The organism is Pseudomonas sp. F8002, from assembly GCF_013385495.1.
GTDB lineage: Bacteria > Pseudomonadota > Gammaproteobacteria > Pseudomonadales > Pseudomonadaceae > Aquipseudomonas.
This window is the reverse complement of sequence record NZ_JACAPW010000036.1, coordinates 1-57,671: the sequence shown is the minus strand read 5'-3', so window position 1 is coordinate 57,671 and position 57,671 is coordinate 1. Positions and strand designations below refer to the sequence as shown.

General features: G+C 62.4%; 37 protein-coding genes (1 of these 37 running past the window's edge). 15 read left to right on the top strand and 22 right to left on the bottom strand.

Annotated features, from left to right (window positions below):
- From HX811_RS25355 to HX811_RS25345, 3 genes are all read left to right on the top strand, one after another.
- Nucleotides 1-2,449: part of a non-ribosomal peptide synthetase coding region (locus HX811_RS25355; protein ID WP_177047891.1), annotated on the top strand (this coding region is incomplete at its 5' end). Its footprint begins 2,673 nt before the window's first position; the window shows 2,449 of its 5,122 annotated nt.
- Complete coding sequence (locus tag HX811_RS25350; protein ID WP_177047889.1) at nt 2,449-14,778, top strand: non-ribosomal peptide synthase/polyketide synthase; 12,330 nt, start codon at nt 2,449-2,451, stop codon at nt 14,776-14,778. The genes HX811_RS25355 and HX811_RS25350, both read left to right, overlap by 1 nt.
- A gap of 84 nt (nt 14,779-14,862) precedes the next feature.
- Complete coding sequence (locus HX811_RS25345; RefSeq protein WP_177047887.1) at nt 14,863-15,825, top strand: alpha/beta hydrolase; 963 nt, start codon at nt 14,863-14,865, stop codon at nt 15,823-15,825.
- A 50-nt stretch (nt 15,826-15,875) separates the two neighbouring features.
- On the opposite strand, the gene HX811_RS25340 is transcribed toward HX811_RS25345, so the two are convergent.
- From HX811_RS25340 to pvdM, 5 genes are all read right to left on the bottom strand, one after another.
- Nucleotides 15,876-18,341, bottom strand: a complete 2,466-nt coding sequence (locus HX811_RS25340; protein WP_008434507.1) for a TonB-dependent siderophore receptor — start codon at nt 18,339-18,341, stop codon at nt 15,876-15,878.
- 97 nt (nt 18,342-18,438) lie between these two features.
- The gene (locus HX811_RS25335) at nt 18,439-20,088 is read right to left on the bottom strand and encodes a cyclic peptide export ABC transporter (protein WP_177047885.1); all 1,650 of its coding nucleotides are present in this window, start codon (nt 20,086-20,088) and stop codon (nt 18,439-18,441) included.
- A 157-nt stretch (nt 20,089-20,245) separates the two neighbouring features.
- Nucleotides 20,246-21,121, bottom strand: coding sequence for a formylglycine-generating enzyme family protein (locus HX811_RS25330; RefSeq protein WP_003208550.1), 876 nt, complete (start codon nt 21,119-21,121; stop codon nt 20,246-20,248).
- A gap of 31 nt (nt 21,122-21,152) precedes the next feature.
- The gene (locus HX811_RS25325) at nt 21,153-22,430 is read right to left on the bottom strand and encodes an aminotransferase class V-fold PLP-dependent enzyme (protein ID WP_177047883.1); all 1,278 of its coding nucleotides are present in this window, start codon (nt 22,428-22,430) and stop codon (nt 21,153-21,155) included.
- 27 nt (nt 22,431-22,457) lie between these two features.
- Nucleotides 22,458-23,807 (bottom strand): pyoverdine-tailoring dipeptidase-like protein PvdM, encoded by a 1,350-nt coding sequence (pvdM, locus tag HX811_RS25320; protein WP_177047881.1) that lies wholly within the window; start codon nt 23,805-23,807, stop codon nt 22,458-22,460.
- A gap of 152 nt (nt 23,808-23,959) precedes the next feature.
- Between pvdM and HX811_RS25315 the strand changes: the two genes are divergently transcribed.
- Nucleotides 23,960-25,588, top strand: coding sequence for a PvdJ/PvdD/PvdP-like protein (locus HX811_RS25315; protein WP_134327022.1), 1,629 nt, complete (start codon nt 23,960-23,962; stop codon nt 25,586-25,588).
- Nucleotides 25,589-25,632: 44 nt separating this feature from the next.
- Here HX811_RS25315 and HX811_RS25310 read toward each other — a convergent pair whose 3' ends face one another.
- From HX811_RS25310 to HX811_RS25300, 3 genes are read right to left on the bottom strand one after another with little or no spacing between them, the layout of a single operon-like run.
- Entirely contained in the window at nt 25,633-27,042 is a 1,410-nt protein-coding gene (locus HX811_RS25310; protein WP_177047879.1) for an efflux transporter outer membrane subunit, read from the bottom strand.
- A gap of 7 nt (nt 27,043-27,049) precedes the next feature.
- Entirely contained in the window at nt 27,050-29,020 is a 1,971-nt protein-coding gene (locus HX811_RS25305) for a MacB family efflux pump subunit (RefSeq protein ID WP_177047877.1), read from the bottom strand.
- Nucleotides 29,021-30,193 carry an efflux RND transporter periplasmic adaptor subunit gene (locus tag HX811_RS25300; protein ID WP_177047875.1) on the bottom strand — a complete coding sequence of 391 codons (1,173 nt, stop codon included), beginning with the start codon at nt 30,191-30,193 and terminating at the stop codon, nt 29,021-29,023.
- 256 nt (nt 30,194-30,449) lie between these two features.
- Here HX811_RS25300 and HX811_RS25295 point away from each other — a divergent pair, with 256 nt between their 5' ends.
- The 4 genes from HX811_RS25295 to HX811_RS25280 all read left to right on the top strand — a co-directional run bounded on the left by HX811_RS25295 (nt 30,450) and on the right by HX811_RS25280 (nt 34,516).
- Entirely contained in the window at nt 30,450-30,932 is a 483-nt protein-coding gene (locus HX811_RS25295; protein ID WP_032899291.1) for a sigma-70 family RNA polymerase sigma factor, read from the top strand.
- A gap of 127 nt (nt 30,933-31,059) precedes the next feature.
- Nucleotides 31,060-32,397, top strand: coding sequence for a lysine N(6)-hydroxylase/L-ornithine N(5)-oxygenase family protein (locus HX811_RS25290; protein ID WP_177041542.1), 1,338 nt, complete (start codon nt 31,060-31,062; stop codon nt 32,395-32,397).
- Between the two features lie 68 nt (nt 32,398-32,465).
- Nucleotides 32,466-33,686, top strand: coding sequence for a putative DNA modification/repair radical SAM protein (locus tag HX811_RS25285; protein WP_003208568.1), 1,221 nt, complete (start codon nt 32,466-32,468; stop codon nt 33,684-33,686).
- Nucleotides 33,683-34,516 carry a TIGR03915 family putative DNA repair protein gene (locus tag HX811_RS25280; protein WP_102369559.1) on the top strand — a complete coding sequence of 278 codons (834 nt, stop codon included), beginning with the start codon at nt 33,683-33,685 and terminating at the stop codon, nt 34,514-34,516. Before HX811_RS25285 ends, HX811_RS25280 begins: the two co-directional genes overlap by 4 nt.
- Nucleotides 34,517-34,633: 117 nt before the next feature.
- Here HX811_RS25280 and HX811_RS25275 read toward each other — a convergent pair whose 3' ends face one another.
- The 7 genes from HX811_RS25275 to ctlX all read right to left on the bottom strand — a co-directional run bounded on the left by HX811_RS25275 (nt 34,634) and on the right by ctlX (nt 40,703).
- Nucleotides 34,634-35,131: an Lrp/AsnC family transcriptional regulator gene (locus HX811_RS25275; protein ID WP_003208571.1), complete on the bottom strand. Its 498-nt coding sequence runs from the start codon at nt 35,129-35,131 to the stop codon at nt 34,634-34,636.
- Nucleotides 35,132-35,143: 12 nt separating this feature from the next.
- A complete protein-coding gene (locus HX811_RS25270) occupies nt 35,144-35,989 on the bottom strand; it encodes an ABC transporter ATP-binding protein (protein WP_256344069.1) in 846 nt (281 codons plus the stop codon).
- 3 nt (nt 35,990-35,992) lie between these two features.
- Nucleotides 35,993-36,706 carry an ABC transporter permease gene (locus HX811_RS25265; RefSeq protein WP_003208574.1) on the bottom strand — a complete coding sequence of 238 codons (714 nt, stop codon included), beginning with the start codon at nt 36,704-36,706 and terminating at the stop codon, nt 35,993-35,995.
- Complete coding sequence (locus HX811_RS25260; protein ID WP_063028536.1) at nt 36,703-37,404, bottom strand: ABC transporter permease; 702 nt, start codon at nt 37,402-37,404, stop codon at nt 36,703-36,705. Before HX811_RS25260 ends, HX811_RS25265 begins: the two co-directional genes overlap by 4 nt.
- Before the next feature lie 160 nt (nt 37,405-37,564).
- Nucleotides 37,565-38,344, bottom strand: coding sequence for an ABC transporter substrate-binding protein (locus HX811_RS25255; RefSeq protein ID WP_003212870.1), 780 nt, complete (start codon nt 38,342-38,344; stop codon nt 37,565-37,567).
- 374 nt (nt 38,345-38,718) lie between these two features.
- Complete coding sequence (locus tag HX811_RS25250; protein ID WP_003212869.1) at nt 38,719-39,765, bottom strand: ornithine cyclodeaminase; 1,047 nt, start codon at nt 39,763-39,765, stop codon at nt 38,719-38,721.
- An 11-nt stretch (nt 39,766-39,776) separates the two neighbouring features.
- Entirely contained in the window at nt 39,777-40,703 is a 927-nt protein-coding gene (gene ctlX / locus HX811_RS25245; RefSeq protein WP_087694491.1) for a citrulline utilization hydrolase CtlX, read from the bottom strand.
- A 298-nt stretch (nt 40,704-41,001) separates the two neighbouring features.
- Here ctlX and HX811_RS25240 point away from each other — a divergent pair, with 298 nt between their 5' ends.
- Nucleotides 41,002-41,898, top strand: coding sequence for a GNAT family acetyltransferase (locus HX811_RS25240; protein WP_177047873.1), 897 nt, complete (start codon nt 41,002-41,004; stop codon nt 41,896-41,898).
- Nucleotides 41,899-42,050: 152 nt separating this feature from the next.
- On the opposite strand, the gene HX811_RS25235 is transcribed toward HX811_RS25240, so the two are convergent.
- From HX811_RS25235 to HX811_RS25215, 5 genes are all read right to left on the bottom strand, one after another.
- Nucleotides 42,051-43,070, bottom strand: coding sequence for a branched-chain amino acid aminotransferase (locus HX811_RS25235; RefSeq protein ID WP_003212864.1), 1,020 nt, complete (start codon nt 43,068-43,070; stop codon nt 42,051-42,053).
- Nucleotides 43,071-43,312: 242 nt separating this feature from the next.
- Complete coding sequence (lpdA, locus tag HX811_RS25230; RefSeq protein WP_177047871.1) at nt 43,313-44,692, bottom strand: dihydrolipoyl dehydrogenase; 1,380 nt, start codon at nt 44,690-44,692, stop codon at nt 43,313-43,315.
- A 3-nt stretch (nt 44,693-44,695) separates the two neighbouring features.
- On the bottom strand, nt 44,696-45,970 hold the full coding sequence (locus HX811_RS25225; protein WP_003212860.1) for a dihydrolipoamide acetyltransferase family protein: 1,275 nt from the start codon (nt 45,968-45,970) through the stop codon (nt 44,696-44,698).
- Entirely contained in the window at nt 45,971-47,029 is a 1,059-nt protein-coding gene (locus tag HX811_RS25220; protein ID WP_003212859.1) for an alpha-ketoacid dehydrogenase subunit beta, read from the bottom strand.
- 1 nt (nt 47,030) lies between these two features.
- On the bottom strand, nt 47,031-48,266 hold the full coding sequence (locus HX811_RS25215; RefSeq protein WP_003212857.1) for a 3-methyl-2-oxobutanoate dehydrogenase (2-methylpropanoyl-transferring) subunit alpha: 1,236 nt from the start codon (nt 48,264-48,266) through the stop codon (nt 47,031-47,033).
- Between the two features lie 195 nt (nt 48,267-48,461).
- On the opposite strand from HX811_RS25215, the gene bkdR reads away from it, so the two are divergent.
- Nucleotides 48,462-48,947, top strand: a complete 486-nt coding sequence (gene bkdR / locus HX811_RS25210) for a Bkd operon transcriptional regulator BkdR (protein WP_003212855.1) — start codon at nt 48,462-48,464, stop codon at nt 48,945-48,947.
- A gap of 122 nt (nt 48,948-49,069) precedes the next feature.
- Here bkdR and HX811_RS25205 read toward each other — a convergent pair whose 3' ends face one another.
- Nucleotides 49,070-49,933: an MBL fold metallo-hydrolase gene (locus tag HX811_RS25205; RefSeq protein WP_177047869.1), complete on the bottom strand. Its 864-nt coding sequence runs from the start codon at nt 49,931-49,933 to the stop codon at nt 49,070-49,072.
- Between the two features lie 179 nt (nt 49,934-50,112).
- Between HX811_RS25205 and HX811_RS25200 the strand changes: the two genes are divergently transcribed.
- Together HX811_RS25200 and HX811_RS25195 are read left to right on the top strand one after the other, a co-directional pair.
- On the top strand, nt 50,113-51,357 hold the full coding sequence (locus HX811_RS25200; protein WP_177047867.1) for an FAD/NAD(P)-binding oxidoreductase: 1,245 nt from the start codon (nt 50,113-50,115) through the stop codon (nt 51,355-51,357).
- A gap of 9 nt (nt 51,358-51,366) precedes the next feature.
- Nucleotides 51,367-52,182: a sulfite exporter TauE/SafE family protein gene (locus HX811_RS25195; protein ID WP_102369555.1), complete on the top strand. Its 816-nt coding sequence runs from the start codon at nt 51,367-51,369 to the stop codon at nt 52,180-52,182.
- 12 nt (nt 52,183-52,194) lie between these two features.
- Here the strand turns inward: HX811_RS25195 and HX811_RS25190 are convergent, their stop codons facing one another.
- Nucleotides 52,195-52,860 (bottom strand): response regulator transcription factor, encoded by a 666-nt coding sequence (locus HX811_RS25190; RefSeq protein WP_063028558.1) that lies wholly within the window; start codon nt 52,858-52,860, stop codon nt 52,195-52,197.
- A gap of 237 nt (nt 52,861-53,097) precedes the next feature.
- Between HX811_RS25190 and ercA the strand changes: the two genes are divergently transcribed.
- The 3 genes from ercA to HX811_RS25175 all read left to right on the top strand — a co-directional run bounded on the left by ercA (nt 53,098) and on the right by HX811_RS25175 (nt 57,173).
- Entirely contained in the window at nt 53,098-54,261 is a 1,164-nt protein-coding gene (gene ercA, locus HX811_RS25185; RefSeq protein WP_003207798.1) for an alcohol dehydrogenase-like regulatory protein ErcA, read from the top strand.
- Nucleotides 54,245-55,615: a hybrid sensor histidine kinase/response regulator gene (locus HX811_RS25180; RefSeq protein WP_003207799.1), complete on the top strand. Its 1,371-nt coding sequence runs from the start codon at nt 54,245-54,247 to the stop codon at nt 55,613-55,615. The genes ercA and HX811_RS25180 overlap by 17 nt, the downstream gene beginning before the upstream one ends.
- Before the next feature lie 79 nt (nt 55,616-55,694).
- Nucleotides 55,695-57,173: a DASS family sodium-coupled anion symporter gene (locus HX811_RS25175; RefSeq protein WP_134327016.1), complete on the top strand. Its 1,479-nt coding sequence runs from the start codon at nt 55,695-55,697 to the stop codon at nt 57,171-57,173.
- Nucleotides 57,174-57,671 lie beyond the last annotated feature (498 nt).

The window sequence follows — 57,671 nt, the reverse complement described above, 5'->3', positions numbered from 1 at the left end:
GCTGCTCCTGCAACATTACACCGGGCATGACACGGTGGCCTTCGGCGCCACGGTGTCCGGACGCCCCGGCGAACTCAAAGGCGTCGAACAGCAGATAGGCCTGTTCATCAATACCTTGCCGGTGATTGCCAGCCCCCGGCCGGAACAATCGGTCACCAGCCTGCTGCAACAGCTTCAGGCCCGCAACGTTGCGTTGCGCGAGCATGAACACACGCCGCTGTTCGAGATTCAGCGCTGGGCCGGGCAGGGCGGTGAAGGCCTGTTCGACACGCTGCTGGTGTTCGAAAACTACCCGCTGGCCGAGGCCCTGCAAGCGCAGGCACCGTCAGGCCTGAGCTTCGGCACGGTGGGTAATCAGGAACAGACTAATTTCCCGTTGACCCTGGCCGTTAATCTCAATGAGACCCTGAGCCTGCACTTCACTTATGCCCATGCTGCGTTCCATACACATACAATCCAGCGCCTGGCTGAGCAGGTGGAGCACGTGCTCGCACAGATGGTGAGCCTGGCCGCCGACCGTAGCCTGGGCGATATCGACCTGGTTGGCGCGGCGACGCGCACCGTGCTGTTGCGCGACTGGAATGCCACGGCAGTGCCGGCCACCGACCGACGCCACGTTCATCAATGGTTCGAGTCCCAGGCTCGACGCACGCCTGATGCGCCGGCCCTGTTGGCCGATCAAGCGTCGCTGACCTATGCCCAGCTCAACCTGCGCGCCAATCGCCTGGCTCATGCGTTGATCGAGCGGGGTGTAGGCCCGGACGTGTTGGTGGGGCTGTGCATGCCGCGCAGCGTGCAGATGGTCGTCGGGCTACTGGCGATCCTCAAGGCCGGTGGTGCCTATGTACCGCTGGACCCGGCTTATCCACAGGATCGTTTGATGTACATGGTCGAGGACAGCGGCATTGCCTTGCTGTTGACCGAAACCAGCGTACAGCCGTACTTCGCCGACGTGGCCGTGGACTGCCTGCTGCTGGACGCACTGCCCGAGCGGTTCGATGGCTACGGCGAGCATGAGCCTTCGGTAACCGTCGACAGCCAGAACCTCGCCTATGTGATCTATACCTCCGGTTCCACCGGGAAGCCCAAAGGCGTGACGATTCGCCATGGCGCCCTGAGCAACCATATGGAATGGATGCAGGGTTGCCTGAAGCTGGATCACAGTGACCGTGTCCTGCAGAAGACCGCCATCAGTTTCGACGCCTCGGTGTGGGAGTTCTGGTTGCCACTGATGAGCGGCGCGCAACTGGTATTGGCCGCGCCGCAATTGAACCTGGACTTGACCACCTTGTGGGTCGAGGTGGAGCGTTGGGGGATCAGTGTGCTGCAAATGGCGCCATCGTTGCTGCAGGCGCTGTTGCCGCTGGCGACCCGTGAACACCTGGCCTCCTTGCGCCTGCTGCTGTGCGGCGGTGAAGCGCTGAGTGCGCACCTTTCCCGCCAGGTCCTGGGCCTCTTCGATGGCGAGCTGCGCAATCTTTATGGCCCCACAGAGGCCACGATTGATACCAGCAGCCATGCCGTGGCGGCCACTGTCGAAGACGACGGGCGAATCATCGCCATCGGTCGTCCGATCAACAACGTACGCACCTATGTGCTGGACGGCGCCTTGCAGCCTTGCGCCGTGGGGGCGATTGGCGAGTTGTACATCGGTGGTGAATCCCTGGCCCGTGGTTATCACCAGCGTCCAGGGCTGACCGCCGAGCGCTTCGTTCCCGATCCGTTTGGCGAGTCGGCCGCTGCACGCCTGTATCGCACCGGCGACCTGGTGCGCCACGCCGAAAATGGCGTAATCGAATACATCGGCCGGATTGACCATCAGGTGAAAATCCGTGGCCTGCGCATTGAGCTGGGTGAAATCGAAGCCCGCCTCCACGCTCAACCTGAAGTACGAGATGCGGTAGTGCTGGCTCGGGAAACGGCGACCGGCACGAGCCTGGTGGGTTGGCTTGTCAGCCAGGACGGCAGCCTGGATAGGGCGGCCGAGGCGCGCTTGGGTGAACAGCTCAAGGCGCGGCTGGCACAACAGATGCCGGACTTCATGGTGCCCACCCATCTGGTCTTCCTCGATCAACTGCCGCTTACACCCAACGGCAAACTCGACCGCAAGGCCTTGCCCGCGCCGGATACCCGCGCGCTGCATTCGGCTTACCTGGCGCCGCAAAGCGATCTGCAATGCAAGGTCGCGGCCATCTGGCAAGGCGTGCTCAACGTTGAGCAGGTCGGTCTGGCGGATGATTTCTTCGAGCTGGGCGGGCATTCGCTGCTGGTGGTGAATGTGGTGTCGCGCCTGCAGCTCGAACTGGGCATGAAGTTAACGCCCCAATTGATATTCCAATTTCCGGTCCTCGGTGCGTTTGTCGCGCAACTGGAGCAGACCGGCACGTCAATGAGCACGTCAAAATTGAGCAAGCTTGAAGCGCTGCTTGATGAATTCGAGGAGGTTTGATGGACACCGCTGTCGCACAACGTATTGCCAGGCGCTTCATAACGCTGCCGCTGGAAAAACGCCGTCTTTACCTGCAGAAAATGCTCGAAGAGGACGTTTCCCCGGCGAACCTGCCGATTCCGCCTGTCAGTGCCGAGTTCGACACGTTGTCATTGTCCTTTGCCCAGGAGCGTCAATGGTTCTTGTGGCAGCTGGACCCGGAAAGCGCGGCTTATCACATGCCTACGGCCCTGCGCTTGCGCGGTCCATTGGACATTGCGGCGCTGCAACAGAGTTTCAGTGCGCTGGTCGCGCGCCATGAGAGCCTGCGTACCACCTTCGTGGTGCACGGCGAGCAAGTGGTGCAGCAAGTGCAGGAGGCTGCACCGGTAAATCTGCAGGTGCAGCCTCTGGCCCAGGTGCCGGATGCGGCGCAACTGCGGCACTTGATCGAAGACGAGACGCGCCGGCTGTTCGACTTGCAGCAGGGGCCATTGTTGCGTACGTGCCTGTTGCAACTGGGCGCGGATGACCATGTGCTGATTGTCACCTTGCACCACATCGTTTCCGATGGCTGGTCGATGCAGGTAATGGTCGAGGAGTTGGTCAAGGGTTACGCCGCGTTCAGTCGAGGGTTGAGCCTGGAACTGCCAGCGTTGCCGATTCAATACAGCGACTACGCCATCTGGCAGCGGCACTGGATGGAGGCCGGCGAGCGGGAGCGGCAGTTGCAATACTGGACCGCGCAACTGGGCGGCGAGCAGCCGGTGCTTGAGCTCCCGACTGACGTTGCGCGCCCGGCCGTGATGAGCTATCGCGGTGCCCGGCTGGAGTTGGATATCGACGCCGCGCTGGCCTGCGGCCTCAAGCAGATGGCCCAGCGCGAAGGGGTCAGTCTGTTCATGATCCTGCTGGCCTCCTACCAGGCCTTGCTGCATCGCTACAGCGGGCAGAACGACATTCGGGTTGGCGTGCCGACCGCGAACCGTAACCGGGTGGAGACCGAGGGGTTGATCGGCTTTTTCGTCAACACCCAAGTGCTCAAGAGTGAGGTCGACAGCCAGGGCTCCTTCAGTGCCTTGCTGCAACAGGTCAAGCAGACTGCGCTGGATGCCCAGGCGCATCAGGATCTGCCGTTCGAGCAACTGGTGGAAGCCTTGCAGCCGCAACGCAACCTGAGCCACAGCCCGCTGTTTCAAGTGATGTTCAACCACCAGACCCAAGGCCCGGCGAGCGAGGGGCCGGCCGGTGAATTGAAGGTCGAGGGGCTGCGCTGGGATACCCATAGTGCACAGTTCGATTTGACCCTGGAAACCATGGAGCGCCCCGATGGGCTGTCTGCGGCGCTGATCTATGCCACGGATCTGTTCGGTGCAGACACGGTTGCGCGGATGGCCGGGCACTGGCAAAACCTGCTGCAGGCAATCGTCGCGAACCCGGCACAAAGCATCGGTGAGCTGCCGTTGCTTGACGCTGAACAGCGCCAAGCGCAGCTCGACGATTGCGTCCGCACGTCGGTAGCCACACCGCAGGCGGGTTATGTTCATCGATTGTTCGAGGCACAGGTGGCTCGCTCGCCGGAGGCGCAGGCGCTGGTCATCAATGGCCAGCGCTTGAGCTACGGGCAACTCAATACCCGGGCCAATCAGTTGGCGGTGGAGCTGCAACGTCACGGGGTGGGCGCGGGTGTGCTGGTGGGCATTGCCGTCGAACGCAGCCCGCACATGCTGATCGGGTTGTTGGCAATCCTCAAGGCCGGCGGCGCCTATCTGCCTCTCGATCCCGCGTTCCCGCAGGATCGCCTCGCCTACATGATTGAGGACAGTGGCATCGACCTGTTGCTGACCCAACATTCACTGCTCAGCCAGATCCCGGTGCCTGACACGGTCACTACGCTGGTGCTGGATCAACCGGGCAATTGGCTTGACGGCCATGCCGGTGACGATCTGCCTACCCGGCTGGATCCGGAGCACCTGGCTTATGTCATCTACACGTCTGGCTCCACCGGCCAGCCGAAAGGGGTGATGGTGCGACATGGCGCCCTGACCAACTTTGTCGCAAGCATGGCCAGGGTGCCGGGCATGACCGCCCAGGATCGAGCGTTGTCACTGACCACGTTCTCGTTTGATATTTTCGGCCTGGAAATCTACGTACCCCTGATGGTCGGCGCGTGCATCGTGCTGACCGGCCAGGAGGTGGCGCAGGACCCGTACGCCGTGCTGGCCCTGATCGATGCCGAACGGGTCAACGTGGTGCAGGCGACTCCCTCGACCTGGCGCATGTTGCTCGACAATGAACAGGCCCACGTGCTCCAGGGGTGCACGTGCCTGTGCGGCGGCGAGGCGTTGCCCCAGGAACTGGCGGTGCGCATGCTTGGCCTTGGCGGTGAAGTCTGGAATCTCTATGGCCCGACGGAAACCACGGTCTGGTCGGCGTTGCACCGGCTGCGTCCGCAGGCTGCGCAACCTTGGCTGGGCGGGCCAATCGACAACACATCGCTGTACATCGTCGGTGCAGACCTGATGCCGGTGCCCTATGGTGTTGCCGGCGAATTGCTGATCGGCGGGGACGGCCTGGCGCGGGGTTACTTCCAGCGCCCGGGATTGACCGCCGAACGTTTTGTTCCCCATCCGTTTTCCAGCACCGGCGAGCGGCTTTACCGCACCGGCGACCTCGCACGTCAGCGCCCGGACGGTATCCTCGAATACCTGGGGCGGATCGACCATCAGGTGAAAATTCGCGGTTTCCGCATCGAGCTCGGGGAAATCGAAGCGCGCCTGCTGGAGCAGGACGCTGTACGTGAAGCCGCGGTACTGGCCCAGGATGCCCCGGGCGGCCAGGCGTTGGTGGCGTATGTGGTCCCCGCCGCCGAATGGCAGGGCCTGGATGCCGACGGCCAGGGTCGCCTGCGCGACAGCCTGAACGCCGGGCTCAAGGCCAACTTGCCCGACTACATGGTGCCGGCGCATATGGTGCTGTTGCCAAGGTTCCCGCTGACCCCCAATGGCAAGCTGGACCGCAGGCAACTGCCCAAGCCCGATGCCAGCCAATGGCAGAAAACCTACGTGGCTGCGCAGACACCGGTGCAGCAAGCGGTGGCGGCGATCTGGGCCGAGGTGCTCAACGTGCCGCGGGTTGGCCTGAGTGACAACTTTTTCGAGCTGGGCGGCCATTCGCTGCTGGCGACCCAAATGGTTTCGCGGATTCGCCAGCAACTGCAAGTCCAGGTGCCTTTGCGCCTGCTGTTCGCCCATAACACCCTGCAAGCGTTTGTCGAGGCGATGGCCCCGGCATCGTTGACTCCTGAACAGGCCATCCCGCGCGTTGCACGCGACCAGCCGCTTGCCCTGTCATATGCCCAGCAACGGCAATGGTTTTTGTGGCAATTGGAGCCCACCAGCAGCGCCTACCATATTCCCGCGGCCCTGCGTTTGCGCGGACACCTTGACCTGGCGGCCTTGCAACAGTGTTTTGACGCCCTGGTGGCGCGTCATGAGAGCTTGCGTACCCGGTTTGTGCTGGAGAACGAGCGTCCCGTACAACGGGTCGACCCGCCGGCACCGGTGGCGATTGCGCTTGAATCGGCGGCTGCCGGGCTGGATGACCCTGGCCTGCGCGGCTTGATTGAAACTGAAACCCGCCAACTCTTTGATCTGCAGCGTGGGCCGTTGCTGCGGGTCAAGCTGTTGCAACTGGGCGCTGAAGATCACGTGCTGATCCTGACCCAGCACCACATCGTGTCGGATGCCTGGTCGATGCGGGTCATGATCGATGAGCTGATGCAGTTATACCGCGGCTTCAGTCAAGGCCAACCGGCGGCGTTGGCGGCACTGCCGATCCAGTATGCCGATTACGCACAGTGGCAGCGTCAGTGGCTGGCGGCGGGTGAGCAGCAACGTCAGCTCAGCTACTGGACAGAACAGTTGGGCGGCGAGCAACCGGTCCTTGAACTGCCAACCGACCATCCACGTCCGGTTCAGCAAAGCTATCGTGGGGCCCGGCTGCCGATCACCCTCGAGCCGTCCCTGGCCGAGAGTCTCAAGCGCCTGGCGCAGCAGCAAAACACCACACTGTTCATGCTGCTGCTGGCCGGCTTCCAGACCTTGTTGCACCGCTACAGCGGGCAGCAGGATATTCGTGTCGGGGTACCGATTGCCAACCGCAATCGCCTGGAAACCGAAGGGATGCTGGGTTTCTTCGTCAACACCCAGGTACTCCGGGCCGACATTGAGGGGCACCTGCGCTTTGACCAATTGCTTCATCAGGTCAGGCAGCGGGTACTGGGAGCACAGGCCCATCAGGACCTGCCGTTCGAGCAACTGGTGGAGCTGCTTGCACCTGCACGCAACCTGAGCCATACGCCGTTGTTCCAGGTCATGTTCAACCATGCCAGTGATGCTCGTCGCGAGGCGATTGAACTGCCGGGGTTGAGCCTGGAGCAATTGACCTGGGATTCGGGCAGCGTGCAGTTCGACCTCTCCCTGGATACGTTCGAGTACAGCGAAGGCATCAGTGCCGCACTGTCCTATGCCTCTGACTTGTTTGAGCCAGCCACCGTCGCACGCCTGGGCGAACACTGGCTGAACCTGCTGCGCGCGATTGTGGCCAACCCCACCCAGCGCATCGCCGAATTGCCGATGCTCGATGCGGTGCAGCGCCGGATGATGGTTGAGGACTGGAACCGCACGTTCGCCCATTACCCGAACCACCAGCCGGTGCACCACTTGATCGAAGCCCAGGTGGAACGGGCCCCGCATGCCGTGGCGTTGGTGTTCGAGGGGCAGTCGCTGACCTATGCCCAGCTCAACGCGCGGGCCAACCGATTGGCTCATGCCTTGATCGCGCGTGGCGTAGGCCCCGATGTGCTGGTGGGCATTTCACTGCACCGCAGCCTGGAAATGGTGGTGGGCCTGTTGGCGATCCTGAAGGCCGGCGGCGCCTATGTACCGCTGGACCCGGAATACCCGCCGGAACGCCTGTCCTACATGATCGACGACAGCGGCATCGAATGGTTGCTGACCCAGCAAGCGCTGGTCGCAACCTTGCCGCTGCCGGAACGGGTGCGCACGCTGATACTCGATGGTGACGATGCCTGGCTGGCCGGTGAGGCGCAAGGCAACCCCGAGTCGCGGGCCGTCGCGCAAAACCTCGCCTATGTGATTTACACCTCCGGATCCACCGGCAAACCCAAAGGGGCTGGCAACAGCCACGGCGCCCTGACCAACCGGTTGTGCTGGATGCAACAGGCCTACGGGTTGCACGCCGACGACCGCGTGCTGCAAAAAACGCCGTTCAGCTTCGATGTGTCCGTCTGGGAGTTTTTCTGGCCGCTTATGACCGGCGTCCGCTTGGTCGTGGCGTCGCCAGGGGATCATCGCGATCCACAGAAGCTGGTCCAATTGATCGAGCGCGAAGGCATTACTACCCTGCATTTCGTGCCGTCGATGCTGCAAGCGTTCGTGCTAGATGCCAATGTCAGCCGCTGCACCAGCCTCACCCGTATCGTTTGCAGTGGCGAAGCGTTGCCGATCGATGCGCAGCAGCAGGTCTTCGCCAAGCTGCCGGGCGCGGGGCTGTTCAATCTCTACGGCCCTACCGAAGCCGCAATTGATGTCACCCACTGGACCTGTCGTGACGAGGGCCGTGACGCAGTGCCCATCGGCGAGCCGATTGCGAACTTGATGACCTACATTCTCGACGCCGAGCTCAACCCGGTGCCCTGCGGCGTCAACGGCGAACTGTACCTCAGCGGCCAGGGACTGGCGCGTGGGTACCACCGTCGCCCGGAGCTGACGGCCGAACGATTCGTGGCAAGCCCGTTTGTCGCGGGTGAACGGCTGTACCGCACGGGCGACTTGGCCCGTTACCGCGTTGACGGGGTGATTGATTACATTGGCCGTATCGACCATCAGGTGAAAATCCGCGGTTTTCGTATCGAGCTGGGTGAAATCGAGGCCCGTCTGCTGGAGCACGGGGCCGTGCGCGAAGCCGTGGTGGTGGCGCAGGACAGCCGCAACGGCAAAGCCCTGAGTGGCTACGTCGTTACCCAGCCTGGCGCCGCCAGCGACTGGCCGGCACTGCGCGAGGCGCTGACAGCGCATCTGCGCCAGACCCTGCCGGAACACATGGTGCCGACGCACCTGACGCCGCTGGAAAAAATGCCCCTGAGCCCCAACGGCAAACTCGACCGCAAGGCTCTCCCGGTGCCAGACATGGCTGAGGTACAGCAGGACTTCGTGGCTCCCGCCAATGCAGTCGAAAGTGCCCTGGTCGAGATCTGGCAAGCCGTGCTCGGCGTGGCCCGGGTGGGCACTGCCGATAACTTCTTCGCCTTGGGCGGTGACTCGATCAATTCGATTCAAGTGGTCAGCCGTGCACGTCAGCAGGGAATCGGCCTGGCCCCCAAGGACCTGTTCCTGCACCAGAACATCCAGGCGCTGGCCCGGGCTGCGAGCGCCGATCAAGCCGCAACGATCGATCAGGGGCCGGTCAGCGGTGACAGCCATCTGGTTCCGATGCAGCACTGGTTCTTCGCCAATGACATGGCGCACCGTGACCACTGGAACCAGTCGCTGATGCTGACCCCGCGCGAGCCATTGGACGGCGCATGTCTGCAGCAGGCCCTTGAGCACGTGGTGGCCCATCATGACGCCTTGCGCTTGCGCTTCGTGCAATCGGGCGATGGTACCTGGCAGGCCAGCCATGAGGCCGTCGGCGCACAACCGGTAGGCCTCTGGCAGCGCCAGGCAGAGAACGCCGATGAGATCATCGCCATTGCCAACCAGGCGCAACGCAGCCTCGACCTGCAACACGGCCCGCTGCTGCGTTGCAGCCTGATCGCAGTGCAGGACGGCAGTTCGCGCCTGCATCTGGCGATTCACCATCTGGTGATGGACGGTGTGTCGTGGCGCGTGCTGCTGGAAGACTTGCAAACGGCCTACCGGCAGCTGGCGGTAAACCAGCCTGTGGTGTTGCCACCCAAGTCCACCGCGTTCAAGGCGTGGGCCGAGCAGTTGCAGGGCTACGCCCACAGCGAAGGGCTGGCTCGGGAGTTGAGTTACTGGACCGGGCAACAGGCCCATGCGTTGCCGGAACTGCCACGGGCGCGGCCTGAGGGCAGCCAGGCTTCGGTGCATGGCCATTCGGTCAACACGCGTCTGGATACAGAACAGACTCGGCGCCTGCTCAAGCAGGCACCGTCGGCCTATCGCACCCAGGTCAACGACCTTTTGCTCAGTGCCCTGGCGCAGGTGATTTGCCAGTGGACTGCGCAACCTGCGTGCCTGGTGCAACTGGAAGGCCATGGCCGTGAGGAACTGTTCGGCGACGTCGACCTGAGCCGCACGTTGGGCTGGTTCACCAGCCTGTTCCCGGTGGTATTGACCCCATCGGTGCACGCGGCAGACACCATCAAGGGCATCAAGGAACAGCTGCGCGCGGTGCCGAACAAGGGCCTGGGTTATGGCGTGCTGCGTTACCTCGGTGCAGAGGATGTCCGCTCGCGTCTGGCGAAACTCGCGCAGGCCCGGATTACCTTCAACTACCTCGGCCAGTTCGACCAGAGCTTTGATGAGCAGGCGTTATTCGCGCCGAGCGAGGAGGGCAGCGGGGCTGGGCACGCTGATGACGTGGCGCTGGGCAACTGGCTGACCATCGATGGCCGGGTGTACAACGGCCAGTTGTCCCTGGACTGGACCTTCAGCCGCGACGTTTTTGATGAGGCCACCGTCCAGCAATTGGCCGATGCCTACGGCGTCGCGTTGCAGGCACTGATCGAGCATTGCTGCGGCGAAGAGCATCAGGGCCTGACGCCGTCTGACTTCCCGCTGGCCCGTTTGACCCAGGCGCACCTTGACGGCTTGCCGGTGCCCGTGGCGCAGGTGCAAGACGTCTATGCGTTGTCACCGATGCAAGAAGGCATGCTGTTCCACACCCTGGCCGACGACAGCAGCGGCTTGTACATCAACCAGATCAGCCTGCCGGTACACGGGCTGGATACCGAGCGCTTCGCCGCAGCCTGGCAATCGGTGATTGAGCGTGAGGACATTCTGCGGACCAGCTTTCACTGGCAGGATGGCTTGAGCGCCCCGGTGCAAATTGTCCACCGCCAGGCCGAATTGCCGCTGCTGATCGAAGATTGGCGCGGCCAGGACATCAGCGAACAGGCGATCGGCGAGCGCGCAACGGCTGATTACCTGCAAGGGTTCGATCTGGCCCGTGCGCCGTTGCAGCGTGTGCTGTTGCTGCGGCTTGAGGACGACCGCTACCAGATGATCTGGACCTGCCATCACATCCTGATGGACGGCTGGAGCAGTTCGCGACTGTTTGGCGAGGTAATGCAGTTTTATGCCCAGGGCCACGTGCCGACACGCAACGGTCGTTACCGCGAGTTCATCGAATGGCTGCAACGCCAGGATCAACGGGCGCTGGAGGGCTTCTGGAGAAGCCGTCTTGCGACGCTGGAGCAGGCCACCTCGCTGAACCAGGCGATGTTCCCGCGGCATGTCGAGGATTTGCCCGGGCACCAGGCGCTTTACTCACGTTGGGATGCGGTGCAAACCGCACGCCTGCAACAGGCTTGCCGCGCCTTGCAAATCACCCCCAACACGCTGATCCAGGGCGCGTGGCTGTTGTTGCTGCAACGCTTTACCGGGCAGAACACTGTGGTGTTCGGTGCCACCGTGGCTGGCCGTCCTGCGGGTTTGGCCAATGCCGACAACATCCTGGGGCTGTTCATCAATACGCTACCGGTGATCCAGACCCTGGAACCCGCGCAGCCGCTGGATCAGTGGCTGCAAGCGTTGCAGGCCTGCAACATGGACATCCGTGAGTACGCACACGCGCCGCTGGCGGATATCCAGCGCTGGTCGGGGCTGGGCGGGCAAGGGCTGTTCGACAGCATCATCGTGTTTGAAAACTACCCGATCGATGAGCGCCTGGGTGAGCAACAGGACACCGGCCTGAGCTTCGGCGAGTCGCGTAACCATGACGTGACCAACTTTGCGATGGACCTGGCGGTCAACCTCGGCGAACAGTTGTCGATCGAATATCTGTTCCTGCGCAATGCCTTCAGTGTCGAGGCGGTAGAGCAGATTCGCCGCTGCATGGAAGACACCCTTGAGGCCATGATCGTTGCGCCGACGGCGCGACTGGGCAACCTTCAGCGCCTTGGGGCCGAGCAGTGGCAAGCCTTTGAGCAGTGGAGTGCGGCGCCGAATGCCAGCTATCACGCGCAGCTCTTGCCGGAACTGATCGCACGCCATGCCCATTCGCGTGGCGAGGCGACGGCACTGGTGTGTGGGGGTGATTCGCTGAGCTACGGTGAGCTGGAACGTCGAGCCAATGGCCTGGCCCATCGCTTGATCGAGCTGGGGGCCGGGCCGGAAGTGGTGGTCGGGGTGGCCCTGGAGCGCTCCGTCGAGATGATCGTGGCGTTACTGGCGGTGATGAAAAGCGGCGCGGCTTATGTGCCGTTGGACATCGACTATCCGCCCGAACGCCTGGCGTTCATGATGCAAGACTCGGCGATGGCGCTGTTGCTGACCCATAGCCAGGTGCAGGCGCGCCTCCCGGCGGTGGAAGGCCTGGCGCAACTGGCCATCGATACGTTTGACCGCGCCGGCTACAGCGACACGCCGCCCGCCAGCAGTTTGCTGGGCGCCAATCTGGCCTACTTGATTTATACCTCGGGCTCCACCGGTCGGCCGAAAGGCGTGGCAGTGGCGCATGGGCCGATGAGCATGCATTGCCAGGCCATCGCCGGGCTGTATGACATGGATGAGCGCACCCGCGAGCTGCATTTCATGTCGTTTGCCTTCGACGGCGCTCATGAGCGCTGGCTCAGTACGCTATTGAGCGGGGGCACGCTGGTGATCCGCGATGCCAGCCTGTGGACACCGGAGCAGACCTTCGACGCCTTGCATCAACACGGCATCACGATTGCCTGTTTCCCGCCGGCCTACCTCAAGCAGTTGGCCGAGTACGCGGCCCATAGCCAACAGGAACCACCCGCGGTACGGGTGTATTGCTTCGGTGGCGATGCGGTGCCGGACCAGACCTTCGAACAAGTGAAAGCGGCACTGCGTCCACAGTTCTTTACCAACGGCTATGGCCCCACCGAAACCGTGGTCACGCCGATGCTCTGGAAGGTCCCGGTCGACACCCGGTGCGAGGCCGCCTATGCGCCGATCGGGCGTGCTGTCGGCGAGCGCGCGCTGTACGTGCTGGACGAAGACCTCAACCCGCTGCCGCCGGGGATTGCCGGTGAGCTCTACATCGGTGGCCAGGGCATTGCCCGCGGCTATTACCGTCGTCCGGACCTGAGTGCCGAGCGCTTTGTGCCGGACCCGTTCGGGTCGCCGGGCGATCGTCTCTACCGCAGCGGCGACCTGGTACGCCAGCGTGTTGATGGTGTGCTTGATTACGTCGGGCGTATTGACCACCAGATCAAGGTCCGGGGCTTTCGCATTGAACTGGGGGAAATCGAGGCGAGCCTGCGGCAACTGGACGATGTCAGTGACGCGTTGGTGATCGCCCGTGACAGTGCGTCGGGCAAGCAACTGATCGGTTATGTGGTGACGCCCGATGGCATGGCCATCGGTGATCGCCTCAAGGCGGACTTGCGCGCGCAATTGCCGGATTACATGGTGCCCACCCAGGTCATCTGCATGGCGGCGCTGCCTGTCACGCCCAACGGCAAGCTGGATCGCCAGGCCTTGCCGGAGCCTGAATTCAAGGGCGGCGAGTATGTTCCCGGCCGTACTCGTGACGAGCAACTGCTGGCACAGGTCTGGGCTGATGTGTTGCAAGTGGAGCGCGTGGGCATCACCGACAACTTCTTCGAGTTGGGCGGTGACTCGATCCTCAGCCTGCAAGTCGTCTCGCGGGTACGCAACCACCCTGAACTGAAGATGGACCTCAAGCTGCGGGACCTGATGCGCGGGCAGACCATCGAGGCGATTTTCGAGCAGCGTTCAAGCACCGTCGCCACGCTGATCGAGGATGTTTCGCAGGTGGCCGCCGAGGGCCAGTTCAACCTGATTCCGATCCAGCAGTGGCTGTTCGACCAGCGTATGAGCGAGCCGCACCATTACAACCAGGCATTGATGCTGCGTGCACGCCAGGCGCTGAATCTGCCGGCGCTGGAGCTGGCATTGCGCTGCATGTTGAAGCAGCACGACGCCCTGCGCCTGCGCTTTCGTGAGGTGGGCGCACGCTATTGCCAGCATTACCAGCCGCTGGAGGACATGCAGGCGCAATGGGCCACTGAGCCCTTGTTATGGCAACACACCGTGGCCGATGAAGCGGAGCTTGAGCTGTACGCCGAACAGGTACAGCGCAGCCTGGACCTGCAAGACGGGCCGGTGTGGCGTACCGCTCATGTGACGTTGGGCGATGGCCAGGTGCGGGTATTGATGGTGATCCATCATTTGGTGATCGACACCGTTTCCTGGCGTTTGCTGCTGCAGGATTTGCAGGTCGCTTATGAGGCTTACCGCAATGGCCAGGCGCCGGCCCTGCCGATTCGTACCAGCAGCTACCGGGCCTGGGCCGAGGGTCTGCAAGCGTACGCGGCGAATTATCCGGCGCAGGAGCAAGCCTGGTGGCTTGAGCAGATCGACCAGCCGGGCAGTGAGCTGCCGTGCGATAACCCGCGTGGCAAGAACCAGGTGCAGTACCAGTCGGTCGCGCTGATGGGCCTGTCGCAGGAGCATACCCAGCAGTTGCTCAAGCAAGTGCCTGCGGTCTACCAGACGCAGATCAACGATGTGTTGCTCGCCGCGCTGAGCCGGGTGTTGTGCCGCTGGAGCGGGCAGCCTTCGGTATTGATCCAGCTCGAAGGCCATGGCCGCGAAGACCTGGTCAAGGACATCGACCTGAGCCGCAGCCTGGGCTGGTTCACCAGCATGTTCCCGGTGCGCCTGGCACCCGGTGCCGGGGCTGACATCGGGAGCTCGGTGCGTGCGGTGCAGCGGCAATTGGCGGCCGTACCGAACAAGGGCCTGGGCTACGGCATCCTGCGTCACATGAGCGGTGTGTCGATGGCCGATACCTTGCGCCTGGCACCCCAGGCGCGTGTCACCTTCAACTACCTGGGGCAGTTCGACCAGAGCTTCGATGACAAGGCGATGCTGGTGCCGGCTCAGGAGAGCTATGGCAGTTGCTACAGCCCGCAGGCGGCCCTGGGCAATTGGCTGGAAGTGGTGGGGCAGGTGTATGACGGACGCCTGGCGATGCGCTGTATTTTCAGCACGCGCCGCTACCGTGCCGAAACCGTCGAACAGTTGATGCGAGAGTACCAGGCCGAACTGGAGGCGCTGATCGAGCATTGCGTGGCACAAGCGGCTTAAGGATTGAGGCCGATCCATCGTTATACAAAGAGGGGCCCTTGTGGCTCCTCTTTCGTCTGTGGCTTTTTCATAAGGAAACCTGCGATGTCCTTGCATCCGGAACTCAATGCCTTCCTCGACCTGGCGCAAGAAAGCCAGGCGGACGGTCCTGGGCCGTTTCACCTGTCAACGCCCGCCCAGGCCCGGGAGGCGTTCGAGCGCACCACCGCGCAACTGCGCTGGCAGGCGCCTGCGCAGGTGCGCTGCAGCCCCATCGAATTCACGGCACGCGATGGCGCGACGCTGGCGTTGCGTGTGTACCGTCCCGCTGACGTTTCGGCGCAGAGCCTGCCGGTGCTGGTGTACTTCCATGGCGGTGGCTACGTGGTCGGCAGCCTGGAATCCCATGACGGGGTGTGCCGCGAATTCTGCGCCATAACTCCGTGTGCGGTGGTTTCAGTGGGTTATCGACTGGCGCCGGAGCACAGGTTCCCGACGCCGCTGAACGATGGCGCCGATGCCCTGGCCTGGCTGGCCGATAACGCTGCAGCCGAAGGCCTGGACCTCACCCGCGTGGCTTTCGGTGGCGACAGTGTGGGGGCCACGCTGGCGACGGTGCTGGCGTTGCAGTCAGTGCTCGAGCCCGCGACGCTGGCAATTAAACCCTGCTGGCAACTGCTGTGCTATCCGGTGACGGACGCTTCTACCAATAGCCCGTCGACCGAGCTGTTCGGCGAGGGCTATCTGCTGGAGACCGAGACACTGGAATGGTTCTACCGGCATTACGCCCGGGAGGCGGCGGATCGTCTTGACTGGCGCTTCTCGCCATTGCTGGCGCCGGGGTACCCGGGCATGCCACCGGCGCTGATTGCGTTGGCCGGTCATGACCCGCTGCTGGATGAAGGACGCGCCTATGCCCGACGGTTGCAGGAGCAGGGGGTGGCGGTGGAAGTGATCGAGTACCCCGGGTTGATTCACGATTTCCTGCGCCTGCAGAGCGTGGTGCCGGATATCGACGAGGTGTACGGTCAATTGACCCAGGCATTGCGAGCCGCGCTGGCAGCTTGAGAACAGGCACAAAAAAACCGGGCCAGGCCCGGTTTTTTTGTGGGTGTTGCCTAGAAGTTGTACGTCACGTCAACCGAGGCGACGCGTTCCTGGCCGTAGTAGCAGCCGAACGAGTAGTTGCAGTGGGACACGTACTCGCGGTTGAACACGTTCTGCACGTTCAGGCTGGTCTCCACGCCACGCAGGCTTGGCGATACCTTGCTCAGGTCGTAGCTGACGGTGGTGTCATAGACCACAAAGCCCGGGACCTCGAACGAGTTGGCAGCATCACCGGGTTTGGGGCCGGTGTAGCGGGCGCCGGCACCGAAGGTCAGGCCATTGAGCACCGCCTGGGTGAAGTGGTAGTCAACCCACAGCGATGCCGAAACCGGTGCCTGTTGCTCGGTGCGGTTACCGGTGTTGCCGTAGTTGTTCTTGATGTAGAACGCGTCGAGGTAGGACGCAGCAGCCAGTACGTCGACGTTGGCAATCGACGATTTGACTTCCAGTTCAACACCGCGGGAGCGAACCTGGCCTTGCTGGACCGAGTACTGGGTGTACTCGTTATCCTGGCTCAACACGTTTTTCTGCTTGATCTGGTACACGGAAGCCGTGATCAGCGTCTTCTCGAACGGCTGGTACTTCACACCCACTTCGTACTGTTCGCCTTCGGTCGGCGCGAAGGCCTTGCCGCCACGTTCGGGCGCGGTAGTGCCAACGGTCGGCAGGAAGGATTCGGAGTAGCTGACGTACGGCGCCAGCCCGAAGTCGGTGACATAGGTCAGGCCGACACGGCCGGTGAACTTGTTGTCACGCTGTTCGGTGATGGAGTTTGCAATCAGGTCCTTGTTTTCAACTTCGGCCCAGTCCTGACGGCCACCAATGGTCAGGATCCACTTGTCCAGTTTGATCTGGTCCTGCAGGTAGACGCCGGTCTGGCGCACGGTGTTGTCCCACTTGGTGGTTTTTTCCGGGGTCACGCTGCTGGTGTCGTAGTTGTTGTTTTCGCCGTAGAGGTTGATCGGCAGTACGTTGTAGGCGTTGTAGCCGGTGTATTTGCGGTTGAAGTTGCGATAGTCCAGGCCGACCAGGGTGGTGTGCTCCAGCGCGCCGGTGTTGAATTTGTATTCCAGGTTGTTATCGATGGTGTAGGCGGTGTTGTGCTGGCGCCAGTCGAGTTTGACACGGTTGGCCCGGGTCTGGTCGACCGCGCCGGTGACTGCATCGGTGACGAAGCTGCGCAGGTAGAAGCCTTTGTAGTCGTCGCGTACGTCGGTGTAGCGGGCGGTGGAGCGACCTTTCAGGTTTTCGCTGAAGCTGTGGGTCAAGTCGTAGCCCAGGATGAACTGGTCACGTTTGTAGTCGTTGTATTTCGAGTCGCCGGAGAAGAAGTTGCGGTCGATGCGTTTGCCGTTGGGGCCGCGCTCGAGAGAGCCGATCATTGGCAACGCCTGATAGTCTTCCAGGCCTCGGTCCCGCTGGATCTGCGCCAGTACGGTCAGGGATGTGTCGTCGTTCGGGGCCCAGGTCAGGCTGGGTGCCAGCAGCATGCGTTCGCTGTGGGTATGATCGACCTGCTGGTTGCCTTTCTTCGCGACGCCGACGATGCGATAGCTGAACTCTTTCTGATCGTCGAGCGGGCCGCTGGTGTCGAATGCGCCGTTGACCCGGTTGTAGCTGCCGGCACCGATCTTGACCTCGCTGCGTTGTTCGGTGGTCGGTCGCTTGGAGACCATGTTGATCAGGCCGCCCGGCTGGTTCTGGCCAAAGAGCACCGACGATGGGCCCTTGAGCACTTCGATGCGCTCCAGGGTATACGGATCGATTTGCGGGGCGCCGCCGAGGCTGCCGGCATAGGGCAAGTAAGCGCCGTCCAGGTACAGCTGGGTAGGGGCGAAGCCACGGCTGGTGATTTCGTCGGCGATCGCATTGCGGTCGGTGAAGCCGCCGGTGTTCAGGCCTGGCGTGTAGCGCAAGGCCTGGGTCAAGTTGAGTGCGCCCTGGGTTTCGATCTGTTTAGCGGTGACCACGTTGACGGTTTGCGGGATTTCCAGGAGGGGCGTATCGGTCTTGGTGCCGGTGGCGCTGCGGGTGGCAACGTAGCCGTCCACGGGGCCGTAGGCCGATTCGACAGCCTGGCCACTGATGGTGGTGGCACCCAGCTCCAGTGAATCACCCGTTGCCCGGGCACGTACGGTGACGGTGTTGGCTTGAACGGTGAACACAGCGCCGGTCCCCACCAGCATCTGCGACAACGCCTGTTCAGGCGACAACCGGCCGCTCACCGGCTGGCTGTGCTGGCCCTTTACATCATCGGCGCTGTACAGCACTTGCATGTTCGACTGGGTGCCCAGTGCCTGCAGGGCGCTTGCCAGCGATTGTGCCGGGATATTGAAGTTGATCTCCTGGGCCTGAACCTGCGCACTGAACGGCAACGCCAGCGCCATGCTGAACGCGGTGGCGCTGAAGCCCGGCTGCAGCATACGGCGCATGAACAAGGCTTTGGTAAAACGTGGAATCCCCGCAATTGCTGACATTGTGCTCACTCTTACTGGTTTTAATGGTTGCGTAGTTGTTAGCGATTCTTAATTAGACGCATGAGGCCGGAAAAACCAGAATGAGAATCTAACTTATTCATGCCGGTTGCAGTTCGGTGGCTACTTTCCCGGCTTCCATGCGCACCAGTTGGTCGGCAATGTCGAAGTAACGATCGTCGTGGGAAATCACGATGATGGTTTTGCCCAGGCGCTTGAGATCCGGCAGCAGCTCGGTGTAGAAAATCCGCCGGAACGTCGGGTCCTGGTCTGCGGCCCATTCGTCAAACACCAGCACCGGGCGTTCCTCCAGCCATGCATTGACCAGCGCCAGGCGCTTGCGCTGGCCGGTGGACAGGTCGGTGGTGGTGAACGAACCGTCACGCACGCTGACCTTGTGGCCGATTTCCAGGCGCTGCAGGTATTGGTTGGCATCTTCGGGAATATGGGTATCGCCCTGCACCACGTCGTCGAACAGGTAGTAGTCAGCGAAGATCGTGGTGAACAACTGGCGATAGTCGTCACGTGTCACTGCCGTCACGGGCTGCCCGTTGAGGCGGATTTCCCCCTGCTGCGGGGCGTACAGGCCTAGCAGCAGCTTGATCAGGGTGGTCTTGCCGCAACCGTTTTCGCCGACAATGAAGATAATGTCGCCTTGCTCGATCTTCAGGTTGACCGGGCCCAGGCGAAACGGTGCGCTGCCTTCGGTGGCGGGGAAACTGTAGGACACGTCCGTCAATTCCAGGCTGTGCACCGGCGTACTCTGGTTGCCTTGGTCGCTGAGCAGCAGGTGGGGTTCGGGCGAGGAAAACTGCTCCGACAGCGCGGCGATACGGCGGAATGCGATCTGCGCGCGGCTGACGATTGGCAGGGTGCCAATCAGATGCTCCAGCGGCCCTTTCATGTACAGCAGCACCAGCACAAAGCCGCTCATCACTGATTTGTCGGCACTCGGCCACAGTGATTGCAGGGCGAGTGCCAGCCCGATGACCACGAAAAACAGCATGGAGCCGAGGGTCTTGGCGACGACGAAAATATTCACCGAACGAATTTGTGTGTCGCAGATTTTGTCGGCGGTGCTTTCTATCCCCGACACAAACATGCGGTGCCTGCGCGGACGATGGATGCGCAACTCCTTGGCGCCCTCGGCGATGGAATTGTAGTGTTTCTGCAGTTCGTCTTCGGCGTCGCGGGCCTCCATGAAGCCTTTGATTCCCCGGCCCCGGGCGATGTACTGGACGACCGTGCCGATGATGATCGCGACCACCATGATCAAGAACATCGGCCATGACAGCATCGCCAGGTAGCCCATGCAGCCAAGGGTGACGGTCAGCGAAATGGCCAGCGGGGCGAAGGCGAACGCGAAATCGCTGATGGTGTCGACGTCGTGGGTGAGCACCGGGATCAGGCGGTGGCTGCGGTAGCGCTCAATCTGTTCGATGGGCGCCGACAGGACTTTTTCCCCAAGCTCCTTGCGCAGCCGGGCGATGATCTTTTGCCCCACATAATTGGTGCCGATATCGGAAAAGATCGAACTGACCAGTGCCAGCAGGCAGAGGCCGGCAAAGGCGCCGACCACGGTGTTGGTCAGGCCGTTGTCGGCGTGCAGCACGGTATTGATGGTCGCCAGCAATACCGTGACGCTGAGGCCGCCGACCATGCCGAGCAGAATGGAGCCGACAACGATCAGCCGAAAGGGTTTGAGCAGGGTGAGCAATTCATTGATCACCCCACGTGTTGGTTTGCTCATGGAGGTTCCCTGCTTGAAGATCGGCCGGGCCCGGCTTCGGTCGCGGGCTCGGCCTGGGTGGCATAGAGGGCGGTGGTGCGCCGCAATGCGTTGCATGACGGGTCGCACACACCTGTAAAACGACTGGGAGGAGGGTTAATTTAGAGGGCTGGCTGCCTTACAGGTCCCGCACGACGCGAAAGCCGATCCAGTCGCCGCGGTTGTCCGGTACCAACGCATTGCGGTTGCCGGAGCGGGAGAACACGGGAGCTTCACCCCAGTCGTTGCCGCGGATGCGTCTGAACTGGCATTTACCGGTCAGCCAGGCGCTGCCGTCGCTTGGGGCGCCGACGTAATCGTCGTTGTAGCAATCGGCTGTCCACTCGTAGACGTTGCCGTGCATGTCGTACATGCCGAACGCGTTGGGCGGGTAGCTGCCCACCGGGGACGAGTAGCTGTAGCCATCCGCCGGGCCGTAGGTGTTGGCATGCTGGGCAATGCTGTAGCCCTTGCCCTCGTCGAACGGGAAGGGGAACGGGCCGGTGGAGCCGGCGCGGGCGGCGTATTCACGTTGGGCTTCACTGACCATCTGGTAGTGATGGCCGGTTTTCTTCGATAGCCAGGCGACGTAGTTCTGCACATCCTCGAAGTCCATGCACACGGCAGGTTGGCGCGGCCCCTGGGGGTAGCGTGGCTTGCTGGCGACGCACTCGCGGCCGGGTCGTTCATCGCCATTGGCAATCTTGACCCCGGACTGGCGTACATAGCTGTCCCACTCGCCGGCGGTGACCTGGAAGCGGCTCATGGCGAAGGGCCTGGCAAAGGTGACCGGGTGCATCGGGCCTTCATCAGGCTCGCGGCCCACTTCGTCTTCCGGGGTGCCCATGGTGAACGTACCGGCGGGCAACACGACCATTTCCGGGCAGTCCTTGCAGTCCTTGAACACTTTACCGGGTGTCGGCGTGGCCGCCTGGGCCAGCCCCGGTAGCAGGGCACTGCACAGTGTTGTCAGAATCACTGCGGCCAGCGGTTTCAGGTGCGGGTGATGGTTCATGGGAGCATCTCGCTGAAATGAAAAAGAGGCGTCACAACCGTTGGCTCAGCAACGTCATGAAGCGCTGGATCTCGGCCGATGTGTTGAGCAGGCCCGGGGAAGTGCGAATCACCGGGCCGGCGTCCCGATATACCGAGTCGATCACTACCCGGTTTTTCATCATGTGGGCGGCCACGTCGCGGCTGTCCTGGGCGTTGACCCGGAAGAAGGTGAAGCCTGCCGACAACTCGCTGCTGCGGGGTGTCACCAGCTCTATCTTCGAGTGCGCCAGCAGTTGGGTCTTCAGTTCGTCGTTGAGCTGATGAATGCGTGCCTGTACCTGCGGCTTGCCCCACTGCAAGTGCAGCTTGAAGGCTTCATCCGCAGCCCAGCGATGTTCAAAGGCGTGGTAGCCGCCGGGTGTCATGGTGGTGGCGAAGTTGGTGTCTTCGGAGAAGGTCGGCACCATCGGTGTCACGTCGGTGTTCTGTTCCGAGCGGGCGCAAATGATCCCGGTGCCCCGCGGGCCGAACATCCACTTGTGGGTGCCGGCAATGAAAAAGTCGCAATGCATGTCCGGGAAATCGAGGTTCTCGACGCCAAACCCATGCACACCATCGACCACGTAGAGGATGCGGTCCTTGTCGTCACGGTTGCGGTTGTGTTCATCCACCAGCTTGCCGATCGCGCCGATCGGCAGCTTGACGCCGCTGCCGGATTGCACCCAGGTCATGCCGAGCACACGGGTATTGGGGCGGATATTGCGCTCGATAGAACCGAGCACTTCATCGACGGACACCGAATGGGCGCTCTCGAACAATTTGATCTTGCGTACCTGGGTGCCTTCCTTGCGTACCCGGAAATCGAGGCTGTAGGCGGTGGCGTAATGTTCGTGAACAGTGGTGAGGATTTCCTGGTCGGGGCGTACCTGGATCCCGCCGTAAATCATCGCCAGGCCTTCGGAGGTGCTGCCGGTCAGGGCTATCTGGCCGGGCCTGGCATTCAGGTAGCGGCCGGCCCATTCGCGCACCTGGCCTTCACGCTTCCATGTCTCTTGCAGGTCCCAATCCATGGCTAGGCCGGGGTTGCGGTCGATCTGCGCGCGGTAGCGCTCGATGGCCTCACGCACCGGCTTGGGGTGCGAGGCCACCAGGAAATTCGAAAAGTGCAGGTAGTCCGGGTCCTGGGTAAACAGTTGGCGAAAGCCTGCCCAAGGGTCGCCAGGTGGTGCCGCATTGCCTGCCAGTGCCTGGGGGATGATGGCAGTGCCCAGCGGCAGGCTCGCGGCGAGAAGCCCGGCCTGCTTGAGAAACGTACGGCGGTCGGTCATGAATTCACTTCATTCATTGAGGGTGGTTCAGCGGTTGGCCAATGGCTTGGCAGCTTTTTGTACCTGGTCCCAGACCCGCAGGAAGTTGCCTCCCCACAGCTTGGCGATATCGGCTTCGGAGTAGCCGCGCTGGATCAGTTCCGCAGTCACGTTGCGCACTTCGCCGACGTTCTCCCAGCCCTTGAGGCCGCCGCCGTCGTTGAAGTCCGAGGCGATGCCGACGTGGTCGATGCCAACCTTGCGCACGGTGTAATCGATGGCATCGCCCAAGTCCTTGAGGGTGGCCTTGGGTTCTTCTTCGAGGATGGCGTACAGCGCACTGGCGTATTGGCCAAACTTTTGTTCTGGCCAGGCCGAGATGATCGGGTCGCCGGGCATCAGGGCTACGGCCAGGTTGGGCAGTGGCGGCAGGTCGAAGCGCGCGCGCAACGCGTTGAGTTTGTCCTGGGTGGGCTGGCTGAGGGTGCGCAGGTAAGCTGGGAAGCCCACCACCTGAACGACACCGCCGCTGTTCTTGATCAGTTGCAGTTCCTTGTCGCTGAGGTTGCGTGGTATGTCCACCGACGCCCGTGGCGCCGAGTGGGAGGCCACCATCGGTGTGCGGCTCAGTTGCGCAACTTGCTCCAGCGCCTTGGTGGACATCTGCGAAACATCAATGATTACCCCCAGGTCATTGAGGCGATGCACGGCTTGCTTGCCGATATCCGAGAGGCCGTCGAGGGCATCGGGTGAGTCATTGAAAAACGGCAGTGGGCGTGACGAGTCCGACCAGTCGTTGTTGCCGATGTAGCTGAAGCCGAACATGCGCATGCCGCGTGCGGTCCACAGGTTCAACTGATTAAGGTCATCACCCAGCGGGTAGGCGTTGAGCATGCTGATAAAGATCGCAAACTTGCCTTCGCCATGCAGACGCCGGAAATCATCCGGGGTGTAGGCAATGCCCACTTGGTTGGGGAAGTCGCGGACCATGCCGGAGATGATCTTGTAGCGAGTCTCCTGCTGGTGGCGGGCTTCTTCGACAAAACCCGCGGTGGGCTTGTGGGGCGCATTGGGGCCGTTCCACATTTCCGGCCAGCCGAAAATCGTCAGGGCTGCACCCGACAGGCGCCCCCGGCTGGCCTTGGCCAGGTCGAACTGGCCGCTGCCGTCCTTGTCGGCTTCGTTGCCGGCGGTACCAAAGTTGAGCGGCACGGTGATGTGACTGTCGAACGACAGCAGGCGGTCCTGCATCTCATTGGCCTGCTTGATTACCGCCAACGGGTACCCGGCATTGCCCCTGAACCAATGGTCCCAAGCCAGGAACCCGGCCCCGGCGCCAATGGCCAGGACCAGCGGCAGGCCGAAGTACAACGCCTTTTTCGAACGTGGTTTTGTCATTGCCATCTCAGTCAGTTGAGGCCTTTGCTATCTGGGATGAACGAGCGATGGGCGGGAAAATTTAAGCCTGGGAGGCGCGGTGCTAAATTTCCCCTGTCAGCGAACGTTCTAGCTTGGATAAAGCCTGCTTGATGGCTGACACAGGTAAAGCAATGACGATTTCTCGACGAGGGTTCATCGCCGGCCTGGCGCTGACTGGCGCTGCAGTGCCTGCGGCCTTTTATGCCCATCGCGAGCTGACGCGTGAAGAGTTTCCGATTACCCCGGGCGAAGCCACGGTGGATCTGGCAGACACCGCCGGCCAGCATTTGGCGGACAGCCTGCGTGGCGTTTGGCATGTGCAGTTGGCAGGCCGCGATGCCGGCCTGAAAGGCCTGCCCCTGGAGGGCCTGGAATTGCTCCTCGACGTTGCCCCGCGTGGGCGTGGCCTGCGGGGCTACCTCGACACTGGCGAACAACTGCGTGCCGACGGCGAGCCGCGCTATCGTGTATTGGGTGACCTGACTCCCGGCGACGGGGCGCATCTGTACTGGCGCCTGATCGACCGCGATGCCGTGGACGGGGCTCCAGCCTACGAGTTCACAATGACCCTTGATGAAGTCTGGGCCGAATTCGGTAACGCCGGCAGCGGCACGCTGAGTGGGCAGATCCTCAGCCTGGACCGCCCATTGGCCCTGCTCGAACGGGACAATCATTTTGTCGCCACCAAGCGGCTGTTTCCCGAGGCGCGTGAGCGCATCGGTCTCAACCCGGTTCTATTGGCCTGGTTGATTGCTCCCGAACATCGCCTGTTTCACCAGCTCTGGCACGCTTCCCGTGACCAGTGGCACAAACTCTCCGAAGACAAGCGTAATGCCTTGCGGGGGATCGGCTGGCAGCCTGGTCCACGTGACCGGGAGCGCGATGCACGGGGGCCGCGCAAGGATCGCAACGGTTCGGGCATCGACTTCTTTTTCATGCATCGGCACATGCTGGGCGCCGCACGTTCGATGCAGGACTTGCCATCGTGGACGTACTTCCCTCAGCCACAGCCGGGGCTGGAGCGTGATCGCCAGGGTTTTGTGCGTTATTTCGACAATCATGACGGTTTCGCGTTGCCGCCTGCCTGGATGGCGGCGAATGACAGTGCGTATACCCAGTGGGTCAGCGATATCAAGGCGGCCGAGACTTACCACAGTAACTTTGAGGTCTGGGAGTCGCAGTACCGCGACCCGCGCTACCTGGCGAAACTCACCTTGGGGCAGTTCGGCTCGGAGGTGGAGCTGGGCCTGCACGACTGGCTGCATATGCGCTGGGCCTCGGTGCCGCGGGACCCGTCCAACGGCGCGCCGGTGCCTTTTGCACGGGACCCGGCTGACTTTGCCGCGCGTTGGTACGTGGCAGAGAATGACTTCCTTGGAGATCCGTTTTCTTCTCACGTGAATCCGGTGTTCTGGCGTTTTCATGGTTGGATCGATGACCGCATCGAGGATTGGTTTCGTGCCCACGAGCGTTTTCATCCGGGTGAAGTGAGCCGGCTGGAGGTCAACGGCGTGCCCTGGTTTGCGCCGGGGCGCTGGGTGGAGGTGGATGACCCGTGGCTGGGGCCGGACACCCATGGTTGCAGCACCACGCCGGGGTTGCAGATGGGCAAGTCGATGGAGATGGACCCGGAGACCATGAAGCTGGCGCTGCGGATTACCTTCGGGGCGGATGAGGACAAGCTGGCCGAGCTGTTTCGCAAGGTGCCGAAGCGTCCCTGGTACGCGCGCCATTTGAAGGTCAAGGAGCGGGTGCTCTAAAGCGCGCCGCTCAACGGTGGGGGCCGGGCAAGCCCGGCTTTCATTCAGTTGATTGTGCTTGCTGGCACCTGCCAGCCGCCCCCCAGTGCCTTATACAACGCAATGCTTGCGTTCAGCCGCGATCGGCGTAATTGCACATTCATGTCCTGCGCCGCATATAACGTGCGCTGCGTCTCCAGCACCGTCAGCAAGTCCTCCGCCCCGGCTTCATAGCGACTCTGGGCAATCTCGAAGGCAGTCTGCGCCTCACTCAGTTCCTCGCTCTGCCACTGACGCTGCGCATCCAGCCCGCGAATGCTGCTCAGGGCTTTTTCCACATCGGCAAAGCCATTGATGATCGCTCCCCGGTACGTCTGCAGCAGCTCATCCTGGCGCGCCCGGGCCTTGTCCCGCTCGGCGCTCAGGCGGCCATTGTTGAAGATCGGTGCGACCAGGCCGGAAGTGAGGTTGTAGAACGGGCTGCGCACTACGTCGGCGAGCTTGTTGGCGCCCGAACCCAGGTCGGCACTGAGGGTGAGGGTGGGCAGCATGGCTGCCCGGGCCACGGTGACGTCTGCCTGGGCTGCTGCCAGCCGGGCCTCGGCACTGGCGATGTCGGGACGGCGGCTGAGCAGTTGGCTGGGAACACCGGCGGCGATGCCCGGCCAGTTCAATTGGGCGAAGGGTTGCGGGGCCAGGTGCAGGTCCTGCACCGGTGTGCCCAGCAGTGCCGCGAGGCTGATCAAGGCCTCGTCGGCCTGCTGCTGTGCCAGCGGCAGCTGGCGTTGTTGTGCGGCCACGAGGCTTTTTTGCTGGGCCAGTTCCAGGGCGGTGGCGGAGCCTGCATCGTGGCGAGTCTGCACCAGCTTCAACACGTTTTGGGCGTTGTCCAGGTTGAGTTGGGCGATGCGCAGTTGCTCACGCAATGACAGCCACTGGGTATAGGTGGTCGCAACACCGCTGAGCAGGGTCAGTTCCACGGTGGCCTGGTCGAACTCGCTGGCGCGCACCTCTTCCACGGCGCTGTCCCGGGCGGCGCGCTTGCCACCCCAGAAATCAATTTCGTAAGTGGCGCTCAGGCGCGCATCGAAGTAATCCACGGCCTTGTTGCTGCTGGTAGCGTCCAGCTGGCTGTAGCCCTTGCCCCGCAGCAGCTTCTGGCGGTTTGCATTGAACGCGCCGGTGAGTTCAGGCAGCAACGGTGCGCCGGCTATCACTGCGCTGGCCTGGGCCTGGCGCACCCGGGCCATGGCGCTGGCCAGGTCGTAACTGCCGCTGCGGGCCTGTTCGATCAGTTGGTTGAGCTGGGGGCTGTCGAAACTTGTCCACCATTGCTGGTTGGCCCGCAGCGCCGTTGCGTCGCTTGCGCTGTGCCAGGCGGGCGGTGTTTGCATGCCTGCGCCCGGACGCGGTGCGGGGCTGCTGCAGGCGGCCAGCAGCAGGCTGGCGGCGAGGAGGGTCAGGGACACTTTCATAGGGCGATCATTCACTGGTAAGGGCCTTGACCGGGTCAAGTCGAGCGGCTTTGCGGGCCGGCATGAAACCGAAGATAACGCCGGTGACCAGGGCGCAGAAGAAGGCCCCCACGGCGGCCGGAATCGAGAACGCGACGGCCACGTTGCTGAGGATGAGTACGCCACCTACCAGCAGGGCCAGGCCGATGCCGGTGAGGCCACCGACCACCGAAAGCATCACCGCTTCGGTGAGGAACTGGCGCAGGATATCCCGCTGCCGCGCGCCGGTGGCCATGCGGATGCCGATCTCCCGCGTGCGCTCGCGTACGGTCATCAGCATGATGTTCATCACGCCGATACCGCCCACCAGCAGCGAGATCGCGGCAATCGAGCCGAGCATCAGCGACAGGGTGTTCTGGGTCCTTGCTTCGGCCTGGATCATGGCGGCATTGTTGGTCAACTCATAGTCACGCTTGCCGTTATGCAGGCGCAGCAATAACTGATCGATGGCCTTTTCTGCCTCGCGTACATTGCGTGCATCGGCGGCGGCGATCACCACGTATTCGGGGTTGTAGCTGCCAAACAAACGCACGCTGGCGGCGGTGTAGGGGATGGCGATGCGGTCGTCGCTGTCTTTATCTCCGGAGCTGGAGCCTTTTTCCGCCAGCACTCCCACCACCTGGAATGGCACGTTTTCGATCAGGATGTATTGGCCGATCGGATTGAGGTTGTCCTTGAACAGTTTGGTACGCACCCGGTTGCCGATCACGGCGACGGTGGCGCCGGAGCGCTCATCGGCTTCGGTAAAGTAGCTGCCCTCGGCCACGGGCCAGTTGAAAATCGTCGGGAAGTTAGTGTCGTTGCCACCGACATACGCCATGTGGTCGACGTTGCCAAAGCGCACCCCGGCCTCCGCGCCATTTACCGGCATGATGCGCTTGACCTGAGGCAGGGCTGCCAGGGCGGCCACATCGTTGAGGGTGATCACGCCCCGCGGTGTACGCGGGTTAGGCGCCGACCCGCTGACGTAGAGGATATTGGAGCCGAAAGCGCCCATCTGCGCCATCACCTGGCGCTTGCTGCCTTCGCCCACCGCCAGCATCACCACCACCGACGCCACGCCGATGATGATCCCCAGCAGCGTCAGCGCCGTGCGAAAACGGTTGATCCACATCACCCGCCACGCGGCTTGCACGGCATCCAGCAGCTCGGCTTTCCAGGCGCCGTTGTGCTCGGCGCCGTCGGCCAGGCGCTGGCGCAGGTCCACGGCTTGCAACGCGCCGGAGATGGCCACGGGGGGCGTCTCGCTGGTGTCGGCAGAGTCGCTGATGATCAGCCCGTCGCGGATCTCGATGATGCGATTGGCCCGCGCCGCGACTTCGCGGTCGTGGGTGATCAGGATGACCACGTGGCCCTGGCTGGCCAGTTCGTCCAGCAGGGTCATGACCTCCGCGCCGCTGTGGCTGTCGAGGGCGCCGGTGGGTTCGTCGGCGAGGATGATATGCCCGCCGTTCATCAACGCCCGGGCAATCGACACCCGCTGTTGCTGGCCGCCGGAAAGCTGGTGCGGGCGGTTGCCGGTGCGCTCGGCCAGGCCCAGGCGCGTGAGCAGGGCCTTGGCGCGGGCATGGCGTTCGGCGGCGCTGATGCCGGCATAGATCGCCGGCATCTCGACGTTTTCCTGGGCCGAGCCGGATGGGATCAGGTGATAGCCCTGGAACACGAAACCGAAGGCCTCGCGGCGCAGCCAGGCGAGTTCGTCGCTGTCGAGCTGGGCGACGTTCTCTCCGGCGAACAGGTAGTCGCCCTCGGTGGGGCGGTCGAGGCAGCCGAGGATATTCATCAGCGTGGATTTGCCGGAGCCGGAGGCACCGACAATCGCCACGAATTCCCCGGCATGGATCGCCAGGTCGATGCCGCGCAGCACATCAACCTGTGGCGTGTCGCCGCCGCCGTAGGATTTGCGGATGCCCTTGAGTTCGATCAGTGGGGTCGACATTCAACCTCCGCTGCCATCGGCCGGGCCGATCAGCAGGTGATCGCCTTCGTTCAGGCCTTCCAGCACCTGGACTCGCAGGCGGTCGCTGAGGCCCAGGCGGATTTCGCGTTGCTCGATGCTGCCGTTTTTCGCCACCACGCGGGCGATCTGTTTGTCGCCGCCGAGGCTGCCTTGCAGGGCGGCGACCGGCGCGGTCAGGGTGTCCCTGGCCTGGCCGGCGACGAAGAATACCTGGGCGGTCATTTCCGCCATCAAGGCGTTATCGGTGTTGTCGACGTCCAGCAGCACCGTGTAAAGCACCACTCGCCCGGTGCCGCTTTTGCTGGCGCTGCTCGGGCTGCCACCGCCCTGGCTGGTTTCGTTGAGCGGCTTGGGCGGGATCGGCAAAATCTGCCGCACGGTGCTGGTCCAGCGTCGGCTGCCGCCGCTCAGGGTGGTGAAGTAGGCCGTCATGCCGGGTTTGACATGGCCGATGTCGGCTTCCGAGACTTCGGCCCATACGGTCATCGGCGAAAGCTTGGCGATCCGCAGGATCAGCGGGGTTTGCTGCTGGGCGTTGAGGGTCTGGCCTTCCCGGGCGTCCACCGCGACCACGGTGCCGCTCATTGGCGCATAAATGCGCGTGTAGCCCAACTCTGCCTCGTCACTGCGCAGGCTGGCCCTGGCCTGGCGAATCTGCGCCAGGAACATCTCGACCCGCGCCTGGGTGGCGCTCAGTTCGGCCCTGGCAGTTTGCACGTCTTCTTCCCGGGTGGCGTTACCGGCTTCCAGGCGTTGCTGGCGCTGGTACTTCTGGCGAGCCAGTTCGTGCTGGGCCCGTTGCTCCTGCAACTGGGCCTGCAGGTTCTCGATGGCGTAGCGGCTGGCATCGAGCTTGGCTTTTTGCGTGGAGGGGTCGATCTCTACCAGCAATTGGCCTTCCTTGACCTGGGCACCGGCCTCGACGTGAATCTTCTGGATCTGTCCGGACGCCTGGGCGCCCACGTCGACGTAGCGCCGGGGTTGCAGGGTGCCCAGGGCCGTGACGCTGCTTTCGATATCGCCCCGGGTCACGGTGACGGTCGCCAGCTTGTCCCGGCCCGACGGCAGGACCTGCCAGGCTGCTAAAGCGATGATGGGGATGAGGCACGCGACCACAAGCAGGGCGCGTCGGGCAGGTCGAGGACGTTTCATGCAGAGTTCCAGCCAGGAAAGATCGGCCCGCAGGAGCGGGAAGCTGACAGGTAGACGAGGAAATTGTCCGGGGATTTAGGCCGTTACATATGCCGTTACAGGTGTGTCAGGCAAAATAATTGGCCGGCGTTGCAAGTCTTGTTTAAAACTAGATGAGAATTACTATAAATTACACGCACCTCAAACTGCCATCATCGCATCGGCCGTTATCTTCGTACTCAAAGGACCTAATGCCGCCTACAGGCGGTCGGGAGTCATGTTGGAAAACTACTATCGCGAGCTGGTGTGTTTCCTCAACGCCAAGCTGGGCAACCGTCAGGTGGCCGAAGATGTGGTGCATGACGCTTATGTGCGGGTGCTGGGGCGCGCCAGCGAGGTCCCGATCGAGCAGCCCCGGGCATTTCTCTATCGCACGGCGCTGAACCTGGTGATCGACGGTCATCGGCGCAACGCCCTGCGCCAGGATGAACCCCTGGAAGTACTCGACAGCGAGGAGCGTTTTTCGCTGTCTTCGCCCCATCACTGCCTGGACCACGGCCAGCGCCTGGAAATGCTTGAGCGCGCGCTGGCCGAGTTGCCGGCGCTCTGCCGTGACAGCTTCCTGCTGCGCAAGCTCGACGGCCTGTCCCACCTGCAAATCGCCGAGCGCCTGGGTATTTCCCGCGCGCTGGTGGAAAAACACATCGTCAATGCCATGAAGCATTGCCGGGCGCGCATGCGTGAGTGGGATGCGCACTGATTCCAGCGTTAGCTAAATTTTATTTCATTGTCCTCGTCTCCTATCAACACACGACCTGTTGCTGTGCCTTCAGGTCTCTGAGGCTTTCCCGCCCCACTGCCACGGGGCTTATCCAGAGGACACTGGAATGACACAGGCAATTGCATCGCCCGCCGTTCACGACCTGATCGGTATCGGGTTCGGCCCTTCGAACCTGGCGCTGGCCATCGCCCTGCAGGAACGCGAGAAAGCCCAGGGCAAACTGGACGTGCTGTTCCTCGACAAACAGGCCGACTACCGCTGGCACGGCAACACCCTGGTCACCCAGAGTGAATTGCAGATTTCCTTCCTCAAGGACCTGGTGACCCTGCGCAATCCCACCAGCCCTTATTCCTTCGTCAATTACCTGAAGGCCCACGGGCGCCTGGTGGATTTCATCAACCTGGGTACCTTCTATCCGTGCCGCATGGAGTACAACGACTACCTGCGCTGGGTTTCCGGGCAGTTCCAGGCGCAAAGCCGCTACGGCGAGGAAGTGCTGGCCATCGAGCCGATCCTGCATCAGCAGCAGGTAGAGGCGCTGCGGGTGATTTCCCGGGACGCCCAGGGTGAACAGCACGTGCGCACCACCCGCTCGGTGGTGGTCAGCGCCGGTGGTACGCCGCGTATTCCGGCGTCGTTCAAGGCGCTCAAGGATGACGGTCGGGTGTTCCATCACTCCCAGTACCTGGAACGCATGGCCCAGCAACCGTGTGTCGACGGCAAGCCGATGCGCATCGCGATCATCGGTGGTGGCCAGAGCGCAGCCGAGGCGTTTATCGACCTCAACGACAGCTTCCCGTCGGTGCAGGTCGACATGATCCTGCGCGGCTCGGCCCTCAAGCCTGCGGATGACAGCCCGTTCGTCAACGAAGTGTTCTCGCCGGAGTTCACCGACCTGGTGTTCCAGCAGAACGGCAGCGAGCGCGAGCGCCTGGTCAACGAGTACCACAACACCAACTATTCGGTGGTGGACCTGGACCTGATCGAGCGCATCTACGGGATCTTCTACCGCCAGAAGGTTTCCGGCATTGCCCGTCACGCGTTCCGTACCCTGACCACCGTGGAAAAAGCCACGGCCGGGCCGCTGGGTGTGGAGTTGGCGCTGCGCAACAACGCCACCGGCGAAACCAGCCTCAACCATTACGATGCCGTCGTACTGGCCACCGGTTACGAGCGCCAGATGCATCGTCAGTTGCTCGCACCGTTGGCCGACTATATGGGCGACTTTGAAGTCAGCCGCGACTACCGCATCGTCACCGACGAGCGCTGCAAGGCCGGCATCTACATGCAGGGCTTCAGCCAGGCCAGCCATGGCCTGAGCGATACCTTGCTGTCGATCCTGCCGATCCGTGCCGACGAGATTGCCGCGTCGCTGTACGAGTACGACCGCAGCCGCGGCAAGAGCCGTTCGGTGCAGGACGTGTTGCTGGCCACCGCCAGCTGACAGGCTGCACTTGAACCGCGGGGGCGGCTGCTGATACTGTACAAAAAACCAGTATCGGTAGAAGCCCCATGCAGTTGATCGAAAAACTCAGCATCCTCGCCGACGCCGCCAAGTACGACGCGTCCTGCGCCAGCAGCGGCGCACCCAAGCGCAGCTCGGAAGGCAAGGCGGGGCTGGGTTCCACCGATGGCATGGGCATCTGCCACAGCTACACGCCCGACGGTCGCTGCGTGTCGTTGCTCAAGGTGCTGCTGACCAACTTCTGCCTCTACGACTGCCAATACTGCGTCAACCGCCGCTCCAGCGACGTGCCCCGTGCACGCTTCAGCCCGGAGGAGGTGGTGACCCTGACCCTCGACTTTTACCGGCGCAACTGCGTCAGCGGGCTGTTTCTCAGCTCCGGCATCATCCGTTCGGCCGACTACACCATGGAGCAGCTGGTGCGGGTGGCCAAACTGCTGCGCGAAGAGCATGACTTTCGCGGTTATATCCACCTCAAGACCATTCCCGAAGCCGACCCGGCACTGATTGCCGAGGCGGGGCGGTATGCCGATCGCCTCAGCGTGAATATCGAGTTGCCAACGGACAAGAGCCTGCAAACCCTGGCGCCCGAGAAGCAGATCGTCTCGATCAAGCAGGCCATGCAAACCATCTATACCGGTGAGCAGACGGTGCTCAACGAACCCCGCGCGCCGCGTTTCGCGCCGGCCGGGCAGAGCACGCAGATGATCGTCGGTGCCGATGACACCGACGACAGCACCATCCTCCACAGCGCCGAGGCGTTGTACGGCAATTTCAAACTGCGCCGGGTGTATTACTCGGCGTTCAGCCCGATCCCCAACAGCCCGAAAAGCGTGCCCCTGGCCGCGCCGCCGCTGATGCGCGAGCACCGCTTGTACCAGGCGGATTTCCTGTTGCGCAGCTACGGGTTCAGCGCCAATGAACTGTTTGAAGGGCCGGGCGACCTGGCCCTGGATATCGACCCCAAGCTGGCCTGGGCGCTGGAGCACCGCGAGGTGTTCCCGCTGGACTTGAACCGGGCCGAGCCGACGCTTATTGCGCGCATTCCCGGAATTGGCCTGCGCACCACCCAGCGGCTGGTGGACCTGCGTCGCCAGCGCAAGATCCGCTTCGAAGACCTGGCGCGCATGCGGTGTGTGCTGACCAAGGCCAAGCCGTTTTTCATCACCAGCGACTACCACCCGCAGCAAGCGGAAAGCACCAGCGTGCTGCTGCGCGAACAACTGCGCGACCGCCCGCAGCCGCAGCAAATGGGGCTGTGGGGATGATCAGCCTGGAATGCGACAACCTGTTCAGCACCTGGCGCGAGCAGGCGCGCTGGTTGCTCAGCCATCAGATCGACCCCAGCCACGTGAGTTGGGGCGTGGCCGAGGTGGCGGACCTGTTTGCCACCGACGAGCAGTACCCGGCGGAGTGCGGGCCGTTCCAGGCGCGGATTCCCAAGGCGCTGCTGGAGCTGCTGGAGTCTGCCGCGTGTTATCACGGTGAACAGCGCTGGAGCCTGCTGTATGAGGTGCTGTGGCGCGTCAGCCATGGGGACCGCACGGCGATGATGTCGGGGGACAAGCTGGGCAGCGAATTGCAGCGGCGGATCAAGCAGGTGCAGCGCGAGGCCCATCACCTGCATGCGTTTGTGCGGTTTATCGCATTGCCGGCAGAGGCGGGGCCGCAGTTGCCGGAGTACGTGGCGTGGCATGAGCCGGCCCACGACATCTTGAAGGTGGCCAGCCAGCATTTTGTCGGGCGCATGGGGCGTCATCGCTGGATGATCGCCACGCCCCTGGATGGGGTTTATTACGACGGGGAGCAGTTGATTCACCAGCGGCAATGCCCGGTGGAATGGCAGGCGTTGGCGCAGAATGTCGAGGATCCCCACAGTGCGATGTGGTTGACGTACTACAGCCATATCTTTAACCCGGCGCGGTTGAATCCGAAGGTGATGGAAGGGCATTTGCCGAGCCGGTTCTGGAAGAATCTGCCGGAGGGCAAGTTGATTCCGGGGCTGATCAGCGAGGCGCGCACGGGCAAGCAGCGGGATGGGCAGGCGAAGCTGATTGGGGCGCGTCCAGGCAAGCGAATTTCAAGCGGGCATGGTTAGTGTGGGAGCTGGCTTGCCTGCGATGCAGACAACTCGGTGTTTCAGTTACACCGAGGCGCTGCTATCGCAGGCAAGCCAGCTCCCACATTCGATCTTCAGTGTTTCAGGGAATGAGGTTCAGGCCAGTTCGGTGGCGGTGTTTTTTACGACCGCCAGCTCGGGATGCGCCACCAATTTATCGATGTGCAATTCATCATTGTTCAGCCAGGTTTCCGTCAGCACGCGGTAGTGCTCCATGTCCCGGCAGCGCATGCGCAGGCTGTAGTCGAACGGCCCGCTGATCAACTGGCACTCGAACACTTGCGGGCAGGCTTTGACACATGCCTCGAACGCCTTCTGCGCCGAGCGCCCGCTCTGGTTGGAGAGGGCCACCAGCACCAGCAGTGACAGCCCCGGCGAGACCATCTGCACGTCGATGATCGCCCCATAACCCCGGATGACCCCGCGTCGTTCCAGCTTGCGTACCCGTTCCAGGCACGGCCTGGGCGTCAGGTGCACCAGCGACGAGAGTTTTTCGTAGGTGATGCGTCCCTGGTGCCGTAACACGTCGATGATGGCTTCATCGATGCGGTCCAGCACAGGTGAGGCGTTCGGTCCGGTGGCCTTGGTATCCATGGTGTGTGGTGTTCACTTCAATCGGTTGGAAAGAAATTGCTGCAAGCGTTCGCTGTTCGGCTGGTCGAGGATATCCGCTGCGCCTTGCTCCTCGACACGGCCCTGGTGCAGGAACAGCACTTGGCTGGACACCTGGCGGGCAAAGCCCATTTCGTGGGTGACCATGAGCATGGTACGACCTTCCTCCGCCAACGTCTGTATGACTTTGAGCACTTCTCCTACAAGTTCAGGGTCGAGGGCCGAAGTGGGTTCGTCGAACAGAATGATCTCCGGTTCCATCGCCAGGGCCCGGGCGATGGCCACGCGCTGTTGCTGGCCGCCGGAGAGGAATGCCGGGTATTGGTCCGCCACCCGGCCCGGCAGGCCGACCTTGTCGAGGTACAGGCGTGCGCGTTTTTCCGCCTCGGCGGCGCTCACCCCCAGCACCCGGCGCGGCGCCATGGTGATGTTTTCCAGCACGGTCATGTGGCTCCACAGGTTGAAGTGCTGGAACACCATGGCCAGGCGGGTGCGCAGGTTCTGCAATTGCGCCTGGTGCGGCGCGCGCGTGCCGGCGCGGCCTTGCTGCATTTCGATGCTGATGCCATCGAGGGTGATAACCCCGGCGTCCGGCTGTTCGAGGAAGTTGATGCAGCGCAGCATCGTGCTCTTGCCGGAGCCGCTGGCGCCGATCAGGCTGATCACGTCGCCGTTGCGCGCGTTCAGTGAAACGCCCTTGAGCACCTCATGCTCGCCATAGCGTTTGTGCAGGCCTTCGACCTGGAGTTTGACGTTGGCGTTTTCGGCCACGGCGACCGGCTGGGTAGCGGGGCGTACATCGGTGGGATAAGCGGCCAGGGCCTGCGCGGACTGATTCATGGGTTAGCCTCGGGTAGGAACAAGAAAACGCATCCAGCGACGTTCGGCCAGTCGAAACAGGCCCACCAGTGCAAAGGACAGCAGCATGTACAACAGGGCGGCGATGCCGAAGGCCTGGAACGTCAGGAACGTCTCGGCGTTGGCGTCGCGAGCCACCTTGAGGATGTCGGCGATGGTGGCGGTGAACGCCAGGGACGTGGCGTGCAGCATCAGGATCATTTCATTGCTGTAGGCCGGCAGTGCGCGACGCAGTGCGGCGGGCACTACCACAAACAGGTTCAGGCGCCAGCCATGCAGGCCGTAGGCCTTGGCGGCTTCGATCTCGCCGTGGGGGATGTTGCGAATCGCCCCGGCAAAGATTTCCACGGTGTAGGCGCACGTGTTCAGTACAAACGCCAGCAGCGTGCAGTTCAGTGCATTGCGAAAAAACTGGTTGAGCAGGGCGTTGTCCTGCACCACGTCCAGGCCGTAGAGGCCGGTGTAGCAAATCAGCAACTGGATATACAGCGGCGTGCCGCGAAACAGGTAGGTGTAGACCTCCACTGGCCAGCGAATCCAGAAGTGTTCCGAGACCCGCGCGATCGCCAGCGGGATCGAGAGGATGAAGCCCAGCACCACCGAGATAATGAACAGCCACAGGGTCATCGCCACCCCGGAAAAGCCGTTACCGTCGGTGAACAGGTAGGCCAGGCCGTATTGCTGGATCAGTTCGATCATCGCGCCATCCCCTTGATGCCCACGTTGTAGCGCCGTTCCAGGCGTTTGAAGATGCGGTTGGAGAGGGTGGTGATCACCAGGTACACCAGGCCCGCGAGGATCAGGAAATACAGCGGGTCATTGGTGGTCTTGCCGGCGTTTTGTGCGGCCTTGACCAGGTCTGACAGGCCGATGATCGACACCAGCGCGGTGGACTTGAGCAGCACCAGCCAGTTGTTGCCCAGGCCCGGCAGGGCAAAGCGCATCAGTTGCGGGAACAGCACCAGGCGAAAGCGCTGCCAGCGGCTCAGGCCGTAGGCGGTGGCGGCTTCGAGTTGGCCGGCGGGCACGCTGAGAATCGCCCCGCGAAAGTTTTCGGTGAAATACGCACCGTAGATAAAACCGAGGGTGATGACACCGGCGGTGAACGGGTCGATTTCGAAGTAGGCCCAGCCGAGCATTTCACTCAGGTCGTTCAGCCACAGTTGCAGGCTGTAGAAAATCAGCAGGATCAGCACCAGGTCCGGCACGCTGCGAATCAGCGTGGTGTAGAGCGTGGCCGGAACCCGCAGCAGCTTGACGCTGGAGAGCTTGGCGGCGGCGGCGATCAGTCCCAGGGACAGGCTCAGCAGCAGCGCCAGGAACGCCAGCTTGACCGTCATCCAGGCACCCTGGGCCAGCAGCGGGCCGAAGCCTTGCAAGTTGAGGAGTTCATTCATGGGAAGTATCTCGATGGCGCGCAGAGTTTTACGGTGGGAGCGAGCTTGTGTGGGAGCGGGCTTGCTCGCGAAGACAGAGTTTCAGTCAATACATGTGTGACTGACCCACCGCTTTCGCGAGCAAGCCCGCTCCCACACAAGCTCGCTCCCACATGAGGCGTTACTCGTTGTAGATATCCTGATCGCCGAAGTATTTCTTCTGGATCTGCGTGTAGGTGCCATCGGCCTGGACGGCGGCGATGCCTTTGTTGATCAGCTCCACCAGGTCCTTGTCGTTCTTGCGCAGGCCCATGGCGATGTCGAGCGGCAGGGTCGGGTCCTTGAAGGCCGGGCCGGTCTTGAAGTCGGCACCTTCAGGCTTGGACAGGAAGTTGAGCTGGGCTTCCAGCTTGTCGGTCAGGGTGGCGTCGAGGCGGCCGTTTTGCAGGTCGGCGTAGTTCTGTTCCTGGGACTGGTACGCCTTGATCTGCGCCCCAAGCTTGGCCAGGTGCGCACGGGCGTAGGCTTCCTGCAGCGAGCCTTGCAGCACGCCAACCTGTTTGCCTTTCAGGGATTCGGGGGTGTCGCCGAAGTCGGCGCTTTTGCGGGTGATCACCGAGGTCGGGCTGAGGAACAGCCGGTCGCTGAAGTCGATGACTTTCTGGCGGGCCGGGGTCACGGCCATGGAGGACATGATGGCGTCGAACTTGCGGGCGCGCAGGGCCGGGATCATGCCGTCGAATTCGTTGTGGACCCACACGCATTTGACTTCCAGCTTGGCGCAGATGGCGTTGCCCAGGTCGATGTCGAAACCTTGCAGGCTGCCGTCGGCGGCGACGGATTCAAACGGTGGGTATTCGGGGAAAACCCCAAAGCGGATTTCTTTCCATTCCTGAGCCTGGGCAGCGGTTGCGGCCAATGGCAGGAGCAGCGCAGCGAAAAGTGATCGGAGCGGAGTCATGTGTATTCCCTATATTTTGTAATTGATGTCAGGGCAGTAGAAAAGTTGAAAGCTAAGGCGAGCTGGCTTTTGTGGCGAGGGAGCTTGCTCCCGCTGGGCTGCGCAGCGGCCCCAAAATCCCGGGAGCGCTACGCACTCCAGCGGGAGCAAGCTCCCTCGCCACATTGGGCTGCCTCGCCACATTGGGCTGTTTGTTGTCAGAGAGAATGCTTCAAGATGGTGCGTTTTTTGTGTCGTTTACCCCTGCCGCGGCGGGCGGAATGTGCTGTTAAAACGCGGGTCACAGCGGAAACGGCTGCGGCACCCGCTGAATCGGCTTGTTGACCGGGTTTTTCCGGCCTGCCTTTCCCGCAAAGCGGCAGGCCAGAGCGGTCTCAGGCGCGCTTTTTCTGCTGTGCCACCGGTGCTTGGGCCAGGCGGGCAAACAGGTCCTTGGGGTCGGCAAGGTCCGGCACCAGTTCCAGTTCGCTGCCCACGTCCAGCGCCTTGGCCACGTCCAGTACGTAACGCAGGGCGGAGTAGTCTTCGATGGCAAAACCTACCGAGTCGAACAGGGTGACCTGGCGCGCGTTTTCGCGGCCTGGCGCCTGGCCGTTGATCACTTGCCACAGCTCGGTGACCGGCGAATCTTCCGGCATGTGCTGGATTTCGCCTTCGATGCGGCTTTGTGGCTCGTACTCGACAATCACGCGGGCCCGTTCGACGATTCGTCGGTCCAGCTCGGTCTTGCCGGGGCAGTCGCCACCGACGGCATTCAGGTGCATGCCCGGTTCGATCATCTCGTCCGTGAGAATGGTGGCGTAGGCCTTGTCGGCGGTGACGGTGGTGACGATGTCGGCGCCTTTCACGGCTTCGGCAACGCTGCCTGCCAGGATCACCTTGATCGCCGGGAAGGCTTTGAGGTTGGCGGCCAGTTTGGCGGTGGCCTTGGCGTCGATGTCGAACAGGCGGATTTCAGTGATGCCCAGCATCGCGTGGAAGGCCAGGGCCTGGAACTCGCTCTGGGAGCCGTTGCCGATCAGCGCCATGCTGCGGCTGTTGTCCCGGGCCAGGTAGCGCGCCACCAGGGCCGAGGTGGCGGCCGTGCGGATCGCGGTGGTCAGGGTCATTTCCGCCAGCAGCACCGGTTTGCCGGTGTCCACATCACCCAGGGCGCCGAAGGCCATGACGGTGAGCATGCCGCTCTGGGTGTTTTTCGGGTGGCCGTTCACGTATTTGAAGGCGTACAGCGACGCGTCGGACACCGGCATCAGCTCGATCACGCCCTCGGGGGAATGGTTGGCCAGGCGTGCGCATTTTTCAAAGTCCTGCCAGCGCAGGTAGTCGGCGCGGATGTACTCGGCCATCTCGGTGATGCAGGTTTGCAGGCCTTTTTGCGAAACCAGGTAGCTCAAGTCGTTGACGTCGATATAGCGGGTCATGGGAAGACTCCTTATTGAAATGAGGGGCGGGCGGGCAGATGTACTTCCGCCAACATGCAGCGGGCACTGCCGCCGCCGATGCGTTCGATGTTGTCGATGTTCACCACCACCGGCCGGGTGTGGCGCTCCACGTGCTGGCGCTGGGCGGGCTTGAGCGAGCCCCAGGCGCTGGCCGACATCACCAGCAGCGGCTGGCCGTCGCGGTCATGGACTTCGAGCATGTTGCCGGCGAAGGCTTCCAGCTGGTCGAAGTCCAGGGCGACGATGTCTTTGCCGGTGTCCCGCAGGGAGCGTTCAAGGGCCTGGCGCTCGTGGTCATCGGGCAGGGCTTGCAGGCACACCACGGAGAGGTCGCGGCCGACACTCATCATTACGTTGCTGTGGTAGATCGGCGCGTGGTGGCGGTCGACGGCGTGGAATACGCAGACCTGGTAGTCCAGGCGTTCGGCGAACTGGCGCAGGGCATCCTGATGGGTCCGTCCGGAATGGCAGGCGTAGCTGATGCGGTGCTGGCGGTCGAGGACCATGCTGCCGGTGCCTTCGAGGAACATGTTCTGTTGTTCGAGGTGGCTGAAGTCGATGGTGTTGTGGATCGCGAAGCGTTGCTCCAGCACTTGCAGTACGCCTTTGTCGCGTTCCAGTCGTCGGTTCCGGCCTTCCATCGGGTACAGCACCAGGCTGCCGTCGGCGTGGCTGCTCCACCAGTTGTTGGGGAAGATCGAATCCGGGGTATGGGGAGCGGGGGTGTCTTGTACCACCAGCACTTCCACGCCGTGGTGGCGCAGGGTGTCGACGTAGCCGTCGAACTCTTCCAGCGCTTTCTGCTGTGCGGCCAATGGGTCGAGGGGCGCGCGCTGGAAGCGGTTGTTGATCGCGGTGTCCGGGTTGAAGGCGAAGTGCGCCGGGCGGATCATCAGGACAGTGTTGGTGGTTTGCATGGGGGCACGGGTCCATGGGTTGGGCAGTGAGGCTATTTTGTGCGGTGTGAAGGAAGAATCCCGGCTGAAGTGAGGGGGTGGCTCAGCCGGGAAAGCTGAAAAGTGGGGTGGGGCAGCCGAATCGGCTGCCGGGTGAGATTGAAGGAACAAAGCTGATCAACTGTGGGAGCTGGCTTGCCTGCGATAGCGGTCTGTCAGTCGATACTTGATTGACTGACAGACCGCTATCGCAGGCAAGCCAGCTCCCACATTAGTATGGGGGCGCTGCAGGAATTGAGTCCGTCATTAAGGAGTGTCCATGCCCACTGAAGTTCGTCTCGCCCAAACTACCGATGCCGAGGGCATCAGCCAGGTCATCCTGGCGGCCCTGCATGACAGCAACGCCCGGGATTATCCGGCGGATGTGATTGCGCGGGTGGCGAGCAACTTTACTCCCGAGGCTGTCGTTGCGTTGCTCGCGCGTCGAACGGTGCTGGTGGCCATTCAGGATGAGGTGATCGTTGCCACGGCGGCACTTGACGCCAATGTGGTGCGCTCGGTATTCGTCAATCCGGCGCTGCAAGGGCAGGGCATCGGGCGCTTGCTGATGATTGAAATCGAGCTGCGCGCCCGGGAAGCCGGGGTGACCTTGTTGCATGTGCCGTCTTCGCTGACGGCCGAGCCGTTCTACACCAAGCTCGGTTTCCACACGGTGCGCGATGTCTACCATGGCAATGAACGCACGCTGGTGATGGAGAAGGCGTTGTCATCCCGCCATCCCATCGGCGTCTATCGCGATCGGGCCCATCGGGCGCAGGTGGTGGCGTTGTGGCAGGCGGCGTTTGGTTATGACGCGGCGCATAACCTGCCGAGCCTGGCGATCGACAAGAAGCTGGCGGTCAACGATGGGTTGTTCTTCGTGGCCACCGACAAGAAGGCGGTGATCGGTACCGTCCTCGCCGGCTACGACGGGCATCGTGGCTGGTTGTATTCAGTGGCGGTGCACAACGACTATCGCCGCCAGGGCCTGGGCGCTTCGTTGGTGCGGCATGCGGAGCAGGCGTTGACGGCGCTGGGTTGCATGAAGATCAACCTGCAGATCACCAGTGGCAATGACGCGGTGATGGGGTTTTATGAGGCGCTGGGTTATGGCGCGGAGCCGCGGATCAGCATGGGCAAGAAGATCCTGGAAAACATCCCGATGGATAAGGCCTGAAGCCCGGTTTTCCAAACGCTGGAAACCAAATGTGGGAGCGGGCTTGCCTGCGATGGCGGTGGGTCAGTCAATAAACGTGTCGACTGATACTCCGCTATCGCAGGCAAGCCAGCTCCCACATTGGTTTTGTGGTGTTGCTGGCAGCCGGTTGCTTAGACCTTGACGATCCAGCCCTCAGGCGCTTCGACGTCGCCGGACTGTACGCCAGTCAGCTCTTTGTAGAGCTTCTGGGTGACCGGGCCGACTTCTTTTTCGCTGTAGAACACGTGCAGCTTGTCTTTGTACTCGATGCCGCCGATCGGGGTGATCACGGCGGCGGTGCCGCAGGCGCCGGCTTCCTTGAAGTCCGACAGCTTGTCGATCAGCACGTCGCCTTCAACCACTTCCAGGCCCAGGCGGGATTTTGCCAGCTCGATCAGCGACAGGCGGGTGATGCCTGGCAACACCGACGGCGAGTTCGGGGTGACGAACTTGTTGTCGTGGGTGATCCCGAAGAAGTTGGCCGAGCCGACTTCTTCGATCTTCGAGTGGGTGGCCGGGTCGAGGTAGATGCAGTCGGCGAAGTTGGCTTTTTTCGCCAGGGAACCAGGCATCAGGCTGGCGGCGTAGTTGCCACCGACCTTGGCGGCGCCGGTGCCGTTGGGAGCCGCACGGTCGTAGCCGGAGATCAGGAAGTTGTGCGGGGTCAGGCCGCCCTTGAAGTAGGCGCCGACCGGGATGCAGAAGATCGAGAAGATGAATTCCGGCGCGGTGCGCACGCCGATGTTGTCACCGGTGCCGATCACGAACGGGCGCAGGTACAGCGCGCCGCCGGTGCCGTACGGCGGGATGAACCGCTCGTTGGCGCGGACCACTTCCTTGCAGGCTTCGATGAAGGCGTCGGTCGGCACTTGTGGCATCAGCAGGCGGCCACAGCTGCGCTGCATGCGCGCAGCGTTCTGGTCGGGGCGGAACAGGTTGATCGAACCGTCCTTGCAGCGGTAGGCCTTGAGGCCTTCAAAGCATTGCTGGCCGTAGTGCAGGGCGGTGGAGCCCTCGCTGATGTGCAGCACGTTGTCGTCGGTCAGGGTGCCTTTTTGCCACTCGCCGTCTTTCCAGGTCTGGAGGAAACGCTTGTCGGTCTTGATGTAGTCAAAACCCAGCTTGTCCCAATTGATGCTTTCGTTACCCATGACACCCTCTATCTTTTGTCAACCGCCTGGTCGAAGGCAGGCTTATGGTTTATTTCTGGATGGGCGCAACAATACTTCATTCTTGGCTTGTGTGGGAGCGGGGCAGGTGGACCATTCGACATCCTGGTTGGCCGATCCACCGTCATCGCGGGCAAGCCCGGCTCCCACATTCGACCGTGTTGCCCTGTCGAATGCCGATCCCTTGTGGGAGCTGGCTTGCCTGCGATGGCGCCACTGCGGTCTCAAAGGTGCAATGCATGCCCCAGGGCCCGCAGGGCTGCTTCCTGTACCGCTTCGCCGAGTGTCGGGTGGGCGTGGATGGTGCCCGCCACGTCTTCCAGGCGTGAACCCATTTCCAGGCTCAGGCCGAAGGCCGTGGACAGTTCCGAGACGCCAACGCCTACCGCCTGCCAGCCGACGATCAGGTGATTGTCGCGGCGCGCCACTACCCGCACGAAGCCGGTTTTCGACTCCAGGGTCATGGCCCGGCCATTGGCGGCGAACGGGAAGCTCGACACGATGCAGTCCAGCCCGGCCGCCCTGGCCTCGTCCGGGGTCTTGCCGACCACTACCAGTTCCGGGTCGGTGAAGCACACCGCCGGGATCGCGGCCGGGTTGAATTCGCGGGATTTACCGCTGATCAGTTCGGCGACCATTTCGCCCTGGGCCATGGCCCGGTGGGCGAGCATCGGTTCACCGCTGAGGTCGCCGATGGCCCACACATTGCGCATGCTGGTCTGGCAGCGGCTGTCGATCTTGATCGCCGAGCCGTTCATGTCCAGGTTCAAGGCTTCGAGGTTCCAGCCCTGGGTGTTGGGTTTGCGACCAACGGCAACCAGCACCTGGTCGGTTTCCAGCGACAGCGTCTCGCCGCTGGGGTCGCGCACTTGCAGGGTATTGTTCTCGAAACCGGTGACGCTGTGTTTGAGGAACACCTTCACCCCCAGTTGCTTCAGGGATTCGGCCACCGGTTGGGTCAGTTCGGCGTCGTAGGCCGGCAAAATCCGGTCCTGGGCCTCAACCACGCTGACCTCGGCACCGAGCTTGCGATAGGCAATCCCCAATTCCAGGCCAATGTAGCCGCCGCCCACCACGATCAAGCGTTTCGGGATGCGTTTCGGCGCCAGGGCTTCGGTGGAGGAGATGATCGGCCCGCCAATCGGCAGCATCGGCAGGTTGACACTTTTCGAGCCGGTGGCCAGCAACAGGTGTTCACACTGGATGCGCTGGTCGCCGACAACGACGGTCTTGCCGTCCACGACCTTGGCCCAGCCCTGGATGACCTGGACCTTGTGTTTTTTCAGCAGCGCGGCTACGCCGGTGGTCAGGCGGTCGACGATGCCGTCTTTCCATTCAACGCTTTTGCCGATGTCCAGGGTCGGCACATCGACTTCGATACCCAACGGCGAACCCTGGCTGTGGTGCACGGTTTGCTGGAACTGTTCGGCGACATGGATCAGCGCCTTGGACGGAATGCAGCCGATGTTCAGGCAGGTGCCGCCCAGCGATTGGCCTTCCACCAGGATGGTCGGGATGCCCAGCTGGCCGGCGCGAATCGCTGCCACGTAACCGCCAGGCCCACCGCCGATGATCAGCAGCGTGGTGTGCAATGTTTGAGACATGGGTTACTCCAGGAACAGGCTGGCGGGTTGTTCGAGCAGGCCACGGATGGCCTGGATGAATTGCGCCGCGTCCATGCCATCGACCACCCGGTGATCGAAGGAGCTGGAGAGGTTCATCATCTTGCGGATCACGATCTGGCCCTTGATCACCATCGGCCGCTCGACAATGCGGTTGACCCCGACGATGGCCACTTCCGGCAGGTTCAGCACCGGGGTGCTGACAATCCCGCCCAACGCACCGAGGCTGGTCAGGGTGATGCTCGAGCCCGACAGCTCATCGCGACTGGCCTTGCCATTGCGCGCCGCATTCGCCAAGCGATTGATTTCTTGCGCCGTGCCCCACAGGTCGCGGGCTTCGGCGTGACGCACCACCGGCACCATCAGGCCGACATCGCTCTGGGTGGCGACACCCACATGCACCGCGCCGAGGCGGGTGATGACCTGGGCTTCGTCGTCATAACGCGCGTTGATCTGCGGATAGTCGCGCAATGCGACGACCATGGCCCGCACCAGGAACGGCAGCAGCGTCAGCTTGCCGCGGGTAGCGCCGTGTTTCTCGTTGAGGTGCACGCGCAACTCATCGAGGGCCGTGACGTCGATCTCTTCCACATAGCTGAAATGCGCGGCGCGCCGGGTGGCGTCCTGCATGCGCTGGGCGATCTTGCGGCGCATGCCGATCACCGGGATTTGCTGCTCGTCGTTGCGTTCGGCGTACGGGTTGGAGGCCCCGGAATTTTTCGCCGGACCCTGGAGCAAGTAAGCGTCCAGATCTTCATGCAGAATCCGGCCGGCCGGGCCGGAGCCCTGGACCAGTCGTAGCTGGATGCCAGCATCCAGCGCATGTTTGCGCACGGCCGGGGAGGCCAGCGGGCGGTCATCGGCCTCGCGGGCCACGGGCGCTTGCGCAGCCGCCACCGCAGGTTTGGCTGCCGGTTTGGGCTCAACCACGGGCGCGGCCTTGGCTTCAACTTTCGGCGCCGGTGCGGGTACCGGCGCGAGGTCTTCAACCACTGCCGATTCCCGGGTATTGCCCGCGCCTTCCACTTCGATACTGATCAAAACACTGCCCACCGCCATGACTTCCCCCGGCTCGCCGCCGAGGGAAATCACCTTGCCGTGCACCGGCGACGGAATGTCCACCATGGCCTTGTCGGTCATCACGTCCGCCAGCACCTGGTCTTCTACCACCAGGTCGCCGACCTTGACGTGCCATACTGACAATTCAACTTCTGCGATGCCTTCGCCAATGTCCGGCATCTTGATAACGTGCGTGCCCATTCAGACCTCCATAACCCGATGCAAAGCCGCGCCCACACGGGTCGGGCCAGGGAAATACGCCCACTCTTGCGCGTGGGGATACGGGGTATCCCAACCGGTGACGCGCTCGATCGGCGCTTCCAGGTAGTGGAAGCAATGCTCCTGCACCAGCGCCACCAGCTCGGCGCCGAACCCGCAGGTACGGGTGGCTTCGTGAACGATCACGCAGCGACGGGTTTTCTTCACGGAATTGACGATGGTTTCCAGGTCCAGCGGCCACAGGCTGCGCAGGTCGATGACTTCGGCGTCGATGCCGGTTTCTTCGGCGGCGACTTGCGACACATACACCGTGGTGCCGTAGGTGAGGATCGTCACGTCCTTGCCCGGACGGGCGATGGCGGCCACATCCAGCGGCACGGTGTAGTAACCGTCCGGCACCTGCGCTTGCGGGTGTTTCGACCACGGGGTTACCGGGCGGTCGTGGTGGCCGTCGAACGGGCCGTTATACAGGCGCTTGGGTTCGAGGAAGATCACCGGGTCATCGTTTTCGATGGAGGCGATCAGCAGGCCCTTGGCGTCGTACGGATTGGACGGCATCACCGTGCGCAGGCCGCAGACCTGGGTGAACACCGCTTCAATACTCTGGCTGTGGGTCTGGCCGCCGTAGATGCCGCCGCCGCAGGGCATGCGCATGGTCAGCGGTGCCGTGAACTGGCCCGCCGAGCGATAACGCAGGCGGGCCGCTTCGGAAATGATCTGGTCAGTGGCGGGGTACACGTAGTCGGCGAACTGAATCTCGGCCACCGGCCGCAGGCCATAGGCGCCCATGCCGACCGCCACGCCGACGATCCCGCTTTCGGAGATCGGTGCGTCGAACACCCGCGAGGTGCCGTACTTGTTCTGCAGGCCTTCGGTGCAGCGGAACACGCCGCCGAAGTAACCGACGTCCTGGCCGAACACCACCACATTGTCGTCTCGCTCAAGCATCACATCCATGGCCGAGCGCAAGGCCTGGATCATGGTCATGGTCGTGGTGGTCATGGCGGTTTCCAGCTCGATATTGTTGTTGTGATCGTTCATGTCAGATCCCCAACTCTTGACGCTGGCGCTTCAAGTGCTCCGGCATCTCTTTATAAACGTCTTCGAACATGGTCGCGGCGCTTGGAATCTGGCCACCGGCCAGGGTGCCGTACTGTTCGGCTTCTTTCTGGGCCTTGAGCACTTCGGCTTCAAGTTCGGCACTGACCGCCGCGTGTTCCTCTTCGGACCACTGACCAATCTTGATCAGGTGCTGCTTGAGCCGGGCAATCGGGTCGCCCAGCGGGAAGTGGCTCCAGTCGTCGGCGGGACGGTATTTGGACGGGTCATCGGAGGTGGAGTGCGGGCCGGCACGGTAGGTCACCCACTCGATCAGGGTCGGGCCCAGGTTGCGGCGGGCGCGTTCGGCGGCCCAGGCGGAGGCGGCGTACACCGCGACAAAATCGTTGCCGTCCACCCGCAGTGAGGCGATACCGCAACCTACGCCGCGTCCGGCAAAGGTCGTGGCTTCACCGCCGGCAATGGCCTGGAAGGTGGAGATCGCCCACTGGTTATTCACCACGTTAAGAATCACTGGTGCCCGGTACACGTGGGCGAAGGTGAGGGCGGTGTGGAAGTCGGACTCAGCGGTGGCGCCGTCGCCGATCCAGGCCGAGGCAATCTTGGTATCGCCCTTGATGGCCGAGGCCATGCCCCAGCCCACGCCTTGTACGAATTGGGTGGCGAGGTTGCCGGAAATCGTGAAGAAGCCGGCATCTTTTACCGAGTACATGATCGGCAACTGGCGGCCCTTGAGCGGGTCGCGCTCGTTGGACAGCAGTTGGCAGATCAGGTCTACCAGCGGCACTTCCCGGGCCATCAGGATGCTTTGCTGGCGGTAGGTGGGGAAGCACATGTCGTCGATGTTCAAGGCCAGGGCCTGGGCGCTGCCGATGGCTTCTTCGCCGAGGCTCTGCATGTAGAACGACATCTTCTTCTGACGCTGGGCGACCACCATGCGGTTGTCGAAGATCCGCGTCTTGAGCATGGCGCGCATGCCCTTGCGCAGAATCTCGACTGGCACGCCTTCAGCCCATGGGCCGAGGGCCTGGCCCTGATCGTCGAGCACGCGAATCAGGCCTTTGGCCAGGTCGGCGGTGTCGGCGGGTTCTACGTCAATTGGAGGTTTGCGCACCAGGCCCGCGTCAGTCAGGCGCAGGTAGGTAAAGTCGGTCTTGCAGCCTGGGCGGCCCGAGGGTTCGGGAACGTGCAGGCGCAGTGGTTCGTACTGCTGAGTCATGGCTTTCTACGCTCTATCTTGTGAATTTCTTGTAGTGGGCGCGGTAGCTGACAGTCCTTCTTCGGGTAGAAGAAATCTTGTCCTACAACAATCATAGGCTCGGCTCAGGAGAATATTTATCTCTGTTTCGTTGCGTTGGAGATCATTTGGGGATAAAAAAACTGCATAAACATAATAAACAGGTGGTTTTGTCTCATGCGCAAACTGGACCGTATCGATATCGGCATTCTGAACGCCCTTCAGGAGAACGCCCGCATCACCAACGCCGACCTGGCCCGCTCGGTCAACCTGTCGCCCACGCCGTGTTTCAACCGGGTCAAGGCCATGGAAGAACTGGGGCTGATTCGCGACCAGGTGACGCTGCTGGACGCCGACCTGCTGGGGCTGCACGTCAATGTGTTCATCCACGTCAGCCTGGAAAAGCAGAACGAATTGGCATTGCAGCAATTCGAAGGGGCGATTTCGGATCGCCCCGAAGTGATGGAGTGCTACCTGATGGCCGGCGACCCCGATTATCTGATTCGGGTGCTGGTGCCGACCATCCAGTCCCTGGAGCGTTTCATGATGGACTTCCTGACCAAAGTCCCGGGTGTCGCCAACATCCGCTCCAGCTTTGCCCTCAAGCAAGTGCGCTACAAGACCGCACTGCCGCTACCGGCCAACGGCATCAACCTCGGCTAACGAACGACACAAAAAAAATGTGGGAGCGGGCTTGCTCGCGAATGGGGAGTGTCAGTCACCGAAAATATAGACTGATACACCGCATTCGCGAGCAAGCCCGCTCCCACATTTTGTAGTGCATTTCAAAGCTGGTTGAGGGGAATCTTCAAATAAACCACCCCATTTCCTTCCGCCGGCGGCATCACCCCGGCCCGCACATTCACCTGAATCGCCGGCAACAACAGCGTCGGCATGCCCAACCCGGCATCCCGCGTGGTGCGCATCTCGACAAACGCCGCCTCATCCACCCCGTCATGCACATGAATATTCCCCGCCCGCTGTTCAGCCACCGTGGTCAGGCACTTGGCTGCGCGTCCTTCGGGCGGATAGTCATGGCACACATAAAGGCGGGTTTCAGGCGCGAAGGCCAACAACTTGCGCATCGATGCATACAGCTGGCGCGCATCCCCACCAGGGAAATCGCAGCGCGCCGTGCCCACATCCGGCATGAACAGCGTGTCGCCCACCAGAATCAACTGGTCATCAATCAGGTAAGCCATATCCGCCGGCGTATGCCCCGGCACATGCAGCGCCTGGGCCTTCAGGTTGCCGATGTGAAACACCTCATCCGGCGCAAACAGATGGTCGAACTGCGACCCATCCACCCGAAACTCCGGCTCCAGGTTGAACAGGTTCTTGAACACTCCCTGCACCTTGCTGATGGACTGGCCAATCGCGATCTTGCCCCCCAGCTGGCGACGCAAATAAGGCGCAGCCGACAGATGATCCGCATGGGCGTGGGTTTCCAGCAACCACTGCACCTGCAAGCCATGCTCGCGCACAAACGCGATCACCTTGTCCGCCTGGCCGGTGCCGGTGCGTCCGGAGGCCGGGTCGTAGTTGAGCACCGAATCAACGATGGCGCATGGGCCACCGTCCGTTTCATAGACGACGTAGGTGTAGGTCGACGACGCCTCGTCCAGAAAGGATTGAATCAACGCTGACATGACGGGTTTCCCAGATAGCTAATGGCGACTTACATTCAGTTAGGTTTCCACATAACCTTGTGAGCTTAAGTGAATTAAAGGACCCGAGGCAAAGGATGGCATCGTGGTGGCAAACAGCTAGGGCGTGGTGCCATACGGCAACGACCCTTGCGTGCATTAACTGAAAAAGGCCATAGACCATGAACGACCAACACTGGGGACCTACCATCAGTGGCGATATCGTTGTCATCGGTGGCGGCTCGGCAGGCATCGGCCTGCTGGCCAGCCTGCTCAAGCGCGACCCGCACCTGAACATCATCCTGATCGAGCCCAGCGACCACCACTACTACCAGCCGGCCTGGACCCTGGTGGGCGGTGGGGCTTATGACGTTACCAGGACCGTGCGCCCCATGGCCGACGTGCTGCCCAACGGCGTCACCTGGATCCAGGCCGCGGTCAGCGAATTAGTGCCCGACGAGCAAACCCTGGTGCTCGACAGCGGCCAGCGCGTCAGCTGGAAGAACCTCATCGTGTGCCCGGGCCTGCGCCTGGCCTGGGAGAAGATCGAAGGCCTGCAAGAGACCCTCGGCCGGCATGGCGTAACGTCCAACTACAGCTATGAGCACGCCGCCTACACCTGGCAACTGGTGCAGCAACTCAAAAATGGCAAGGCGATCTTTACCCAACCGGCCATGCCGATCAAATGTGCCGGCGCTCCGCAAAAAGCCATGTACCTGTCGTGCGATCACTGGCTCCGCCAGGGTGACCTGAAAAACATCAAGGTCGAATTCAACCTGGCTGGTGCCGCCTTGTTCGGCGTGCCGACCTTCGTGCCGCCGCTGATGAAGTACGTTGAAAAGTACTCGGCGCAACTGGCATTCAACTCCAACCTGGTCAAGGTCGACGGCCCCGCGCGCAAGGCCTGGTTCGAAATCAAGGACGCCGAAGGCAATGTGCGCGTCGAAGAGAAAACCTTCGACCTGCTGCACGTCGTCCCGCCACAGGTCTCGCCGGACTTCATTCGCCACAGCCCCCTGGCCGATGCCGCCGGCTGGTGCGAAGTGAATCCCCAGAGCCTGCAACACCTGCGCTACCCGCACATCTTCGGCCTGGGCGATGTGTGTTCCACCACCAACGCCAAGACCGCCGCGGCGGTGCGCAAGCAAATCGTGGTGGTGGCGGAAAACCTGCTGGCCCTGCGCAGACAGGCACCGTTGCCCCTCAAATACGACGGCTATGGCTCCTGCCCGCTGACCGTGGAGAAGGGCAAGGTGGTGCTGGCCGAGTTCGGCTATGGCGGCAAGTTGCTGCCGACCTTTCCCCTCGACCCGACTGTGGCGCGGCGTTCGGCGTGGTTCCTCAAGGCGAGTTTCCTGCCGTGGTTCTACTGGAACGGCATGCTCAAGGGCCGCGAGTGGCTGACCCGTCTGGCCAAGGTGGATTGAGGCAACCCTATGCTGCTGGCAAGTTTTCTGGGCGTGTTGATGGGGTTGGTCATGGGCTTGACCGGTGCCGGAGGCGGCATTCTTGGTGTCCCGGCCCTGGTATTGGGGCTGGGGTTGACCATGACCCAGGCCGCGCCCGTGTCGTTGTTCGCGGTGGGCGCGGCCGCTGCCGTGGGGGCTGTCGACGGTTTGCGCCATGGCCTGGTGCGCTACCGTGCGGCGCTGCTGATTGCGCTGCTCGGCGCGCTGTTTTCGCCGCTGGGGGTGTTCTTCGCCCACCAGATGTCGGAGAAAGTCCTGATGGGCCTGTTCAGTGCGCTGATGGTGCTGGTGGCCTGGCGCATGCTGCAACGGGAGAAGCTTGAGGCCGGGCCGAGCGACCACGGCACCGCGTCGTGGGGCCAGAAGAACTGCATGCTCGACCAACAGACCGGGCGCTTTTCCTGGACCGCCAAATGCACCGCCACCCTGGCAGCACTCGGCGCAGTGACCGGTGCGGTGTCGGGCTTGCTCGGCGTGGGCGGCGGCTTCCTGATCGTACCGGCGTTCAAGCAACTGACCGATGTGCAGATGCGCGGCATCGTCGCCACCTCGCTGATGGTGATCAGCCTGATCTCGTTGATCGGCGTGATCGGTGCGTTTCATGCCGGGGTCAGTATCGAGCCGATGGGCTGGGTGTTTATCGGTTCGAGCATTGTCGGCATGTTGGCGGGGCGGCGCCTGTGCTCGGTGATCAAGGCGCGCACCTTGCAGGTGGGTTTTGCCACCCTGTGTGTGCTGGTGGCGGCGGGCATGCTGTTTCGGGCCCTCATGCAGGTGCCTTGAAATGCACGGGTATCAGCGCCGCAGGTAGGCACCAAAGTCGATGTCCCCAGCGCTGAGAATCGCCTGCACCCGATTGTGCACGTTCAACTTGCGCAGGATCGCCGAGACATGGGCCTTCACCGTGGTCTCGGCAATCTCCAGGCTATAGGCGATCTGCTTGTTCGAGTCACCCTTGGTCATCCGCTCCAGCACCAGCAATTGCTTGCGGGTCAGGGCCTGCAGCAGCTCCGGCGCAAGCCCCAGGCAATCATTCATGCGGCGTTGCCCGCCGATTTTCTGGCTGCGAATAATCTCCGGCGGCAAATACACATTGCCGTTGAGAATCTGTTGGATTGCCTCGGTCATCTGCAGCCTGGGCGAGGACTTGGTGATAAACCCCACCGCGCCATAGGTGATGGCTTGCAGCACGACCTGCTTGTCCTGCTCGGCAGACACGATCACCACCGGAATCGTCGGCGACTCGTTGCGCAGGTTGATCAGGCCATTGAGGCCGTGCATGCCCGGCATGTTCAGGTCCAGCAGGATCAGATCCAGGTCGTCGTGCTCCTGGCTCAGGGCCAGGGCGCTGTCCAGGTCGCCGGTTTCCATCACTTCGCTGCCCGGGAACCCGTCGCTGATGACGTTGTGGATCGCCTCGCGAAACAGTGGGTGATCGTCGGCTATCAGAATTTTGTACATGGACGTTCGCCTTATTATTTTTGCTTATTCAAGCAGGCCCGATCCATAGGGTCATGCGCCCATTACATGCCAGTCTCGATGCCTTGGGAATGCGACGATAGAGAGGGGAATCAGTACCAAAGTAGTAGATCGTGCCGTACGTCGCGGTTTCAGCGCCACCCATTGGTCTGATTGCAATCAGTGTCGGATGGGTTAGTGTGGAGCGCATCTTCCAGAATAATAAAAACAGGCTTACCAATGAGCCCGAACCTGAGTCTCCTGCGTAAATTCGTTTCCCCTGAAATCATCTTTGGCGCCGGCTGCCGGCACAACGTAGGCAACTACGCCAAGACCTTTGGCGCGCGCAAGGTGTTGGTGGTGAGTGATCCCGGCGTGGTTGCTGTCGGCTGGGTGGCCGATGTCGAGGCCAGCCTGCAAGCCATCGGCATCGACTACTGCCTGTACACCGCCGTTTCGCCCAACCCCCGGGTTGAAGAGGTGATGCTCGGCGCCGAGGTCTACCGTGAAAACCATTGCGACGTGATCGTCGCCGTCGGTGGCGGCAGCCCGATGGACTGCGGCAAGGCCATCGGCATCGTGGTCGCCCATGGCTGCAGCATCCTCGACTTCGAAGGCGTCGACACCATCCGCGTGCCGAGCCCGCCGCTGATCCTGATCCCGACTACCGCGGGCTCCTCGGCGGATGTCTCGCAGTTCGTGATCATTTCCAACCAGCAGGAGCGCATGAAGTTCTCCATCGTCAGCAAGGCGGTGGTGCCCGATGTTTCACTGATCGACCCGGAAACCACGGCGAGCATGGACCCGTTTCTCTCGGCCTGTACCGGCATCGATGCGCTGGTGCATGCCATCGAGGCCTTCGTGTCCACCGGCCACGGCCCGCTGACCGATCCCCACGCGCTGGAAGCCATGCGCCTGATCAATGGCAACCTGGTGCAGATGATCGCCAACCCCGGCGACATCGCCCTGCGGGAGAAAATCATGCTGGGCAGCATGCAGGCCGGGCTGGCGTTTTCCAACGCGATCCTCGGCGCGGTGCATGCCATGTCCCACAGCCTTGGCGGCTTTCTCGACCTGCCCCATGGCCTGTGCAACGCGGTGCTGGTGGAACATGTGGTGGCGTTCAACTACAGCGCGGCACCGGAGCGTTTCAAGGTGATTGCCGAGACCTTCGGCATTGATTGCCGGGGCCTCAACCACCGGCAAATCTGCGGCCGGCTGGTGGACCATTTGATCGCGTTGAAGCATGCGATCGGCTTCCATGAAACCCTCGGCCTGCATGGGATTCGAGTGGCGGACATTCCCTTTCTGTCGCAGCACGCCATGCACGACCCGTGCATCCTTACCAACCCGCGTGAGTCCAGCCAGCGTGACGTCGAGGTCGTCTATGGCGAAGCTCTCTGACGATCAGCAACGGGCACTCGCGGGGCTGCTGGGGCTGGGCAACCACTCGGCGCGCAAGAGTCATTACCCCGAACTGACCGCGCGCCTCGACGAGCTGGAAGCCGAGCGCAATCGCTACATCCGCCTCAACGACGAATTGGAACAGCGGGTCGCGGCGCGTACCGACGAGTTGCTGGAAGCCAACCGCAACCTGCAACAGCAAATCGCCCAGCGCGAGAAGATCGAGCAGGACCTGCGCGATGCCCGGGATGCCGCCCAGGCCGCCAACCGCAGCAAGGACAAATACCTTGCCGCCGCCAGTCATGACCTGCTGCAACCCCTCAACGCCGCACGCTTGCTGATTTCCACCCTGCGCGAGCGCAACTTGCCCAGCGTCGAACACGTGTTGGTGGAGCGCACCCATCAGGCCCTGGAAGGCGCCGAGGATTTGCTCACCGACTTGCTGGACATTTCCCGACTCGATCAAGCGGCGGTCAAGCCGGACATCGCCCTGTACCGTCTCGACGAACTGTTCGCACCGCTGGTCTCGGAATTCCAGTCGGTGGCCGCGGCGTCCGGGCTGAACCTGCGGGCGCGTACAGGCCATTACGCAATCAACACCGACCTGCGGCTGGTGACGCGGATCCTGCGCAATTTCCTCAGCAACGCCTGCCGCTACACGAGCGCGGGCTCCATCCTGCTGGGCGCCCGCCGCCGGGGTGAGCGGTTGCGCCTGGAGGTGTGGGACACCGGGCGCGGAATTGCGGCGGACCGTCTGGACGCCATCTTCCTGGAGTTCAATCAACTGGACGTGGGCCGCGCCGCCGACCGCAAGGGCGTGGGACTGGGGTTGGCGATTGTCGAGCGTATCGCCGAGGTCCTCGGTTATCCGGTGGCGGTGCGTTCGTGGCCGGGGCGCGGTTCGATGTTCAGCATCGAAGTCCCCATCAGCGAGGACATGCCGCTGCCCATCAGTGTGGTGGCCGCGCAACCGAGCACCGGCAACCCGTTGCCGGGGAGGCGGCTGCTGGTGCTGGACAACGAAGTCGGCATCCTCGACAGCATGAGCGCGCTGCTTGGGCAGTGGGGCTGCGAAGTGGTCACTGCGACCGATCAGGCCGGCGCACTGGTTGCGTTGCAGGGCCGGGCACCGGAGCTGATTCTCGCGGACTATCACCTGGACCATGGCGTGGTGGGCTGTGAGGTCGTGCACCAGTTGCGCGAGCATTTTGGCTGCAGGATTCCGGCAGTGATTATCACCGCCGACCGCACCGACCAATGCCGCCGTGCATTGCAGCGCCTGGACGTGCCATTGCTCAACAAGCCGGTCAAGCCCGGCAAGTTGCGGGCGGTGTTGACCCAGTTATTGGCCTAGCCACTTGATACCCGTCAACACCGGGCGTGACGCTTTGCCTCATGCTGTGGGCCAGATTTCACGGCCGACGGAGAACCCCATGAGTGCCCCCGCAACAACAGCTGCTTCATTCAAGTTGCCCCTGGGCCTGGTGGTCGGCGTACTGGTGATGGTCGGCGTGCTGCTGTTGCCGCTGCCGGCCGACTTGCCGGTGGCCGGGCACCGGATGCTGGCGATCCTCGCGTTTGCGGTGGTGGTATGGATCACCGAAGCGGTCTCCTACGAGGCCAGCGCGATCATGATCACCTCATTGATGGCTTTTTTGCTCGGCACTGCGCCGTCGCTGCAAGACCCGACGCACCTGATCGGTTCCAGCCCGGCCATCAGCATGGCGTTGACGGGGTTTTCCAACCCGGCGCTGGCGCTGGTGGCCGGCGCGTTGTTTATCGCCGCAGCCATGACCCATACCGGGCTGGACCGGCGCATCGCGTTGGTCACCCTGACCCGCGTGGGTACCAGCACCCGGGGCATTCTCGTCGGGGCAGTTGCCGTGACCATCCTCTTGAGCCTGGTGGTGCCCAGCGCCACGGCCCGCAGTGCGTGTGTGGTGCCGATCATGATGGGGGTGATTGCCGCGTTTGGCGTGGACAAACGTTCGAATATTGCGGCCGGGATCATGATCGTCGTGGCCCAGGGTACGAGCATCTGGAACGTCGGTATCCAGACGGCGGCGGCGCAGAACCTGCTGACGGTTGGCTTTATGGACAAGATGCTGGGGCAGCGGGTGTCGTGGATCGACTGGTTGATCGCCGGGGCGCCGTGGGCGCTGATCATGTCGGCGGTGTTGTTGTTTTTGGTGTTGAAGCTGCTGCCGCCGGAGAGTGACAGCATTCCCGGAGGCAAGGAGGCGGTGGCGCAATCGCTGGTGGACATCGGGCCGATGACGGGGCCGCAGAAGCGCTTGCTGACGGTGTCGGTGTTGCTGTTGTTGGCCTGGGCCACGGAAGGGCGGTTGCACAGCTTTGATACGACCTCGACGACGTATGCCGGGCTGGTGTTCTTGCTGATGCCGGGGATCGGGGTGATGACCTGGAAGGATGTGCAGTCGCGGATTCCGTGGGGCACGGTGATTGTGTTTGGGGTTGGCATCAGCCTGGGGACGGCGTTGCTGACCACCCAGGCGGGGCAGTGGCTGGGATCGCAGGTGGTGGCGCATACCGGGTTGGACCAGGTGGGGCCGCTGGGGGTGTTTGCGATTCTGGGGGCGTTTTTGATCGTGATTCATTTGGGGTTTGCCAGTGCCACGGCGTTGACCTCGGCGTTGTTGCCGATTTTGATTGCGGTGTTGCAGACGTTGCCCGGGGAGTTCAGTCGGCTGGGGATGACGATGCTCCTGGGGTTTGTAATGAGCTACGGGTTTATCCTGCCCATCAATGCGCCGCAGAATATGGTGTGTTTGGGGACCGGCACGTTTACCGCGCGGCAGTTTGCCAAGGTCGGGATTTTGGTGACGTTGATTGGATATGGGTTGATGTTGGTGTTTGCGGCTACGTATTGGAGTTGGTTGGGGTGGATTTGAGGTGGGGGCATATCCGTTATTTCGGTAACGGCCGCTTATGGTTCCGCTCTTACAGCGGCCCGCTTCGCACTGCCTGCGTTCGGCCTCGGGCTCATTGGGGCAGTCAGATCAAGTCAAAAGCAAAAGCACAGCGGCCTACCGGCCGGCTTGAGTGTTAAAAGCAGAGGCAAGATCCAGAGCGAAAGCAGAGCTGCTTTTCTGTGGGAGCGGGCTTGCTCGCGAAAAACCTGAGAGCGCCGCGTTCATCCAGAATGCCCGCGTCATCGTTAACGACCTTCGCGAGCAAGCCCGCTCCCACATTTGACCGTGCCCGCTTTAGCTTTTGATTTTCAACACTCAAGCCGGCCGGTAGGCCGCTGTGCTCTTGCTTTTGATCTTGATCTTAGGCGCCCCGTTAAACCACGCTGGCCGAACGCAGGCTTTGGAGCGTGGGTAACCCGGCAGGACGCCGGGTTAGCCGTCCTGGGCCAAGGATGGCCCATGACGGCGGCCCACGGT

What these genes read in the sequence shown, in the direction of transcription:
- HX811_RS25345 (WP_177047887.1), top strand. Translation starts at nt 14,863, where the DNA reads ATGTCCTTGCATCCGGAACTCAATGCCTTCCTCGACCTGGCGCAAGAA.
- HX811_RS25250 (WP_003212869.1), bottom strand. Translation starts at nt 39,765, where the DNA reads ATGACCCGCTATATCGACGTCAACGACTTGAGCTACCTGGTTTCGCAA.
- HX811_RS25215 (WP_003212857.1), bottom strand. Translation starts at nt 48,266, where the DNA reads ATGACTCAGCAGTACGAACCACTGCGCCTGCACGTTCCCGAACCCTCG.
- HX811_RS25265 (WP_003208574.1), bottom strand. Translation starts at nt 36,706, where the DNA reads ATGATCGAACTGATCCAGCAATACGGCCTGGCCTACCTGTTCACCGAC.
- HX811_RS25180 (WP_003207799.1), top strand. Translation starts at nt 54,245, where the DNA reads ATGGCGAAGCTCTCTGACGATCAGCAACGGGCACTCGCGGGGCTGCTG.
- HX811_RS25195 (WP_102369555.1), top strand. Translation starts at nt 51,367, where the DNA reads ATGCTGCTGGCAAGTTTTCTGGGCGTGTTGATGGGGTTGGTCATGGGC.
- HX811_RS25255 (WP_003212870.1), bottom strand. Translation starts at nt 38,344, where the DNA reads ATGACTCCGCTCCGATCACTTTTCGCTGCGCTGCTCCTGCCATTGGCC.
- HX811_RS25350 (WP_177047889.1), top strand. Translation starts at nt 2,449, where the DNA reads ATGGACACCGCTGTCGCACAACGTATTGCCAGGCGCTTCATAACGCTG.
- HX811_RS25325 (WP_177047883.1), bottom strand. Translation starts at nt 22,430, where the DNA reads ATGACCGACCGCCGTACGTTTCTCAAGCAGGCCGGGCTTCTCGCCGCG.
- HX811_RS25270 (WP_256344069.1), bottom strand. Translation starts at nt 35,989, where the DNA reads ATGAATCAGTCCGCGCAGGCCCTGGCCGCTTATCCCACCGATGTACGC.
- lpdA (WP_177047871.1), bottom strand. Translation starts at nt 44,692, where the DNA reads ATGTCTCAAACATTGCACACCACGCTGCTGATCATCGGCGGTGGGCCT.
- ercA (WP_003207798.1), top strand. Translation starts at nt 53,098, where the DNA reads ATGAGCCCGAACCTGAGTCTCCTGCGTAAATTCGTTTCCCCTGAAATC.
- HX811_RS25220 (WP_003212859.1), bottom strand. Translation starts at nt 47,029, where the DNA reads ATGAACGATCACAACAACAATATCGAGCTGGAAACCGCCATGACCACC.
- HX811_RS25295 (WP_032899291.1), top strand. Translation starts at nt 30,450, where the DNA reads ATGTTGGAAAACTACTATCGCGAGCTGGTGTGTTTCCTCAACGCCAAG.
- HX811_RS25205 (WP_177047869.1), bottom strand. Translation starts at nt 49,933, where the DNA reads ATGTCAGCGTTGATTCAATCCTTTCTGGACGAGGCGTCGTCGACCTAC.
- HX811_RS25300 (WP_177047875.1), bottom strand. Translation starts at nt 30,193, where the DNA reads ATGAAACGTCCTCGACCTGCCCGACGCGCCCTGCTTGTGGTCGCGTGC.
- HX811_RS25260 (WP_063028536.1), bottom strand. Translation starts at nt 37,404, where the DNA reads ATGAATGAACTCCTCAACTTGCAAGGCTTCGGCCCGCTGCTGGCCCAG.
- HX811_RS25235 (WP_003212864.1), bottom strand. Translation starts at nt 43,070, where the DNA reads ATGGGTAACGAAAGCATCAATTGGGACAAGCTGGGTTTTGACTACATC.
- HX811_RS25315 (WP_134327022.1), top strand. Translation starts at nt 23,960, where the DNA reads ATGACGATTTCTCGACGAGGGTTCATCGCCGGCCTGGCGCTGACTGGC.
- HX811_RS25340 (WP_008434507.1), bottom strand. Translation starts at nt 18,341, where the DNA reads ATGTCAGCAATTGCGGGGATTCCACGTTTTACCAAAGCCTTGTTCATG.
- HX811_RS25305 (WP_177047877.1), bottom strand. Translation starts at nt 29,020, where the DNA reads ATGTCGACCCCACTGATCGAACTCAAGGGCATCCGCAAATCCTACGGC.
- bkdR (WP_003212855.1), top strand. Translation starts at nt 48,462, where the DNA reads ATGCGCAAACTGGACCGTATCGATATCGGCATTCTGAACGCCCTTCAG.
- pvdM (WP_177047881.1), bottom strand. Translation starts at nt 23,807, where the DNA reads ATGACAAAACCACGTTCGAAAAAGGCGTTGTACTTCGGCCTGCCGCTG.
- HX811_RS25290 (WP_177041542.1), top strand. Translation starts at nt 31,060, where the DNA reads ATGACACAGGCAATTGCATCGCCCGCCGTTCACGACCTGATCGGTATC.
- HX811_RS25280 (WP_102369559.1), top strand. Translation starts at nt 33,683, where the DNA reads ATGATCAGCCTGGAATGCGACAACCTGTTCAGCACCTGGCGCGAGCAG.
- HX811_RS25175 (WP_134327016.1), top strand. Translation starts at nt 55,695, where the DNA reads ATGAGTGCCCCCGCAACAACAGCTGCTTCATTCAAGTTGCCCCTGGGC.
- HX811_RS25225 (WP_003212860.1), bottom strand. Translation starts at nt 45,970, where the DNA reads ATGGGCACGCACGTTATCAAGATGCCGGACATTGGCGAAGGCATCGCA.
- HX811_RS25190 (WP_063028558.1), bottom strand. Translation starts at nt 52,860, where the DNA reads ATGTACAAAATTCTGATAGCCGACGATCACCCACTGTTTCGCGAGGCG.
- HX811_RS25330 (WP_003208550.1), bottom strand. Translation starts at nt 21,121, where the DNA reads ATGAACCATCACCCGCACCTGAAACCGCTGGCCGCAGTGATTCTGACA.
- HX811_RS25275 (WP_003208571.1), bottom strand. Translation starts at nt 35,131, where the DNA reads ATGGATACCAAGGCCACCGGACCGAACGCCTCACCTGTGCTGGACCGC.
- HX811_RS25285 (WP_003208568.1), top strand. Translation starts at nt 32,466, where the DNA reads ATGCAGTTGATCGAAAAACTCAGCATCCTCGCCGACGCCGCCAAGTAC.
- HX811_RS25200 (WP_177047867.1), top strand. Translation starts at nt 50,113, where the DNA reads ATGAACGACCAACACTGGGGACCTACCATCAGTGGCGATATCGTTGTC.
- HX811_RS25240 (WP_177047873.1), top strand. Translation starts at nt 41,002, where the DNA reads ATGCCCACTGAAGTTCGTCTCGCCCAAACTACCGATGCCGAGGGCATC.
- HX811_RS25310 (WP_177047879.1), bottom strand. Translation starts at nt 27,042, where the DNA reads ATGAAAGTGTCCCTGACCCTCCTCGCCGCCAGCCTGCTGCTGGCCGCC.
- ctlX (WP_087694491.1), bottom strand. Translation starts at nt 40,703, where the DNA reads ATGCAAACCACCAACACTGTCCTGATGATCCGCCCGGCGCACTTCGCC.
- HX811_RS25335 (WP_177047885.1), bottom strand. Translation starts at nt 20,088, where the DNA reads ATGAGCAAACCAACACGTGGGGTGATCAATGAATTGCTCACCCTGCTC.